Origin of the sequence: Brevibacterium sediminis, from assembly GCF_024895295.1 — a bacterium.
Classification (GTDB): domain Bacteria; phylum Actinomycetota; class Actinomycetes; order Actinomycetales; family Brevibacteriaceae; genus Brevibacterium; species Brevibacterium sediminis.
Window position 1 is genome coordinate 397742 of record NZ_JAHQRN010000001.1, and the last position, 57671, is coordinate 455412.

Below are 57671 nucleotides of genomic sequence, written 5' to 3' on the forward strand. Positions count from 1 at the left end.
CCACAGGGACAACCCTCCGCAGGAGCGAGAGGCGATGCGACGTCTGGCGCATGAGCACGACCTCATCGTCACCGGCTCCAGCGACTATCACGGCACGGGCAAACCCAACCGCCTCGGCGAGCACGTCACCTCCGACCATATGCTCGCGAAGCTGCTCGAACGTGCGGCATCACGGCCGGGGGGCGTCGACTACATCCAGGGCTGAGCCCGGCTCCGATCTGCGCCAACCTTCATCCGGCGGTTGAGATCGGCCGAGGATTCGGCGGACGCAGCGCATGCGCGTGATGGATGATGAAGCGTGCGAACATCATCGGTCACAGAATCGAACGGGATCAGGGCTCGAATCGAATACAGGATGCACGAAGGGCCCCGCCGAGTGGTCGGGGCCCTTCGCGCAGACGGTACGGAGAATAGGTCTCGCCCGCGGAGAAGTCAGTCCTCGCTGGAGTCGGTGGCCGGGTGACCGCCCTGACCCGCCTGGCCGCCCTGCGCGCGGTTGACCGGCTTGCCGCCGCGGGTGCGGCGACGTGAGCGCTGGCGGCGCGGTTTGCGGCTCTCCTCGCCGGATGCGGACGAGGCGTCACGACGGTCGGATGAGCCGCCTCGGCGAGAATCCGAACGGCCACGGCCGGAACCGCGACGATCAGACTCACGGGCCTGGCGCTCACCGGAGGACTTCTCGTCCTCGCCTTCGGGGTGCTGGCGCGGCAGTCGGCCCTTGGTGCCCTTCGGGATGCCGAGCTCGGAGAAGAAGTGGGGCGAGGTCGAATAGGTTTCGGCGGGTTCATCGAAGTCGAGGCCGAGGGCCTTGTTGATGAGACGCCAGCGGGGCATGTCGTCCCAGTCGACCAGGGTCATGGCGACACCGGAGTTGCCGGCTCGACCGGTGCGTCCGATGCGATGGACGTAGGTCTTCTCGTCCTCGGGGCACTGGTAGTTCACGACGTGGGTGACATCGTCGATGTCGATTCCGCGGGCCGCGACATCCGTGGCCACGAGCACGTCGACCTTTCCGTCGCGGAAGGACTTCAGAGCCTTCTCACGCTGTGACTGACCGAGATCGCCGTGGAGCGCCTTGACTGCGAAACCGCGATCCTCGAGTTCGGCTGCGAGCTTGTCGGCGGTGCGCTTGGTGCGGGTGAAGATGATCGTGCGACCACGGCCCTCGGCCTGGAGCATGCGGGCGACGAGCTCGGATTTGTCCATCGAATGGGCGCGGTAGACGAACTGCGTGGTGTTCTTGCCCGTCAGCGACAGATCCTCATGGTCCTGGGCGCGGATGTGGGTGGGCTGGTTCATGTAGCGGCGGGCGAGGGTGATGACCGCCCCCGGCATCGTCGCGGAGAACAGCATCGTCTGCCGGTGGGCGGGCACCGCGTTGATGATCTTCTCGACGTCGGGCAGGAAGCCGAGGTCGAGCATCTCATCGGCTTCGTCGAGGACGACGGTGCGGACGCGGTGGAGCTTGAGGATCTTGCGACCGTAGAGATCGAGGAGGCGGCCGGGGGTGCCGACGACGACGTCGACGCCGGATTTGAGCCGGTTGATCTGCGGATCGAAGTCCATGCCGCCGTAGATGGTCATGATGTCGATGTCACGCTGCACCGAGGCGGTGACGAGATCGGCCGCGACCTGCTTGGCCAGCTCACGGGTGGGAACGACCACGAGGGCCTGCGGCAGCCGCGGCTCCTTGGCATCGCCCACGCTGTCGGGAGTCGAATCGGGGTCGGAGGTGACCGACGAGTCCTCGGTTTTGCCGACGACACGCTGGAGCAGGGGGATTCCGAATCCCAGGGTCTTTCCGGTGCCCGTCTTCGCCTGCCCGATGATGTCGGCTCCCGACAGTGCCACGGGCAGTGTCAGCGCCTGAATGGGGAAGGGGTGGGTGATTCCTGCCGAGGCCAGTGAGGCCACGATCGGTCCGGCGACTCCCAGCTCCGCGAAATCCGCTTCTGTCTCCGCCATATTCCAAACTCCTTTTAGCGCGTACGCGCTTGTCATGGTGCGAACCGGTAGTCTTGAACTATGCCCGATTCTGTCCCATTGGCCGGTAATGATGCTGCAACGCTCGCACTTCTGGCGTTCGGCGAGCTGACCGGTTTCGAACGTATGGCCACAAACGCGACGACCGCAGCGGATCTGGATGACAAGGTCATCCTGGCGCGGCTGGCCTCTCAGTCATTCGCGAACTTCGAACAGCTCTCACAGCACATCGATCAGATGGGCCAGGATGTGATCGAGCTCTGTCAGCATTTCGAACCGACCTTCAGCACTCTGGCTGAAAGGACTCGTCCTCGCGACTGGTACGAAAGCCTCATGAAGGGATTCGTCTTCGACGGAATCATGAATGATTTCTACCGCACGGCGGTGGACGAACTCGCGGAGCCCGGATACAGCCTGGCTATTGCAATTCTCGATGATACACGTGCCAGCGAATATGCGCGCAATCGTCTGACCTCCGAAGTGGCTGTCGATACACAGCTGGCCTCGCGGCTGGCCCTGTGGGGCCGCAAGCTCGTCGCCGAGACCCTGGGACGGGCACGCAGTCTGCTCACCGATCCGTTCCTCGGCCTCGACGAAGATCTCGTCGTCGAGCTGATCCCGGCGGTGACGTCGAATCACTCGAAGCGGATGTCGGCGCTCGGTCTCGTCGCCTGATCACACAATAGGCGCCTGCACCGGCAGCGGAGCACGATTCCGCGTCTGCAGCACGAACCTGCGGATCCTGCGAGGGACGCATGGTTCCGCCGCGAACGCGAAAAGGGCCCCAGTCGTTGCGACCGGGGCCCTTCCGCTCAGGCGCAGCTCAGGCGCTGAAGCCTACGCGACGTGAAGTCTCGGCACCGATTTCGAGGTAGCCGAGCGAAGCGGAGGGGACGTAGACCTGACGGCCCTTCGTATCGGTGAAGGTCAGCAGTCCATCGGACTGGATCTTCTCTTCGACGCGGGCGGCGAGAGCCTTCGCATCCTCGTCCGTTTCGAGGGTGATCTCGCGCTGAGTCTGCTTGACGCCGATCTTGATTTCCATGGTGCTCCTTGTGCCGATGCTCGGTGATCGATGACGGATTGGACTGTGTTCAGCTTAACGTCCGCAGACTTGGGTTTCTTCCCCATGGATTCTGCTGAAGGCTGAGCGGCCGGTGGAACGTCAGCGATCTGCGAACGACCGCAGTCCGCCCCAGCTCATCTGGGTGAGCAGTTCGACGGCGGTGTCGACGTCGACACCGCGCTGAGAGTCGATCTGCTTGACGACGACCTCGGCGGTGCCGATGAGAGCCCGGCACAGCAGCTGTGCCTCATCGTCGCTGAGGCGGGCGAAGTTCTTCAGCGCCGACACGACCCGTGTAGCCGAACTCTCCCGCAGCGCGCGCAGCTTCTGTTCGGCTTTCGGCTCGTAGACGTCCGAATTGAAGATGATGACGAACTCTTCGCGGTGTGAGACCACGAAGTCGAAATACGCGCGATAGGTCGCGTGGACCTGCTCATGCGGATCTGTCGTCGATCCCAGAGCTTCGGCGAGCCGAGAGTCGAGCAGCGCCGCCGAGGAATCGATGAGCGCCAGATAGAGGTCCTGCTTCGAATCGAAGTGCTGATAGAGCACAGGCTTGGACACACCGGCTGCCTCGGCGATCATGTCCATTGAGGTCGTCCGATATCCACGGGTGGCGAAAACGGAGCGTGCGACTCCCACTAATTGGTCGCGGCGCTGGTCACGGGGCAATCTCTGTTGTGGACTCGACATTCTTCAATGCTACGCGAAGACAGGCTGTGCACCGGGCATCCGCGCTGTCACTTTGACGACGCGCCGGTCAGGGGCTCGGAAGTCTCATGTCAGCGGGCCGTGATGGAATACGAGTATGGATGAGATGACGCAGCGGATGGGCAGCACCCTGCTCTCGGGCGGCTGCCTGAATATCATCGGGCGGCCGGGAACCGGGAAGACGACTCTGCTCGAGTCGCTCTATGCACAGCTGGTGTCGACGATCGACCCCGCCTCGGTCCTCGTTCTCACACCCGACCGTGATCACGCCGATGTGCTGCGCAATCGTCTCGAGCTGCCCGCTGACGCGGTTCTCTCCTCCGCCCCGGCCCGCAGTCTGGCGTCGTTCGCGTACGGGATCGCCCGTGCCGCACATACGACGCGGACCGGGGAGGATCTCGAATTCATCTCCGGTGCCGATCAGGATGTGTTCCTCGCCGATCTCCTCGCCGGACATGAACTCGGTCGTTCCCGCGGCCCGGCGTGGCCGTCGGAGATCACCGCCGAGGTGCGCTCGACCTCGGCCTTCCGAACCGAGGTCCGCGACGCGCTCAACCGAGTGATGGAGTTCGATTTCGGAATGCGCACGCCCGACACGTCGCAGGAGATCGCAGAACACGTGTTCGACTTCGGTCGCAGCGCCCTGGATCGTGCCCTTGCCGACAACCCCGACCCTCGGTGGCAGGCCGTGGCTGAGATCCTCGACGAATATCTGGGCATCATGTCCATGCCCGGCTACGGGGGCGTCGACTCCGCGACCGTTCTCGCCCTTGCCGCTTTCGAGATCCTCCGCGAACCTGCCAAGGTGACGGCCGGACGTTCGTGGACGTTCGCCCCTGACCGATTGCCCACAGTGGTTCTGGCCGACGGGGTCCAGGACTTCCCTGCCGCCAGTTGGGGAATCCTCGAACAGCTGCGGGCCAGGGGGAGTGCCATCGCTCTGTTCGGCTCGCCCGAGACGGTGACCGGACGTTTCCACGGAGCCGACGCGTCGATCATCGATCGGGCGACGGCCGAGGCCGGCTTCGAAACGGTCGTGCTCGATCGTCAGTGGGATGTCGACCCTGCATTGGCGACGACCATCGACGGCTTCGGAGCCAGGATCACCACGCGCTGGTCGACCGGTCATATGCCGCGCCCACGTCCCCTCGAGGATGCTGTTGATTCTGCGGCTTCCGCTGAGGCGTCGGCGACCGTGCCGCAATCAGCTCCGACAGCGGCACCGGTTGAAGAGCTGTCTCCCGTGTCGTCCGAGCCTGCCGTGGAGACGCACGTATTCGAGGGCAGTGCGTCCGGACACCGATATCTGGCCCGTCGGATCACGAACTTCGTCGAACAGGGGCACAGCTGGTCCGATGTCGCACTCATCTGCCGCAATTCGTCGAGTGCTCGCGCGATCGCCAATGAGCTGAGAGCGTCAGGGGTCTCGATCGCCACTCTCATGCAGCCGCTCAATGTCGACCCCGCGACCGCACCGTTGTTGGACCTGCTTTCGGCCGCTCCTGATTTCGACGATGACGAGTCGATCGCCGACCTCGCTCTGTCCCTGGCCGGCAGCATCTACGTCCGCCTCGACCCCGTGCAGATCCGCCGTTTCCGACGAGCAGTGCGCAGACAGTTCCCGGCGTCCAGCAGCACGGCGTCGCTGGCTCAGGCACTGCGCAGCCCGATCGACGATTCGTCCCCACAGGGACTGGCCACGATCTCACGGATGCTCCACGCCGCTGCTGAGGTCGGCACCACCGACCCCCACCAAGCGCTCTGGAGCATCTGGGACGCGGCCGGAGTCGCTGAGAAATGGCAGATCGAAGCCCTGCGCGACCCGGAATCGGTGACCAACGGCTATCTCGATTCGGTGCTCCGGCTGTTCGCGCTGGCCGAGAAGATCGCCGACCGCGGCGGTTTCACCGCTCGCTCGTTCGCCGGCATCGTCGCCGAACAGGACATCGCCCAGGATTCCCTGGCCGATACCGCAGGATTCGCCGACCACGTGCTGGTGGGCACCCCGTCCTCACTGGCCCATGTGCGTGTGCCTCTGGTGATCATCGCCGAAGTCAACGAAGGCGTCTGGCCGAACCCGAAGCTGCGCGGCGGAATCCTCGGCCTCACCGATCTCACGGCGGTGCTCGCCACGGGTGAGACGGTCACCGGTGACCCCGGCTACCACGCGCATGCGAAACGGACGAATCTGCGTGAAGAGGGCGAGCTGTTCTTCACCGCGCTCAGCCGTGCGCAGGAACGCGTGATCGTCACCGCCGTCACCGATGCGGAGACCGAGCCGTCCCCGTTCTTCGATGTGCTCGCCGCTGGCTCCGCCAAGGGCACCGAGGCGGCCGACGGCTATGCGATCACCCACGAGGATGAGCTGCCTCCGCTGACGGTGCCGGAGATGGCGGCACATGCCCGCGCTCATCTGCTGCAAACGGCTGCCGCGGCCGATGTCGAAGCTGCGGGGCCATCGTCGACGCTTGTGGACGCCACCACGACCGAAAGCGCCGAAAGCTCTGCGATTCCGGACGCGGACACGCGGTCATGGGCGGCGCTGATGCGGGCGCTCTCAGCTGGTGGCGGGGCGGTGGGGTCACCGACGCGGTGGCGCGAGGCTGAGGACATCACCACGAATGAGCCGCTCTTCACCGACTCCGATACGGTTCGCGTCTCACCCTCCCAGGTCGAAGCATTCACCGACTGCTCTCTGCGGTGGTTCCTCACCCGCAACGGTGGTGACCGCCCGATGTCGACAGCCCAAAGTCTCGGAACCATCATCCACGCCGCCGCCGAGAACTATCCGGAGGGCCCCACCTCCGCGATCCGCAGCTTCGTGGAAACTGAGTTCGCGTCCTTGGAATTCGACGCAGAATGGGAACGGGAACGGGAATTCGATGTGGCGATGACCATGGCCGACCGGCTCGGCGACTACATCAAGAAGACTCCGGGCCGCCTCGTCGGAGTCGAAGCACAGGTCTATGCGGTCGGTGTCGACTCGAACGGACGTGAGTGGAAGGTCACCGGACGCCTCGACCGAGTCGAGGAGGTCGAGGGCGGACTGCGCATCGTCGACTTCAAGACCGGCAGGAACGTCGTCGCCGGCAAGGAGATGGACCGGCATGCACAGCTGGGTGTGTATCAGGAAGCCATCAATTCCGGGACCATCAGGATCGGTGAGGACCAGGAGCTCGATGCACACGCTTTCGGCGCTGAACTCGTCTTCCTGCGCAAGTCGGCTCGCACTGTTCGGGAGCAGTCGGCGCTCGACGTCGATGAGAACCCCGACTGGGCTCGTGAACTCATCGACGACGTGTCCGGCAGGATGCGTGCCGCGAGCTTCCCTGCACGGGTCGACCCGCAGAAGTGCAAGTCGTGCCCCGTCCGATCATCGTGCCCGGCGATCGGCCCGAAGATGTTGGAGGAGAACTGATGCGCTTCACCGCCGAGCGGCTTGCCGAGCTCACGGCTGCCGACCCTGCCCAGGCCTTCCCTCCGAGCCCGGAGCAGAAGGTGATCATCGAGGCCGACCCGGCACAGTCGATGAAAGTCACCGCCGGGGCCGGATCGGGAAAGACCACAGTCATCTCCCAGCGTGTGGTGTGGCTGGTCGCCAACGAATTCGTCTCTCCCGAAGAGATCCTTGGCCTGACCTTCACCCGCAAAGCAGTCGGAGAACTCGGCGGACGCATCCGAGTGCTTCTGTCGCGTCTGCGGCACAACCTCGGCCGGGGTCAGGACCTTTCACTGCCCGGTCTCGACAATCCGACCGTGTCCACATACAACTCCTATGCCGCGTCCATCGTCAGCGAACACGGGGTGAGCATCGGCATCGAACCCGAAACTGTCCTCCTCGATGACGCCGCGGCACACACCATCGCCGGGACTCTCATCGATTCGACGCCACCCGACGAGATCCCCGGCGATTTCTCCCGCGAGACGATGATCGCCGATGTCATCGCCCTGGCAGGGCAGATGAATGATCACGGTCGTGATGTCGACGACGTCACGGACTATCTCGAGCAGTGCCTGGCTGCCCTGGTGTCCAGCAAGGGCAAGCCCGTCGATCCCAATGGACGACGGGCAAAGCTCGAAGCGAAGATCCGAACGGCCCGCCTGGCTGATGCCTATATGCGCGCGAAACGGCGCAATCTGGCAATGGACTTCTCCGACCAGGTGCGATTCGCCCAACGCATCCTCGACGAGGTGCCCGCCGCGGCCGAGGCCGAGAGAGCCAGGTGGAAGATCGTCCTCCTCGACGAGTTCCAAGACACCTCGGTGGCTCAGCTGAAGCTCTTGCGCGACCTCTTCCACTCCACCGCAGTGACCGCAGTCGGTGATCCCCGCCAGGCCATCTACGGTTGGCGCGGCGCCAGCGCCGACAACATGGTGCGTTTCTCATCGGACTTCCGGGACGTCGAATCACTGTCGCTGAGCACAAGCTGGCGCAACGACCGCTCGATCCTGCAGGTGGCCAACCGCATCGCCGCCGGACTCGCTGACAGCAGCGAGTCCCCGCTGTCGGCCCGCGATGATGCCGGTGAGGGCGAAGTCTGTGTCGAAATCAGCTCGGGTGCCCACGATCCCGATTTCCTCACCACGGGCCTGCGCGCACTCACGGATTGGTTCCACACGATCCCCGCGGGTTCGTCGAAGGCCGTGCTGTGCCGCAAACGTGCCCACTTCGCGCCGGTCGCGGCGGCGCTGGAAGCCGCCGGATTCGCTGTACACGTGCACGGTTCCTCCGGGCTGCTGACCGATCCCTTCGTCGCAGATCTGCGCGCGGTGCTCACCGCTGCGGTCGATCCTATGGCCGGCGACGAGATCATGAGGCTCGTCAGCGGACGTATGCTCGGCCTCGGCGCAGGCGACATCGCGGGGCTGCAGGCCTTCACTCGCCGTCAGACCGAGCGGCGAGCGTCCGAGCGAACCGAACCGGCCGCCGAGGAGGTGATCGCCGAAGCCATCGACCAGGCGACGATCGTCGAAGGCATCGATGAGCTCATCGAAGTGCGGCGCGTCCTCGACCAAGGAGCGCGGACAGCTGCTGACAGGGGACTCATCGCCGACTATCAGCAGTCCGGTCTGAGCTCGGAGGCGCTGCATCGTCTGGTCCGGTTGGCTCGCGCGCTGCGGGCCACCCGGTCGGGAACCGGCACCGTGGCTTCGATCATCCGCACCGCGATGTCCGAGACCGGAATCGATTCGGATATCTGGGGCCTCGGCGATTCGCTGCGCAATCTGCACAGAGCCTCCGTCGACGCTTTCCTCTCCGCGGCCAGCCAGTACTCGGCCACCGATGACAAACCCTCGATTACAGGCTTCCTTTCCTGGCTCAGTCTCATGGAAGCTCATGATGCGCTGAGCGTCGCCGAGCCGACGACGGCAGCCGATGCGATCAACATCATGACCGTCCATGCCTCGAAGGGTCTGGAGTTCGACGCCGTCGCCGTTCCGTCTCTGGTGGTCAAGGACTTTCCCACCGAGCCGCGGGACAAGGAAGGGTGGATGGATCGCACGGCTCTGCCGTACCCGTTGCGCGGTGACCGCGCACACCTCGTCGACTTCGACCTGCGGGAGGCTGAATTCGAGACGAAGAAGGCCCTGGATGAGTGGATCGGAGACTTCATCCGTCCACGGATCGCCGATGCGCACGAGGGGGAGGAGCGACGCCTCGCCTACGTGGCGTTCACTCGTGCGAAGAGGCATCTGTGGCTCGGTGCCGAGCTGATGGGTGCCCGCGCGGTCCCCGACGATCCCTCGCCCTTCCTCACCGAAGCGATCGAGGCCTTGGGCCTCGAAGTGGAGATTCCGGAACCTGCCGACGACACGGCGGAGGACCGCATCGAGACCACTCCATGGCCGGTGCCGCGCACGAAGCAGGTCGCCGCCGCACAGCGAGCCGCCGGTTGGGTCGAAGCGAGCCCGGACGTCAGCTTGGAGTCCTTGGCCGAGAATCCGGGAACGATCGGGCGGTTCGCCGCTCAGGCCCTGCGCATCGGTGACCGGCCCGAAGCGGTGTCCGCTGCGGCCATGCCCGACCGTCTCTCGGCAACGGCCCTGGTCGCGTGGAGGAGGGACCCGCAGGGTTTCCGTACGCAGACCCTGCGTCCGATCCCGGCTCCGCCCAGCCGGGCGGCCGAGATCGGAACGACCTTCCATTCCTGGGTGGAACAGCACTTCGGCCAGTCGAGCATCGAAATCGGCGAAGACGAATCGGTGAGACCGATCGACGCCGCGACGGTCCAACGGCTGCAGGAGACGTTCTCAGCCTCCGAGTTCGCGACGCGTCGGGCCGACCATGTGGAGATGTCCTTCGAACTCGTCCTCGGCAGATTCCGGGTGCCGGGGAAGATCGATGCGGTCTTCATCACCAGGGATCATGCCGAAGTTGTGGATTGGAAGACCTCGAAGAAACCCGATGCGGCAGTGCTCGAAGTGATGAAATGGCAGCTGGCGCTCTACCGGTTCGCGATTCTCAGGGTGCATCCGGAGATCGCCGAGGTGACGGGGACGTTCTACTTCGTCGGCAGTGACGACATCGTGCAGTTCACAGATCTGCCTGATGAGGCCGAAGTCGTCGAATGGCTGGAAGACAACGACATGGGCTGAGATCAGCGGATCCGGCCGGTCTCTTCCCCGTCATCAGTTTCGTCGGCGTCCCGAGTCGGCTCGGTCCGCACCTGCGATCCCGGCTCGGAGTCGAACTCCGAATCGTCTTCCGAGGGCGCCGACGGAGGCTGAGCTCCGGGAATGAACACATCGGGGGCTGCGGTCTCCGTGATCGCGGCTTCCACGTCGGGAGCATCGGCCGCTGCCGGGGCAGAGGAATTCGGGGCCGCTCCGCGAGTGTCTCCACCGTCTGCAGGTTCGGTCGCGGACTCAGAAGTCGGTTCCTCAGCGGAGGCGGCTGCATCGGCGGAGGAACCGAACAGGACCTCATTGAACGAGCTGAGGAGCCCGGCGGCATCCTCGACGGCGGTCTCATCCCCGGAGTCGACCGCCTCGAGCAGCCAGTCGAGCACTGCGAATTCGGCCAACAGCTCGGCGCGGGCAATGACATGCTCGTCGGCGCGGGGCCGGGAATTGCGGTACTCCTCGTAGAAGGTCGGCAGGGCGGCAGGATCGATCAGCGCGGAGGCCGCCGCCAGATCGATGGCCGGATCGGCGACGCGCAGACGACCGATCTCGGCGAGTGCGAGCACTCGCTCCTGATCGGTATAGACGCTCGTCTCATCGAGAGAACCGTGGATGGGCGTGGCAAGGAAATGCCAGAGCGCCACCTTCTCGAATTCCTCCTCCCAATGCTGCAGCAGAGACGACGGGACTCGTCCGGTGCTCGCCGCCTGGTCGAGGCGCTCAAGGATGAGGAACTGTGATCGAGAGGGATCCTCCACCGGGAAACCGGCATCGGCGACGGGCTCGGGCGCAGCCGAATGCAGAGTCGCCAGAGCCTGGGCCAGCGAACTGGCCCGCGCAGTGTCGGAGATGGGCACATCGCCCAGCGGCGCACCCGGCAGCGGATCGGCCAGTGTCACAGTCGTCGGGGACGACGTGTCGAAGTAGTCGGCGTCCACCTCGGTGATGGCCCGCAGGCGCGGCCATACGAAGTCAGCGTGTGGATACATGGACTCGTAGATTCGTCCCGCCTCGGCTGCTGAGCCGATGTCCGCGGTCCGATCGAGCTGGGTCTGAGCCGTTGCGACGAGCTGCTGATCGTCATCGCCGAGCAGGACTCTGACTCCGGCATCCAGCGGCGGCAGGGGTGTCCATGTCGTCGGGACGAAGCCGTCGAGCATCGTCGCCGCGATCGCAGTCAACTTGAGCGCCTTGGTATCCACCTTCCCCAATCTACCGTCTGGGTTCGACTGAGACACGGGACTCGCCGTCGAGCGTGTCTGCCGAGGGGACATTCGGGTCCGGTCAGGCATTCACGGCCACGGTCTGAGTGTCAGGACGCTGAGATATCGTGGAGGGCATGAAGCCATTGCCTCCAGTGCAGCCGATCAGCCTCGCCCGACACGGAATCGATCGGGACCATCTGACTCGGGGCCACGACGGAGACCTCAGCGAGATCTGGGCCTCAGGGGCCCTCGCCGTCCTCGAACATCGCGGATCGCTGCTCGTCGCCGGCGGCGGGCTCTTCCTGACCGACCGCGAAGCTGTGCCGGAGGGCCAGACGGAGGTCTACCTCGGCCGAGACCCACAGGGCACCCGATATATCGGAGTGTCCTTGGACGACGACGGTCGCAGCCACGTCGATTCCCGATTGGACGCCTCTCGCGCCCGGGACGCCACCGATCTGCTGACCGCTCCGGGAGAGGGGATCGACAGTTCCGAACCCGTCTGGCTGACCCTGCGTAATCTCGCCGAAGCCCTTGACGATGTGCAGGTATCCCTGGCCTGCGAGATCGTCGGTTTGGGAAACTGGCATCGTGCACACCTGTTCTCCCCGCGCACCGGCGCACCGACCACTCCGATCATGGGCGGATGGGTCCGCCGCGATCCGGTGACTGGAAGCGAACACTTTCCCCGCACCGATCCGGCAGTCATCGTCGTCATCGTCAACACCGATGAGGACGGGGTCGAACGTGTCCTGTTGGGCAACAACGCCGCCTGGGAATCCGACCGGTATTCGCTCCTGGCCGGATTCGTCGAACCGGGTGAGACACTCGAACACGCGGTGATCCGCGAGATCTGGGAAGAAGCTCATCTCGAAGTCACCGAACCTCGGTATCTGGGCTCTCAGCCGTGGCCGTTTCCCTGTTCGCTCATGCTCGGCTTCTCGGCCGTCGCTCCCAGCCGAGACTTCGCCGCCGACGAGGCTGAGATCGCCTCGCTGCGCTGGTTCACCCGGGCGGAGCTGCGCGCTGCCATTGCGAACGGCGAGGTGCGCGCTCCATCGACGATCTCCATTGCCGGTCAGCTCCTGTACAGCTGGTTGGACAACGCATGAATGCTTCGGCCACGGCCCTGCTCGAGGCCTTGGACGAGGAACAGCGCGCCGTCGCCACCCATTTCGACTCACCGGTGATCGTCCTCGCGGGTGCCGGCACCGGTAAGACCCGCGCCATGACGCACCGGATCGCCTTTGGAGTTGCGTCGGATGTGTTCCCTGCCAACCATGTCCTCGCGCTGACATTCACCGCCAAGGCGGCGGGGGAGATGCGCTCACGCCTGCGCGGACTCGGAGTCCCCGCGGTCCAAGCCCGTACGTTCCACTCCGCAGCGCTGCGTCAGCTGCGGTTCTTCTGGGACCGGTTCGCCGAAGGAGACTTTCCGCGGATCATCGAGAACAAGGCGGGCATCATCGGCTCGGTCATGCAGAGCCTCGGGTTGGAGACCAGTCGGGAACTGACCAGAGACGTCGCGTCGGAGATCGAGTTCGCGGCCTCGTCCCTGCTCGGCGTCGACGACTATGCGACGAAGGCAGCGGCCCGGGACCTCCCTGGTCAGCTGAGCGTCGACGATATGGTGCGGATCTTCGAAGCCTACGGGGAGGCGAAGACACGGGGACGGCTGCTCGATTTCGATGATGTGCTCCTCGTGCTCTCGGGAGTTCTGGCCGAGTATCCGGCGATCGCAGCCGAGATCCGCGAACAGTACAGGCACTTCGTCGTCGACGAGTTCCAAGACGTCTCGCCGCTCCAATACGATGTTCTCTCCCGGTGGCTGGGCCCCCGTGACAATCTCTGCGTCGTCGGCGATCCCGCTCAGACCATCTATACCTTCGCGGGAGCCGATGCGAGCCTGCTCGGTTCGCTCAGCACGTCGATGCCCGAGGCCAGAACGATCCGCCTGGTGCGCAACTACCGGTCGTCCCAGGCCATCGTGTCCACCGCGAACAATCTGCTGCGACACACCTCTCGGACCGCGCTGACCTTGCGGACCGACAACCCGATGGGCCGCCAGCCGCGCATGGTGGAGTATCCGACCGACGAGGCCGAGGCCACCGGGGTCGTCCAGGCTATCTCGGCAGAGATCCAGGCCGGACGTCGTCCGCGCAACATCGCAGTCCTCTTCCGCACGAACGGACAGAGTCCCTCCTACGAACAGGCTCTGGCCGCAGCCGGGATTCCCTATGTGCTGCGCGGCGGAGAGCGCTTCTTCGCGCGCAAAGAGGTCAAGGAGGCCGTTCTCATGCTCAAGGCCGCACGCGCGACCTCGAGCGGACAGCGTCTGACCGAAGCCGTGACAGAGGTTCTCGGCTCTCTCGGATTCACCCGAGAGCCGCCGGCCGCCGGAGCCGGCAGACAGCGTTGGGAATCGCTCAAAGCCCTCGTCGACCTCGCCGAGGAGCATCAGCACGGTCAGGAACTCCCTGTGCCGATGGAGGTCTTCCTCAGCGACCTGTCGGATCGTGCCGAGCACCAGTTCGCCCCGGACATCGAAGGCGTCACTCTGGCTTCCTTCCACGCGGCGAAGGGCCTGGAATGGGACAGTGTGCACCTGGTGGGTCTCAGCGAAGGTCTGCTGCCCATCAGCTATGCCCAGACGCCTCGAGCCATCGCTGAGGAACGTCGCCTGTTCTACGTGGCGCTGACGCGTGCAGGCACAGACCTGCGGATGAGCTGGTCGCTGGCCCGGTTCGACTCCAAACAGAGACCGCGGAGGTCATCACGCTTCCTCGCCGAACTCGGGCAGTCGGGACCGACGATGGGAGATGGCCGCACAGCGTCGAACTCTGCGGCGCTCAACCGCTGCCGCGGCTGCGGGAGGGCATTGGTCTCGCACCTCGACCGTGCACTCGGACGATGTGCGGACTGTCCTGCCGACATCGATCTCGAGCTGCTGGACCGTCTGCGACGCTGGCGGGTGCGCATCGGAATGGAGCAGGGACTGCCGCCGTACCTCGTTCTCACGGACACCTCGCTGTCAGTCATCGCGGAGGTCCGTCCCCGCACCCTCGACGAACTTGCGCGGGTCCCCGGCATCGGTGCGACGAAGCTCGAACTCTACGGAACTCACCTACTGGGTCTGCTCGGCGACTGACCCGAAATCCGGGACCGGCGTGCGACACTGGCAGCGATCGTGGAAGGTCATTCCACTATCCGTGACCTCGCCGGCATCCAAGGTGACCACGCGTCGGATCGGTGCTGTTTCGGGGCGCAGCAGCGCCTGACGAAGCATCTGAACAACATGCGCCGAACCGAGGATGCGTGCGGCGGGATCGCTGAGGCTCTCACGCTCCGGCAGGGCACGCAGACGCGGATGCTGATCGAGCCAACCGGCATCGCTGTCCTTCCGGTGCAGGCAGGAACACACAGAGCACGGTGTCGAACCGGGCCGGATGAGTCCCGTGATCTCCACAGACTGCTCACCGAGGACGACCTGACAGTGGTCGACTTCGCGATCACTGAGCCACATGGCGGAATTGAGATCCGGAACCAGGTGAGAACTCGTGACCACCACCGGTGAAGCCATGAGATCGAGCTCCTCGACACGGCGAGCCGCGGCGACGGCGAATCCGAGAGCCGCCAGCTGCCCTTCGACATGGGAGCGCAATGGACCCGTGACAAGCACAGGCCGGGACCCGAGGACCTGGGACACCCGATCCGGCGACAGATTGAATATGCGCGCCGCGGCGAAGACCGGGGACTCCTTCGGCACGGCGCCGCCGTCCGCGTCGGCCGGGATGAGGACACCTGCCTCCCCGAGGAGGGTGATGAGGGAGCTCGCCCTGCTGAGGTCGACCCCGAGTTCCTGAGCGCGTGAATAGAACTGAGCCGAGCCGATCCCGAGACGGAGATCTTCGATGAGACTGGCGTCACCGAGCAGCAGCCCATCGATGAGCACAGGATCATCTGCGCCGAACTGGATGCACGAGGACGAACGCCATGTGATGGGAACACTCGGAAAGATTCTGAACATCTCGGCCCCTCCGCCTCGCCATCCTGGAGACTTCCACAGTAGTGAACGAGAGCCGGAATGGCCACGGTGGGAGAGAAATTGTGGACAACCCTGTGGAAAAACGGCTGAGGACAGGCCGGGAAACGCATCCCGGCATGCCCTCAGCCGCATAGTGCCCCAGGCGCTCGCGAGGACTCGTGCGGCTTCCCCTTCCGCACGCATCCTCGGGTTTTCCGGGGTCAAGCATAGAACTTATTCCGCAAAAGCCTCCGCGTCAATGCACCGTCATGCACAGACACGTCAACAGCCTGTGGAAAACCTGTGGGAATCGCCGTGGAGTCTGTGGAGGAAAGGCGCCTTGAGTGTCGATATGACTGTTGATAAACACGCTCCCGGGTCGGATCAGCTCCCGTTCTGCGGGGACTGCGTTCTCGGAGGCGGCTGTGGACGGGGGATTCGACCTCAACTTTTCGGCAGACTCAGGAAACTCACAAACTCCGAAGGCTGTTCGTCTTCAGAACCGCTGCAGAGACGCCGCCACGGTGCCGGTGGCACTGTCACCGTGTCAGTGCGGTTTCCTATGATGGTCCGGTGAACAGAGCACAGCGGTGGAGTGAAGAAGAGGTGCTGCGGGCGATCGCCCGGGGTGAGATCGAAGTGCGTCGATCGGCACGGCGGAAGAAGACCGTCGCCGTCTCGAAGGAGGTCGAGACCTACGTGCTGCGCACTCCTGAGCGCTACAGCGTGGAGCGCAACATCCGTTCGCTGACGGATCTGTTCAATCGCCTCTCCGCCCGTGATCACTCGTCGGATGCCGACCTCGCCGAGCTGGCTGAGGAGATGAGCCGTCGTTTCTTCGGCGGCAGGCTGCGACCGACGTCGATCCGCTGGGTGACGAATCAGAATGTCAGCAGATGGGCGTCAACGACGACGTCGACGGGTGACATCCGCGTCTCCCATCGCCTGCAGGCCGTGCCGCGCTGGGTGCTGGAGACGGTCGTCGTCCATGAACTCGTCCATCTCCAGATCGGTCCCCACTCGAAGGAATTCCATGCATTGGCCGATCGCCATCCGCGGCAGACCGACGCAAAGATCTATCTCGAAGGATTCAGCGATGGGGAGCGTTTCAGGCGTGGGAGCTGAGCGCTGACACAGCGGAGCGGAAGAGGCCCGGCAGCCGGTCCGGCAGGTCGAGCATGAGGTCAGCGGGCAGTCGGTCCAGAGTGAACCAGGCGACGTCGAAGGACTCCTCCGACACATTCGGCGAATCGTCAGTCGAAGCCTGGGCTGCGAAGACGACGTCGAAGTGTCGGGTGCAGGTCCCGAACGCGGCCGAGAGGTCATGCACATGCACGTCGATGGGATCGGCAGTGACTCGTGCGAGCGGGCGCAGACCGCTTTCCTCTTCGGCCTCTCTGCGAGCGGCATCATGCAGCGAGGTGTCGACAGATTCGAGGTGTCCTCCGAACTGACCCCACAGCCCGGCCTTCCGGTGGTGGTTGAGTAGAACCGCCTCGGTGACCGGATCGATGACCAGACAGCTGGCTGTGAGGTGGTGCTCACCGCCGGAGCGGTGCAGGGCGTCGGCACCCTGCCGGTCGAAGAGCTCCGCGAAGGACGCGGAGAATGAGTTCCGCGGTCCGCGCTCGACTTCCTGCCGGGCGGTATCGAGATCGATCATTCAGCGATCGTCGCGATCGTCGGAGCTGTCGTCGTCGGAGCTGCTGTCACCGGTCGGCGCAGAGTCGTTGCGATCCGTCTCTTCGGACTCTGTTTTCGCATCGCTGCCGCCGGCTCCCTCAAGTCCCTCGGCGAGAATGCGGGACAGGGCCTCATCGATGCTCGATTCGTTGGTCCATTCGGCCTGACGTCGCTCGGAATAGCCCAGCGGGTCGTCCAGATCCTGCGTGGTCGGCAGCAGATCCGGATGGGAGAACACGCGATCGCGGGCTTCGGCGCCGCCCTGCGTCTCGAGATACGCGAAGAGCGCGGCGGCATCGCGGAGGCGACGGGGGTTGAACTCGAGACCCACAAGGGTTGAGAAGGTCTTCTCCGCCGGTCCCGCGGTTGCCCGCCGACGGCGCAGCGCTTCGCGGATCTGATCGCGACCTGGCAGATGCTTGCACGCCTCATAGACGACGACGTCGACCCACCCGGCGATGACGGCGAGGAGGTTCTCCAAAGACGTCAGCGCCTTCCTCTGATCGTCTGTCGTCGGCGGGTTGAACAGTCCCTGGCGAATATTGTCGCTGAGGTCGGAGATGTTCGACGGATCGATGTTCGACGCCATGTCCTCGATCTGCGAGGTGTCGACCTTCAGTCCCTGCGCATAACGAGTCAGAGCGGTCTCGACCTGGGCGCTCAGCCACGGGGCGCGCTCGAACAGAGCGAGGTGGGCGAGCTCCTGAGCCGCGAGGTAGATGCGGACCTCGGAGACGTCGACGTCGATCTCGGAAGCGAACGTCTCGACGTTCTTCTCGATGACCACGGCAGTGTCGTGGGGCAGCAGCGGGAGTCCCACCTCGGTGCCGGTGAGGACGCTTTCGGACAGCGCGCCGACGGCCTGTCCGATCTGCATGGCGAACATCGAATCGCTCATCGATCCGAACATCGACGATGCGCCTGCGAGGATGCCCTTCATCTCGGCCGGGACCTGGGACTCGAGCGTGTCCGTCAGGGCCGAGGACATGTTCTCCTTGATGGGCAGCACGAACTTCTGCCAACCGGGCATCGTCTCCTTGACCCAGTCGGCTCGGCGCAGCGGACGGGCGGAGCGGTTGGCGACGGAGAAGTCGGTGGCCTCGGCGAGCCAGAGCTCGGCCAGACGGAACGCATCGGTCGTCGCCCGCTCAGCGTCCTCGGATACAGAGGGGTCGGGAGTCGGAACCGCCTTCTGAGCGATCGACACTGCCTGGGCCTGCGGAACGGCACCCTGCCCGAAGAGCCCCTGCATCTGATTCATGATCGTGGACATCATCGCCGGATCGATCGAGAAGCCCTGCGGCATGCCCGAACTGTTCTTGTCATCTCCCTGACCGGATCCGGGACCATTGGCGCCGAAGAGCATTCCGAAGATCTGCTCGAACGGATTCTGTTCGTTGTTGTTGTCATCGGTCATTGTTCTACAGCCCCCAAGAATCGGTTTGACATCAACGTTAACGGTTCCGAATGTGCGAAGCTTCCCAATTCCGGGAGGTTTCGCAGGATGTTCGCACCGGGCGAAAGGAGTCTGTGAAACGGACGCTGAGGTTTCAACTAGACTGGTGGGGCGGTGCAGCGAAAGGATTACATGACAGAGAACGCCCCTCGGGCCGTGCCGGCGTCACCGGCACCGACACGCGGCACCAAACGACGACGGACTCCACGTCTGGCCACGACCTCGGGCGTCCTCACCTACGTCTTCATCGCGCTGGCCGTGCTTCTGCCGGTTCCGTACATGCTTCAGCTGCCGGGACCGGTTTTCAACACCCTCGGCGACTACCAGGGCGACCCCATGATCAGCGTCTCCGGAGCCAAGACCTATCCGACTGCAGGCCGCATCGACATGCTCACCGTCGCCGTCAGCGGCGGACCCGGTCGCGACATCTTTGCCTCTCAGGCACTCGGCGCACTCATCAACGGCGAACAGACCGTCGTCCCCACGGAGGCGTACTACCCGCTGGACACCACTCGCGAGGACGTGACCGAATCGAATGCGGTCGAGATGTCCTCGAGCCAGGATGTCGCCATCGCCGCCGCCATGGGCCAGATGGACAAGTCGTACTCCGTGCATCTGTCGGTCGATGACGTCGTCGCCGATGCTCCGGCTCAGGGCAAGCTGCGCAAGGGAGACCGACTCATGTCGGTCAACGGCAAGAAGCTCGATTCCGATCCCCAGGCCGCGCAGATCATGAGCAGGACAGTGCAGGGGACGGACTCCGTCGAGCTCGGCATCGAACGCGACGGGAAATCGAAGACGATCTCCCTGACTCCCGCGAAGGTCGACGACCGCAAGGCGATCGGCATCACGATGAAGCAGGACTTCGAGTTCCCCGTCGACGTGAAGTTCAACGTCGACGGCGTCGGCGGTCCCTCAGCCGGGACGATGTTCGCGCTGGCCATCATCGATGAACTCACTCCCGGTGCGATGACAGGCGGCAAGCATGTGGCTGGCACGGGAGAGATCACCCCTGACGGAACGGTCGGCCCGATCGGCGGTGCTCGCCAGAAGGTGGCCGCCGCCACCGAGAAGGGAGCGACGCTGTTCCTCTCGCCCGCCGACAACTGCGCGGAGGTCATGGCCGCCGCGGACCAATCCAAGATCACGGTGGCGCGCATCGACACGCTCGATGACGCGCAGACCACCGTGGAGCAGTACGCCGCCGGCAACACTTCGGACCTGCCGAAATGTCCCGCCGATGGTGCCGACAACAATGAGAAAGGGCAGTAGTGAGCACCTCGTCCTCACCCACCTCCGCACGCATGCCGGCGAATCGGCCAAGACGTTCGCCGCTTCTGCTCACCCTCGTGTCTGTGGCGATCCTGCTGATCGCCTTCATCGCCTTCACCCAGGTCTACACCGAGGTGCTGTGGTTCCGCCAGATCGACGCGGCGAACGTCTTCCGAACCATGTGGCTCACCCGCGGGCTGACATTCCTCGGCGGATTCATCCTCATGGCCGTCCCGGTCTGGCTGAGTCTTCATCTGGCCTACCGCCATCGTCCGGTCTACGCGCCGACGACCCCGCGACAGGAGAACCTCGACCGTTATCGTGAGGCCATCGAGCCTCTGCGTCGGGTCGCGACGATCGCGATTCCCGCGGTCATGGGTGTCCTCGCCGGCATCACCGCCTCGGCGCATTGGAACACGATCCTCGAATGGATCAACTCGACGTCCTTCGGCTCGAAGGATCCTCAGTTCGGTCTCGACAAGTCGTTCTTCGTCTTCGTCCTTCCTGGCCTGCGCCTCATCGGCAACCAGCTTGGCATGGCGCTGCTCTTGGCGCTCATCGCCGCCCTCGTCGCCCATTACCTCTTCGGCGGAATCCGTCCGGGGGAGCAGAAGGGCGTCATCCTGACGAAGGCTGCCCAGTGGCAGCTGGGCATCACCGTGGCGGTTCTCGTCATCGTTCAGGCCGGTCGGCTGTGGCTCTCCCGCTACGACCGGATGACCGCTGCCGGCGGGATCGTCCCCGGCGTCACCTACGTCGATGATCATGCCGCCCTGCCGGCCATGGCGATCGTTGCCATCGCCGCCGTCCTGGTCGCACTGCTGTTCGTCTACACCGCGTGGAAGGGCAACTGGCGGATCTCGATCATCGCCACGCTCACCCTTATCGTGCTCGGCGGCGTTTCGATCATCGCGTACCCGGCCCTGCTTCAGCAGTTCCAGGTCAATCCGTCGCAGCAGAGCAAGGAATCTGACTACATCCAGCACAACATCGATGCCACGCGCGATGCGTTCGACTTCGATGACATCGAAGTGACTCCGTACTCGCCGAGCACCACTGGCAAGAAGGGCGACCTGCGCAAGGACGCCGAGACCGCGGCGTCGATCCGTCTGCTGGACCCGAACCTCGTCTCGGACACCTTCCGGCAGCTGCAGCAGGTGCGACCGTACTACTCGTTCCCGCAGAAGCTCGACGTCGACCGCTACAACATCGACGGAGACATGCGCGACACCGTCATCTCGGTGCGCGAACTCGCCCCGAGTTCGGTGAACAACCAGAGCTGGTTCAACCGGGCGATCGTCTACACCCACGGATTCGGTGTGGTCGCAGCCAACGGCAACCAGCGCAACCCGGACGGCGAGCCGCTGTTCATGGAGTCGGATATTCCGCCGAAGGGCGAGTTCCCCGACTACGAGCCGCGTGTGTACTTCGGAGAGTCATCTCCGGACTACTCGATCGTGGGCGCCCCGAAGGGCGCGACTCCGCGTGAGCTCGACTACCCCTCCGATGAGAAGAGCGGCTCCGGCCAGGTCAACAGCACCTTCTCCGGTGACGGCGGACCGTCGGTGGGCAATGTGTTCAACCGCCTCGCCTACGCCCTGAAGTTCCAGGACGAGCAGATCCTTCTCTCGGACGCGCTGAACGAAGAGTCCCAGATCCTCTACGATCGTCACCCGCGCGAGCGTGTGGAGAAGCTCGCACCCTTCCTCAAGGTCGACGGAGATCCGTACCCGGCCGTCGTGGACGGGAAGATCAAGTGGATCCTCGACGGCTACACCACTGCCGAGGACTACCCGTACTCGACACCGCAGCCGCTCCAGCAGGCCACCGAGGATTCGACCACGGCGTCGGCTCCGAATTCGGTGGCGACTCTGCCGGACGATGAGGTCAACTACATCAGGAACTCGGTGAAGATCACCGTCGATGCCTACGACGGTTCCGTCGACATGTACCAGTGGGACAAGGACGATCCGGTCCTGAAGACCTGGATGAAGGTGTTCCCCGGACTCATCAAGTCGTCCTCGGAGATGTCCGGCGATCTGATGAGCCACGTCCGGTACCCGGAAGACATGTTCAAGGTCCAGCGCGACCTGCTCACGAAGTACCATGTCACCTCCGCCAGTGAGTTCTACTCCGGTCAGGACTTCTGGACCCTGCCGACCGATCCGACGACGAAGGCGAGCAGCGGACTGACGCAGCCGCCGTTCTACATGACCCTGCAGATGCCGGGCCAGCAGTCGCCGTCGTTCTCGCTGACGAGCTCGTATATCCCGGCTCGATCGTCCGAGGGGCAGTCGAGAAACAACCTCACCGGGTTCCTCTCTGCCGATGCCGATGCCGGCAGTAAGAAGGGCGAGACAGCCGAGGGCTACGGCAAGCTGCGGCTGCTGCAGCTTCCGCGCAACACCACTGTGCCCGGACCTGGTCAGGCTCAGAACAACTTCAACACCGCGCCCGATGTGCAGCGCAGTCTGAACCTGCTGCGTCAGGGTGAGTCCGAAGTCGAGAACGGCAACCTGCTGACTCTGCCGATCGGCGGGGGTCTGCTCTACGTCCAGCCGGTCTATGTCCGGTCCGCCGGTGAGACCTCCTATCCGCTGCTGCAGCACGTGCTCGTGGCGTTCGGTGAGGACATCGGGTTCGCTCCGACCCTCGACGAGGCGCTCGACCAGGTGTTCGGCGGAGACTCCGGAGCCTCGGCTGGCGATGCCGGAACCGAGGACAGCGGAGACGGCGAGTCGGGATCGACCTCCGGCGGAGAGGACGCGGATTCGAAGTCCGGCTCGCCGGACAAGGCTCTCAACGATGCTCTGCAGGAGGCGAAGAAGGCCATGGAGGACTCCGATGCCGCGCTGAAGGACGGCGATTTCGCGGAGTACGGAAAGGCTCAGGATCGCTTGAAGAAGGCACTTGAGGATGCCGTCGCCGCTGACCCGTCGCTGGCCGAGGATGCGGCGGGCAGGGAATCCTCCGCTCCCGCCTCGGAGCCGGCTGACGAAGGCGGCGACTCGGGCAACTGAGTCGGAGGCGAACCGGTACGGCGCTGAGAGGCCGTGCCGACCGAGTTCGGACTTTCCGCGACGAACGCCCCTGGGACATCCCAGGGGCGTTCGTCGTTCGCAATGGATTCGCCGGAGGTGAGACCGGCGTCGCTCGCTTCTCTGGACGCACTCGCAGCGCTGCGTCAGCCTAGGTGCGCGGTATCTGTCTGAGGTGCTGCGTCAGCTGAGGGCAACGCACCTGTCTGTGGCGCTGCGTCAGTCCGAGATTCGGCATCGGCTTGATGCGAGATGAAGGCTGTGCGGTGAAACAGGGCCGTGCGCTCTGCAGATCGACATCTGCCTGGGTGCTTGATGGCGTTCGACGTGCCGAGCGCTCGAGTTGCCGTCACTGTATCGAGTTATGCGGCGAGCGGTCGACGCTGAGTCGAGCGGCCGGCAGGGAATCGACTCTGCAAAGTCGGTCGGCAAGGAGTGTGAATGAGAAGAACCCCCAGTCAGAGAACTGACTGGGGGTTCTGCCGCTATCGTGGCGGGGGAGGGATTTGAACCCCCGACCTCCGGGTTATGAGCCCGGCGAGCTACCGAACTGCTCCACCCCGCGGCGTGTTCTTAACTTTACACGAGGGGTCACCTGGCGGCCAAACCGAATACAGGTGACCTCCGCCACATGGTCACTTGCCGTTCATCTGCAGCGGTTGCATCTGGTTGAAAGTTGAACTATAGTCATTCTTGTACTTCAAATTTCAACCAAAAGGAGAAATCATGACTGCTCTGCCTCAGGGACTCACCGCCGGAACCTGGAACATCGACCCCATCCACTCGGAGTTCACCTTCACCGCTCGCCACGCGGGCGTCTCGAAGGTCCGCGGCCACTTCGAAGAGATCGCCGGCAGCGTGAACGTCGGTGAGACCCTCGAAGACAGCGCCGTGTCCGCCGAGGCCTCAGCGAACTCGATCAACACCCGCAACGAACAGCGTGACGGTCACCTCAAGAGCGGTGACTTCTTCCTCGCGGAGGAACACCCGAAGCTGAGCTTCAAGTCGACCGCGATCAAGGCCGACGGCGCCGATGAGTTCGAGACCGTCGGCGAACTGACGATGCGCGGCGTGACCAAGGAAGTCGCCTTCGCCACCGAATTCGCAGGAGTTGCCACCGATCCGAACGGCAACCAGGTCGCCGGCCTCTCGGCCACCGCCACGGTCAACCGCAAGGACTTCGGAATGTCCTTCGAAGCCGTCCTCGGCGGAGGAGAGCTTCTCGTCTCCGACAAGATCAAGATCGAACTCGAACTGGAGCTCGTCAAAGCCTGATATGCCCTGAGCTGGGCTGCTGATCGGCGCGTGCGCCGACACGGAGCCAGACTCAGCGGGCAGCGTCGCTGCCCGAGACAGAAGGGGCGAACAGTCTATGCGGTTCGCCCCTTCTGGCGTCTTTGGGCGCCGCGACTCCTGTCCCTCGGCGCGGCGATTCCCGTACCGTCCCTCGTATCCGGAACTCAATCTGCCTCGACCACGAAAGCCAGCGATACTCAGTTCCTCCGACGCAGCGCGTCCGGGTGCTCCCGCAGGTGCCCTCCGAGTGCGTTGAACAACTGTGCGCCCTTGTCGACATCGGCAACGGACTTACAGAACGAATATCGGATCGAGGACCTATAGGCCTCGTACGCCGGGCTGCCCTGCCTGCACAGAGCTGGTACGGGAATTCCGACCAAGGAGAATTCTCTGGCCAGCAGCTCATTGAGCTCGAAGGCATCGCGATCCGTCAGCGCAGAGAAGTCAACCACTGTGAAATAGCCGGCGCGCGGAGTGGACACTTCAGCGCCCGGCACCGAGCGACAGGCGGGCACGAGGACCTCAGCGCGTGCCCGCAGCGAAGCTCGGTTCTCGGCGACGAACTGCGAATCGCCGTCCAGCATATCGGCCATTCCGATCTGCATCGGACCGCCGGCCGTGAACGACAGGAACTGCTTGACGGTCTGAATGGCCTGGCGAACCTCGGGAGAGGCGATGACCCAGCCGATCTTCCACCCTGTCGTGTTCCATGATTTGCCCGCCGAGGAGACCGTGACGACGCGTGCAGAATCCTCGATGGCAACTGCGGGAGGCACATGCCCAAGATCAGTGAGGACGAGCTGCTCGTAGACCTCATCGGAGAGCACCCAGGCGTCGACCGCCTCGGCGGCTCGTCCGATCCGGCCGAGATCAGCGGCAGAGAAGATGAACCCGGTGGGATTGTGCGGAGTGTTGACGAGGATGATCGCCGGATCGACCTCGGCGATCACTCGGTCGAAAGTCTCCCAGTCCGGGGCGAAGTCACCACGGCCATCGGGCAGGATCGGCACCGTGTGCAGTGTTCCGCCGGCGGCGGCGATCGCCGCCGGATAGGAGTCGTAGAACGGTTCGAAGGCGACGAGAGAGCCGCCCGGCGGCAGCAGTGCGAGGATCGCGGCGGTCAGGCCCTCCGTGGCGCCAGCAGTGTAGAGCACCTCGTCAGGATCGACGTGCTGTCCGAAGTCGCGTCCGCGTTGAGCGGCCACGGCCTCGAGCAGCTGCGGGTATCCCTGACCGGGGGCGTATTGATTGAAACCGGCCCGCATCGCCTCTTCCGTCGCGGCGATGAGCTCGTCCGGAGGCTCCGTGCCCGGAGCGCCCTGTCCGAGGTTGACGGCTCCGACCTCGGCGGCGAACTTCGTCATCTGCCCGTAGATCGTCTCACCGATCGACCCGTCCGGATTCGTGAGTCCTGCGGCCTCGGCCATCTCATGCCACAGCGGGGCTCCCATGATGTCCGGCATCAGGAGACCTCCGCGGGAGCGACCCGACCGAGTCGATCGAGTGCGGCTTCATGGAGGCGAGAATTGCTGGCCAGGGCATTGCCGCCGAAGGGCCCCGGAAGTCCGGCCGTGTTCGTGAAGGTGCCTCCGGCTTCGAGGACGATGGGTACGAGCGCTCCCATATCGTAGAGCGCGAGCTCGGGCTCGCAGGCGAGGTCGACAGCACCCTCGGCGAGCAGCATATAGGAGTAGAAGTCGCCGTATCCGCGAGTGCGCCACAGCGAATCGCAGAGATCGAGGAACTCATCGAGGATGCCGAGTTCCTTCCAGCCCGACAGCGACGAATACGACAGGGACGCATCGGCGAGAGAATCGACGGATGACACAGCGATGCGTTCGGCCGGGGACCCGAGCTCGGTCGCGTAGGCGCCCTGGCCCGTTACTGCCCACCATCGGCGACCGAGCGCGGGAGCGGAGACGACTCCCAGCAGCGGCTGGTCACCGTCGTAGAGGGAGATCAGCGTCGCCCACACCGGCACCCCGCGCACGAAGTTCTTCGTTCCGTCGATGGGATCGATGATCCACCGTCGCGATGACTGCCCGTGTGCACCAAATTCCTCACCGAGCACGCTGTCATCGGGTCGATCCTCTGTGAGGCGATCCATGATCGCCTTCTCCACCGCACGGTCGCATTCGGTGACCGGAGTGAGATCGGGTTTGGTTTCGACGGCGAAGTCCTGTGCCCGGAAGTGCGGGTGGCTGATGGCATCGGCGAGATCGGCGAGTTCGATCGCCAAGTCGAGGTCGTTCATGCCTCCAGCCTATCCAGTCGAGGGCAGCAGCCGGCGCAGGGACTCCAGCCGTGAGACTCCTCCCGGTCCGGCCTTGCCGTCGGCCACCCATTCATCGAGTCGGCAGCCGGGGGAGTCCGCGAGGTGAGTGCATCCGCGGGGGCAATCGGCCGTGGCCTCGACGAGTTCGGGGAACGCGGAGAGCAGGGTCTCGCGGTCCACATGGGCCAGGCCGAAGCTGCGCACTCCCGGGGTGTCGATGAGCCAACCGCCGCGTTCCAACGGCAGGCACACGGCCGAGGACGAGGTGTGACGTCCGCGTCCGGTTACGTCGTTGACATGGCCCGTCGCTCGGTCGGCGGCGGGAACGAGAACGTTGGTCAGCGTGGATTTGCCCACCCCGGAATGGCCGACGAGGACGCTGATGCGTCCACGGAGACGCTCGGCCACCTCGGCGTGGCGTTCTGCCTCGTCGCGGGCCGCATCGTTCGCGGCGTCCGTCGTATCGGTCGGCTCGGCATCGGGATCGATGGAGGATTCGACGATGTCGATCCCGGACGCGGAGAAGCGTTCCTTCAGCTCCGTCGCCGGGCGCAGATCGGTCTTCGTGACGATGAGCAGGGGAGTGATCCCTGCATCGAAGGCCGCGACGAGTGCGCGATCGATGAGACCGAACGAGGGAACCGGGTCCACGGTGGCCGTGACGATGCCCATGACGTCGACGTTGGCGACGAGGACGCGCTCGGTCGGGTCGGTGTCATCGGCGCTGCGGCGCAGCAGGGTCTGCCGCTCGGTGATCTCCACAAGCCTGGCCAGGGTGCCCTCGGCCCCCGAGGTGTCGCCGACGAGGCGGACGACGTCTCCGGGAACGATCGCCTGCTTGCGCAGGTGCGAGGCGCGCACCGCGGTCACCGAGGTGGCCCCCTGTGACCGTTTGCCCTTCTTCCGAATCGGGGGACTTGACGGGAAGTTCCCGTCGTCGTCAGCGAGGATGACCCGGTATCGGCCCCGATCGACCGCGGTGACCAGACCCGAAACAGCGTCCTTGTGGTCGGGGCGGCTCTTCGTCCGCGGTCGCGAACCGCGTCGATTCGGCCGGGGGCGGTAGTCCTCATCGCGAAAGATCTTCGCCATATCAGGCTCCGGGGGTGAGCATGGCTTCCCACAGCTGAGTGAAGGCAGGCAGGGTCTTGGCCACAGTGCCGGCGTTCTCGATGACCATTCCGTCATTGCGCAGGGCGAGGACGGCACCGGCCATGACCATGCGGTGGTCGTGGTAGGTATGCCACAGCGCCGGGCGCAGGTGCGTGGTGCCGGTGATCGTCAGCGCCTCGGCATGTTCGACGACATCGACGCCGATGGCACCGTACTCTCTGGTCAGAGCCGCCAGACGGTCGGTCTCGTGCCCACGCAGATGCCCGATTCCGCGCAGCTGCGACGTTCCTTCTGCCATAGCTGCGAGTGCCGAGACCACTGGGGTGAGCTCGCCAACGGCCGACAGGTCGAGATCGACCGCGGTGAGCCGGTCCGGGCCCTGCACATGCAGTCCTTCCCTATCGAGGCGCACCGTGGCTCCGAACGCCTCGGCGATCTCGCGGAAGCCGTCACCTGCCTGGGTGGTGTGCACGGGCCAGTCGGCGATGGTCACGGATCCGGCGGTGGCCACGGCCGCCGCTGCGAAGGCTGCGGCATTGGACAGGTCGGGTTCGACCCGCACGTCGAGACCGCGCGGAAGTCCTGGTTCGACGATCCAGCGCTCGGGTTCGGGCTCGCTGATGTCGACGCCCGCGTCGCGGAGGACTTCGATCGTCATATCCACGTGCGTTCGGCTGGGCACCGAGTCCGCAGTGTTGGTGAGTTCGAGTCCCAAAGGCATGACGGGAGCGGCGAGGAGCAGACCAGAGACGAATTGACTGGAGGCGCTGGCATCGATGCCGAGGTGGCCGCCGCGCAGCTGAGAGTCGGCGTGGATCGTCATCGGCAATGTGCTCGCGGCGGAGGTGATCGACGCACCGAGCTCCCGCAGCGACTCGATCGTCACCGACATCGGCCGCACCCGGGCCTGTTCGTCGCCGTCGAGGACGACCTCACGACCGGTGAGCGCGGCAAGTGGGGGGATGAAGCGCATCACGGTTCCGGCGAGACCGCAGTCGATGGTGATCGGTGCGGAATCCTGCGCAGCTGCGTCTGTGGGCGCGTGTCCGTCCGGGAAGGGGATCGGCTCGATGTGGAGCTCATCGCCGTCTTCGTCGATCACGGCGCCGAGGCGACGCAGGGCGTCGACCATGAGAAGGGTGTCGCGGCTGCGCAGCCATCCCTTGAGATCGGATCCGGAACGGGCGAGAGCCGCAAGGATGAGATAGCGGTTCGTCAGAGACTTGGAACCGGGAACGGTCACAGTGGCAGAGACGGCGGAACCGGCGACCGGCGGCTGCCAGTCGCCGGTCGCCGGGGGAGTGTGCGTGGAGATGTCAGTCAACTCCGAGTGCGCTCAGAGCCTGCTTCGAGGTGTCTTCCACGCTCGACCACAGGTCTTCGGCCGCGTGCTGGGTCCGCCACCACAGGCCGGGGCGTCCAGCGGTGTCGACGGCGGCGAGCAGGGCACCGCCGAGCATCGAGGTCCGCAGAAGAGTGCGTTCGTTGCGAGCCTTCTTCTCCTCCTTCGACGTCGTCTTGTCAGCAGACAGACGCTCACCGACCGTGTCGAGCAGGTAGGTGCCGACGAGGATCGATGCGCTGAGGCGGGGGAAGCGTCCGATGGCGAGCATCGAACCGGCAGCGACCTGTGCAACACCGGTGGCTCGGGCGAGAGTCACTGCGTCGACGGGGACGTCGACCTGCTTGCGAGCCTGGTTGAGGAGCGGGCCGACCGATGCGGCCGCTGCCTCCGGCTTGCGCAGTCGTTCGACGCCGTTGAGGATGTAGCCGGCGGCCAGCATGGGCCGTGCGATAAGACGAATGGGAGACACAGTGGTCCTTCCTACGTGGCGGTCATCTCACTGGCAAGCATAACTGCTGAGGTGGGAATAGTGGGACGTCGGTCCGATGTTGTACCGGGTGAAGCCATTCGACGGGTGCACCCGTCGGGAAGTCGACAGGCAGAAGGAGAAGTCTATGAGCGCCACTGCCGTCCTGGAGAGAACGGGCGTACCATTGACTGCGATGACCGAATCAGTCAAAGAAGCCCCCGAAACCGACGCCGAGAGGTCGGCGCGTTTCGAACGGGATGCTCTGGAATATGTCAACCAGCTCTACGCAGCTGCTCTGCGTATGACCCGGAATCCAGCCGACGCCGAAGACCTCGTCCAGGAAGCCTACGCGAAGGCGTATGCCGCCTTCCACCAGTACAAGCCCGGAACCAACCTCAAAGCCTGGCTGTACCGGATCCTGACGAACACCTTCATCAATAACTACCGCAAGAAGCAGCGTCAGCCGCAGGAACACGGCAGCGAAGACATCGAGGACTGGCAGATTGCACAGGCGAACAGCCACTCGTCCTCCGGCGGTCGTTCCGCCGAACTCGAAGCCCTCGACCACCTTCCCGACTCCGACGTCAAGGAAGCGCTCTCGGCACTGCCCGAAGACTTCCGCATGGTCGTCTACTATGCCGATGTCGAAGGACTGCCGTACAAGGAGATCGCCGAGATCATGGAGACGCCGATCGGCACTGTGATGTCCCGGTTGCACCGCGGTCGCCGACAGCTGCGGGAGATGCTGGCCGACTATGCCGCCGAGCGCGGTTTCGTGAGTCCTGAGGGAGGTGCGAAATGAGCGACGAAGGATGCTGCGAAAGCGTCAGGACCGAGTCACTGATGCGCATCTACCACTACCTGGACGGAGAACTGACGACGACGGAGATCCGCGAGATCTCGATCCACCTCGAACAGTGCCCGTCGTGTCATGACGAGTACGAGATCGAAGCGCTGCTCAAAGAGCTCGTGCGTCGTTCGTGCAGCCACGACCGTGCCCCGATGGGACTGCGAGAGAAGATCCGGCAGCGGATCGCGCTCGAACAGAACTCCTGACCGGCGCCCAGACACAGGGGAGTCCACGGACACAACGAAGGCGGGAAGAGATTCGAATCTCTTCCCGCCTTCGTCATTCACCGAACGTATCAGCGAATCATGCGTTTGGACGCTTGCCGTGGTTTGCTTTCTTACGGCGGCGATCGCGACGCTTACGGCCACGCTTGCTCATTGTGCCCTCCTTTGATAGACGCTCAATTGTCTCATGATCACCCGAGCAGAGCAAAGTCGGACCAGGTCACCCACCTTGCCGAATTCGTCTGACAAGATGATGCGACTGTCACGGCTGAGCTCTTCGTCGGCCGGACATCGCAGAGTTCTTCGGTCGGGCACCCCATCGACGTCTCAGCTGTCGCCGAGGACGTCCTGGACTCCCAGCCAGTTGAACCAGCCGCGATGGAGAACCAGCCAGGCCAACAGACCGTATCCTTCCTGCGCCGGCAGATGGTCCCGCGACGATGCGACCTCGCGCTGCCACACGGGATGGCCGAGGAGGGGCGTGAAGGTGTCGACATAGGTGATGCCGCGCCGCTTGGCCACATCGGAGAAGCTGGCATTGAGCTCGGCGATGCGACGATTGCGGTCACCGTCGTGTTCAGGCGGAGGGCCCAGCACGAACGTCGAGACCTTCCGAGCCAACGCCTCGTCGAGGATGTTGGCCACATCGAGCCGGGCCCTGGCCACCGAACGCCCCGAATCGAGATCCCCGGACCCCAGAGCCAGCACCAGACGGTTGTCCCCTTCCCGAGTGAACCGAAGGGACGCCTCGGCGATGGTCCGACCGTGAAGACCAGCGGAATCCTCGGCCGGCACGGCGAGGGGATACACCTTGAGTTCAGGCAGACTCGGCAGAGTCCTCGCCGTCACCCGACCGACCCACCCGAGGCCACGGCCATCGCCGTGGCCGGCGACCAAAGGGCCTCCGACCACGGCGATGGTTGTGGTGACGTCGCTGCTCACCGGCTGAAGATCCGGTCGACGAGTTCCTTCTGCTGAGCTTCGTGGAAGTGCTTGAGCCCGGTCGAGGTGGCGGCAGAAGCGGCACGGGAGATGACCTTGACCTCACGGCCGCCGAGGAGCTCGGGCAGGTGCAGTGCCATGAACGGCCATGCACCCTGGTTCTCCGGCTCTTCCTGGGCCCAGACGATCTCGGCATCGGCCGGGAAGCGGTCGAGCACAGCGGTGATGGCCGCCTCGTCGAGCGGGTAGAGCTGCTCGAGGCGGACGAGCGCCATCTTCGTGTCGTTGTCCTTCTCCCGCTTGGCTTTGAGCTCCCAGTAGAGCTTGCCGGAGACGAGGACGACGCGCTCGACCTGCGAGGCATCGACGTCCGTATCGTCGATGACGGCCTGGAACCTGCCCGAGGTGAAGTCCTCCGGCGAGTTCGCGGCAGCCTTGAGGCGCAGCATCGACTTCGGGGTGAAGACGATGAGCGGACGCTTGTTCGTCGTCGAGGCGTGGCGACGCAGCAGGTGGAAGTACGAGGCGCCCGAGGACGGGTAGGCCACCGTCATATTGTTCTCCGCGCACAGCTGGAGGTAACGCTCGATGCGACCCGAGGAATGGTCGGGTCCCTGTCCCTCATAGCCGTGGGGCAGGAGCATGACGACACCGGAGTTCTGCTGCCACTTCTGCTCGGAGGAGGAGATGAACTCGTCGATGACGGTCTGCGCACCCTGTGCGAAGTCACCGAACTGAGCCTCCCACGCCACGAGGGCGTCCTTGCGTTCGACGGAGTAGCCGTATTCGAAGCCGACAGCGGCGTACTCGCTGAGCAGGGAGTCGTAGACCCAGAATCGAGCCTGCTCCTCGGTGAGGTTCTGCAGCGGCGTCCATTCGTTGCCGTTGACCGAGTCGATGAGCACCGAGTGGCGCTGGACGAAGGTCCCGCGACGGGAGTCCTGACCTGCCAGCCGCACCGGCACGCCGTCCATGAGCAGCGAACCGAAGGCCAGCAGCTCGGCGAAGCCCCAGTCGATTCCGCCCGACAGCGACATCTCCTTGCGCTTCTCGAGCAGCGCCCGCAGCTTCTTGTGAACCGTGAAGCCCTCGGGGATCTCGGTGAAGGCCTCGCCGATGCGCTGCAGCGTCTCGGGACTGATGGCCGTCTCGGCATCGTTGAAGGTCTCGATGTCGCTGGGCTCGTAGGGAGCGTTGAACGCTTCTCCGTCGTAGGAGCCGGTCTCGGCTTCCTTGGTCTCGGCGAAAGCCGATTCCAGCTTGGACTGGTAGTCCTTGAGCGCCTCGGCGGCCTCTTCGTCGGTGATGCACTTCCTGCCGACGAGGGATTCGGTGTAGAGCTTGCGCACCGAGCCCTTCTTCTCGATGAGGGAGTACATCGTCGGCTGGGTCATCGACGGATCGTCGCCCTCGTTGTGGCCGCGGCGGCGGTAGCACACGAGGTCGATGACGACGTCCCGGTTGAATTCCTGGCGGTATTCGAAGGCCAGGCGGGCCGCCCGGACGACGGCTTCGGGGTCATCGCCGTTGACGTGGAAGATCGGGGCGTTGATCGACTTGGCGACGTCCGTGCAGTAGAACGAGGACCGCGCCGAGGCGGGGGGAGTGGTGAACCCGACCTGGTTGTTGATGATGACGTGGACCGTTCCGCCGGTGCGGTAGCCGCGCAGCTCGGAGAGGTTGAGCGTCTCGGTGACCACACCCTGTCCGGCGAATGCGGCATCGCCGTGGACTAGGACCGGCAGTACGGTGAAGCCGGACTCGCCCTGGTCGACGAGATCCTGCTTGGCGCGCACGATGCCTTCGAGGACCGGATCGACGGTCTCGAGGTGGCTGGGGTTGGCCGCGACGTAGACGCCGGTGGTGTTGCCTGCCGGTGAGGTGAACGAACCCTTGGTGCCCAGGTGGTACTTCACATCGCCGGAGCCCTGGACGCTGTCCGGGGACATGGTTCCGTCGAACTCACGGAAGATCTGCGCATAGGACTTGCCGGCGATGTTCGTCAGCACGTTGAGGCGACCACGGTGGGCCATGCCGATGGCGACCTCGTCGAGGCCGGTGTCGGCGGACTGGTTGAGGATCTCGTCGAGCAGGACGATCGCGGATTCTCCGCCTTCGAGGCTGAAGCGCTTCTGTCCGATGTACTTCGTCTGGAGGAAGGTCTCGAAGGCCTCGGCGGCGTTGAGACGACCGAGGATGTGTCCCTGCTCCGAACGGGTGAGCTCCTGATGCGGGACCTCGATCTTCGACTGGAACCAACGGCGCTGGACCGGGTCGGCGATGTGCATGTATTCGAAGCCGGTGGTCCGGCAGTAGCTCTCACGCAGCAGTCCGAGGATGTTGCGGAAGGGCATCATCGGCTTCGATCCGAATCCGCCGGTGGGGAACTCGCGTTCGAGATCCCACAGGGTCAGACCGTGCTGATTGATGTCGAGATCCGGGTGGGACCGCTGACGATAGACGAGAGGATCGATATTGGCCATTAGGTGACCGCGCGTGCGGTAGGCATCGATGAGTTCGATGACGCGTGCGGTCTTGTTGACGTCGTCCTGGTCTTCGGCCGAGACGTCGGGAACCCAGCGCACCGGCTCGTAGGGCAGGCGCAGGGATTCGAAGACATCGTCGTAGAAGCCGTCTTCGCCGAGCAGGTAGCTGTGGACGAGCTTGAGGAACTCGCCCGAACCGGCTCCCTGGATCACGCGGTGATCGTAGGTCGAGGTCAGGGTCAGCACCTTGGACACGGCCAGGGAGTTGATGGTCTGCTGGCTGGCACCCTGGAACTCGGCGGGGTAGTCGAGCGTGCCGACACCGATGATGCAGCCCTGGCCCTTGGTCAGACGCGGAACGGAGTGGACCGTGCCGATTCCGCCGGGGTTCGTCAGCGAGACCGTGGTGCCGGCGAAGTCGTCGGCGGTGAGCTTGCCCTGCCGTGCCTTGTCGACGAGGCCGTCGTAGGCGTCGACGAACTGGCGGAAGGTCAGCGTCTCGGCCTTCTTGACGTTGGGCACCAGCAGGGTGCGTGATCCGTCCTTCTTCGGCACGTCGATGGCGAGGCCGAAGTTGATGTGGGCGGGGGAGACCATCACGGGCTTGCCGTCGCGGACGTCGTAGGAGACGTTCTGCGAGGGGAAGTTCTGCAGGGCGCGGATCACGGCGAATCCGATGAGGTGGGTGAAGGAGACCTTCCCGCCTCGGGTGCGCTTGAGGTGCGAGTTGATGACGATCCGGTTGTCGATGAGCGCCTTGGCAGGCAGGGCCCGGACCGAGGTGGCGGTCGGGACTTCGAGCGACTCATCCATGTTCTTGGCGATGAGCTTCGCGGGGCCGCGCAGGGGAGTGATCGTCTCCTCCGGTGCGGGCTTCGGTGCGGCTTCCTTCGCGGTGACCTTCGGCACGGACTTGGTCTCTGCCTTCAGCGTCTCGGACTCAGCCGAAGACGGGGAGACGCCGCGAGAGGTCTCACGGGAGGTCGCCGGGGCTGCAGCTGAAGCAGGGGCCTTGGCATCCGACTTATTCGCGGCCGGCTTCGCCTCCTGCTTGGCGGCGGGCTCGGCAGCGGACTGAGCGCCTCCGCCGTTCTTCTCGTACTTGTCGAAGAAGGGCCACCAGGACTGGTCGACCGAATTCTTATCTGACTTGTACTGCTCATACAATTCCTCGACCAGCCACTCATTCGACCCGAAGTCTTCAACGGTGCGGTTCGGAGTATTGACGGACACGGCGTTGATCGCCTACTTCCTGATTCAAGACTTGCTGCTTAACGACATCTCCAAGCCTAACGTGATGTGCCATCGAATGTGCAGTTAAGGGACAATAGTGTTATGCGTTTCATCTCAAATGACCCGAACACCGATCTCACCTACTCCGATGTCTTCCTCGTGCCGAACTCCTCGGCACTGACTTCGCGCTTCGAAGTCGACCTCACGGCGACCGATCCGACCGGGTCGACGACGCCGCTCGTCGCAGCGAATATGACTGCTGTGTCCGGTCGACGGATGGCGGAGACGATGGCACGTCGCGGGGGACTGGCGGTGCTGCCCCAGGACATTCCGCTGACCGCCGCGCAGGAGACCATCGCCTGGGTCAAGAGCCGCGACCGAATCTTCGAATCCGCGCTGCGCTTCTCGCCTGATGACACAGTGCTCAACGCTCTGCACGTGCTGGCCAAGCGTTCGCACGGCTTCGGCGTCGTCGTCGACGACGGGGGAAGGCTCGAAGGCATCATCAATGCTGCAGATCTGCGCGGAGTCGATCGCTTCACCTCGGTGGCGGAGCTGTTGGACTCCTCACCGCATGTCATCCGCGCCTCCGAGGTCGACTGGGAGGACGCTGCACAGCTGGAGTCCCTCTTCGAGTCGATGACGGAGTCGCGAGCCGAGTTCGCCGCTGTCGTCGACGATGAGAACACGGTGCTCGGCAGCCTGACTCCGAAGTCGCTGCTGCGCTCGTCCATCTACACGCCCAATGTCGACGATCGAGGACGGCTGAAGATCGCCGTGGCCATCGGCGTCAACGGTGCCGCGGTCGAACGTGCCGCTGCGTTGGTCGAAGCCGGCGCGGACGTCCTCGTCGTCGACACCGCCCATGGCCACCAGGTGAAGATGCTCGACACACTGTCGGCGATCGCGGATGCCGAGCTCGGGGTGCCGATCGTGGCCGGAAACGTCGTCACGGCCGAAGGGGTCCGCGACCTCGTCGCTGCCGGCGCCGACATCGTCAAGGTCGGAGTCGGCCCGGGAGCCATGTGCACGACCAGGATGATGACCGCGGTCGGTCGTCCCCAGTTCTCCGCAGTGCTCGAATGCGCCGAGGCGGCTCGCGAGCTGGGTGCCCACGTGTGGGCCGACGGCGGAGTCCGCTACCCCCGCGATGTCGCTCTGGCCCTGGCGGCCGGGGCCTCTCAGGTGATGGTCGGATCCTGGTTCGCCGGGACCCACGAATCGCCCGGCGACCTGCTCGTCGACGGAGAGGGTCGGAAGTACAAGGAGAGCTTCGGCATGGCTTCGGCTCGGGCCGTGGCCAACCGGACCAGAGCGGAATCGGCCTTTGCGCGCGCTCGCAAAGGACTGTTCGAAGAGGGCATCTCTTCGTCAACTATGTACATCGACCCTGAATCTCCTGGGGTCGAGGACCTGCTCGACGGCATCACTTCGGGCGTTCGCAGCTCCTGCACCTATGCCGGGGCCGGTGATCTCGGAGAATTCGCGCGTCTGGCCGCGGTCGGTGTTCAGAGCGCCGCCGGCTACGAAGAGGGCCGACCGCTGTCGGGAAGTTGGTAAGATCTCCTCATGCACAGTGACAGTCCCGGCCGGCGGGAAGCCGGCGCCCCAGATGACGACCCTCACCCCGCGAGGGTCTCACACCTCAACTGCTCTGCTGAGCAGATAGCGATCGGCGGGGACAGTCACTGATGGAATGGATACTCCTCGCCCTCGCGCTGCTGCTCATCCTCGGCACCGGAGTCTTCGTCGCAGCCGAATTTTCGCTGCTGACGCTCGACCGCCATACAGCCGATAAAGCGGTTGAAGAAGGTGTCGTCGGCGCGAAGACGCTGCGGCGTTCGATGACCCATCTGTCCACCCAGCTCTCGGCAGCGCAGGTGGGCATCACGATCACCACTCTGCTCACCGGTTACCTCATGGAACCGTCCTTGGGCAGGCTGCTGGCGCCGCTGTTCGAGGCCTGGGGCGTCGGCCCCGGCCTCGCGGCCCCGCTGGCGCTGACCATCGCCCTCATCGTCTCCACCGTGGGATCGATGATCTTCGGAGAGCTCGTGCCGAAGAACCTCGCCATCGCTGTTCCGCTGGCGACCGGTCGCATCGCCGCACCGATGCAGTACGTCTTCTCGATCGTCTTCAAGCCCGTCATCGCCGTCCTCAACGGCACGGCGAACAAGATCCTCATGTCGATGGGCATCGAGCCGCAGGAAGAAGGTTCGGTGGGGCGTTCCCCGGAGGAGCTGACCTCACTCGTGCGGCACTCCGCCGAAGAGGGCGTGCTCGATGAGCAGACAGCAGGTCTGCTGGAGAGGACTCTGAGCTTCTCCGAGCGCACCGCGGAAGACGTGATGACTCCGCGCACGCGCATGTCCACGGTGGACAAGGACACCACGGCTCGACAGATCATCGAACAGGCTCGGGACACCGGATTCTCCCGGTTCCCCGTGGCTGACGAGGACAAGGACCACATCGTCGGAGTCGTTCACGTCAAACAGGCCTTCGCCGTACCTCCGAGCAACCGCGACGACGCCTATGCAGGAGGGCTGATGACCGAGGTCCGTGAGATCCCGGAGACGCAGCGCCTCGACCCGCTGCTCTTGGAGCTGCGCGCCACCGGTCTGCAGATGGCTGTGGTCGTCGATGAGTTCGGCGGCACAGCTGGAGTGGTCACCCTCGAGGATGTCGTCGAGGAGCTCGTGGGCGAGGTCGCCGACGAGCACGATCGGATGCGCGTCGCGGCACGACCGGCTCGCGACGGCTCCTGGATCGTGCCCGGTCAGCTGCGGCCCGATGAGATCTCGTCGACGATAGGGGTCACGATCCCGGAGGACTCGGACTACGAGACTCTGGCCGGATTCGTCCTCAAGGAGCTCGGGCGGATTCCCGAACCGGGTGACGAGGTCCGCATGGACGATGCCCGCATCGTGGTCGAACGGATGCACGGACGACGCATCGAACGCCTCCGGGTGGTGCTGCGCGCCGCCGACGCAGGGGCTTTCGAAACCGGAGGTGAGACTCGATGAGCGCCGATTGGTTCGGACTGGTCTGGCTGGTCGTTCTCCTGCTGGGCAACTCCTTCTTCGTCGCCGCCGAATTCGCGATTGTCGCTGCCAAGCGATCACAGATCGAACCGCGAGCGGCCGAAGGCTCCGCGGCGGCCAAGACCGCTCTCTATGCGATGGAGCACGTATCACTGATGCTGGCGATCTGCCAGCTCGGCATCACCGTGTGCTCCCTGCTTTTGGGCAATGTGGCCGAACCGGCCATCCACCACCTGCTCGCCGGTCCCCTCGAGGGCCTGGGCATTCCCGCCGGACTGTCCTCGACGATCTCCTTCGTCCTGGCGCTCGGCGTCGTCACCTACCTGCACGTGGTCATCGGTGAGATGGTGCCGAAGAACCTGGCGCTGGCCGCCTCCGGCCAGGCCGTAATGCTGCTGGCGACACCGCTGGTGTTCCTGGCGCGAGTCTTCGGTTTCGTCATCCGCCCCCTCAACGGCCTGGCCAATGGGGTCCTCCACCTGTTCAAGATCGAGGCCCGTGACGAGGTCAATGAGGCCTATACGATCGAGCAGGTCGAATCGATCGTGGCCGAGTCGAAGCGCGAGGGACTGCTCAGTGATGACACTGGGCTGCTCAAGGGCGCCATCGAGTTCAGCGACAAGACTGCGTCCGACATCATGGTCCCGATGTCCGAACTCATCACGATCTCGGACAAGGTGACCCCGAACGAGCTTGTGACCTTGGTCGGCAAAACAGGCTTCTCCCGATATTTCGTCGTCGGTGACGACGGGTATCCGCAGGACTACCTCCACATCAAGGATGTCCTCTACGCAGACACCGAAGAGGCCTTCGACGCTCCAGTGCAGAGCAAGCGTTTCCGTCCCCTGTTCACGGTCACCGCCGATGACGAGGTCGAAGAGGCGCTGGCGCAGATGCAGAAGGCGGGAATCCATGTCGCCCGCGTCATCGACTCGCAGGCGCAGGTCCTCGGCCTGCTGTTCCTCGAAGACGTGCTCGAAGAGCTCGTCGGCGAAGTCCAGGACGCGATGCAGCGGGGACGATTCGACTTCCGCCGCTGAGCATTCTGTGCCGGCCGATCCGCCCGGCTCACCCAGTCGCCTCGCGGGCGGTCTCCTGATTGCGGGGAGGCCGCCGTCGAGCCGTCGCGTCCGCTCCCGGCGCTGTGTCGGTGCGCGGAGCCATGTGTTCGGCCGTGAGGCCATGCCTGTGCTCGTGAGAAGTGCCGTTCGGCGCGGAGTCCCAGACGTGACCGACTGTGTAACGGTTCGTAACGAAACAGTCATTCAGGACACCTGGAGTAGGGCGCCTGTAGTGATCTGTGACCATGCATCGTCAGGAAATGACCTGGTCACACGCTGTGTATGAACTGAAGGTGACATTCTGTAACGATGTCGTTATAGTGTTGTGACATAAGCTTTCGGGTGCCCGGCAGAGGGCTTCCACCGCACAATCTTCACCAACAGTATGGAGCACTATGTCGAGTGAGCTCTCGACCGTCGAGGCGCCGCCGGTCCGCCGACGTGATCTGCGGAAGCAGAACGCCTCTTCGCAGGTTTCGACGATCAACTCTTCGCATCCCGTGACATCGCAGTCGCGGAACAGCGCATCCGCAGCCCTCTCACCTCGTCGCGCGGCGATGGCCGCCGAGGCCCGCGCAGCAGCGGGCTCACCGCGACGGGCAGCGATGGCCAAAGAGGCTTCTCTCCCGATGACCCCTGCGGGTCATACGTCGACGCTGGCCGCGGCTCAGCTCGGCAACCGCGGTTCCGACGGTTCGCTGCTGCGCTCGGTCCGCCGCCGTCAGGTCACCACCTTCTCCGCTCTGGCCACCGTCTCGGTCACCGGTACCGCCATCGCTGCCGTGATGGTCGCCGGCAACATGAGCGGCAACCAGGAAGTCAAGGTCGACGACACGGCCGCACAGTCCCAGCCGCGTGCGATCAACGCCGAATCGGTCTCCGCCGACATCAAGGTCGACGACGATGACAAGACCTCGATGACCATCGGCGCCCCGAGCGCCAAGCAGACCAAGGTCGACGCGGCGTCTCGCGCGATCACGAAGACCGTTCTGCCCGGCTGTGACGAAGCAGCCCCGAAGGGTGAGGCGAGCAACGGCGAGCTGCCCGACGGATGGCTGTGCGAGATCGGCGTGGGCAATCACAAGCTGCGCTCCGATGCGGCCGTGTCGTTCGCGAAGATGAACGCTGCCTTCAAGAAGGACACCGGCAAAGACCTCGCAGTCACCGACTCCTACCGTTCGCTGGAATCACAGGTCTCCGTCGCCGCACGCAAACCCGGCTTCGCGGCTCGTCCCGGAACCTCCAACCACGGTTGGGGCCTGGCACTGGACCTCGGCGCGGGAACGCAGAACGGAACCGGCCAGCAGTACGAATGGCTCGTCGCCAACGCCGAGAAGTTCGGGTGGGAGAATCCGGACTGGGCCAAGCGCAATTCCTATGAGCTCTGGCACTGGGAATACGTGCCCGGCCGCAAGGCTATGAAGGGTGCCTGATCTGCTCGAACATCTCTGATCACAGCCCTACGGCACCGCGGGCAGTCCTCGAGGACTGCCCGCGGTGCCGTTTTGGGAGGTGGTGCCCAACGGTGATAGAGTTGCATCCGTTGCCCGCGTAGCTCAGTGGATAGAGCGTCTGCCTCCGGAGCAGAAGGTCGTAGGTTCGAATCCTGTCGCGGGCACCACGACACCGCCCATCTCAACTTCTGAGGTGGGCGGTTCTGCATTCGCGGTCCGAGTGGTCGATGGTGCAGACAGGATCTAAGGTAGTCGGAGACGAGACCCGGACCGCGATGTGAGGCATACGATGTCGGAATCTGCTGAAGAGCCCGTCCAGACCGGCGCGGGGGACGATGAGATCGTCCTCCGAGCGCAGGGTCTGCGCAAGAGCTTCGGCCGCGGTGATACGGCAGTCGACGCTCTCGACGACATCAGCGTCGACTTCGAATCGGGACGCTTCACCGCCATCATGGGGCCCTCCGGATCCGGAAAATCGACGTTCATGCATGTGCTTGCCGGACTCGACCGTGTCGATTCGGGCTCGATCATCATGCGCGGGCAGGACATCACCCGTCTCAACGACCGGCAGCTGACCCAGCTGCGGCGTGACCGCGTCGGCTTCATCTTCCAGGCCTTCAACCTCGTCCCGACGCTGAGCGCTGAACAGAACATCGAACTGCCGGTCTCGCTGGCCCGGAAGAAGATCGATCGTGAGTGGAAGGCCGAAGTCGTCGAACGACTCGAACTCGGCGATCGTCTGCAGCATCGTCCGCACGAGCTCTCCGGCGGTCAGCAGCAGAGAGTCGCCGTGGCCCGGGCTCTGCTGACGCGGCCGGATGTCATCTTCGCCGATGAGCCCACGGGAAACCTCGACTCCCATGCCGGAGCGGAGGTCCTGTCCCTGCTCGGTCGGGCCACGACCCTGTACGGGCAGACGATCATCATGGTCACCCACGACCCCGTCGCGGCATCGCACGCTGGCCGGGTCGTTCTGCTCAAGGACGGGAGAGCCACGGGTGAAGTTCGTCAGCCGACGCGCGAGAGCGTGGTCACGGCGCTGAGTGAACTGAGCTCTCTGTGATCGCAGTCGCCCTCGCGCAGATTCGGATCCACTGGGCCCGATTCCTCGCAATCGGCCTCGGCATCGCATTGGCTTCCGGATTCGTCGCAACCACCCTGATCATCAATTCCTCGCTGCAGGACAGCCTCGAACACGCCGTCGGTCGTTCTTTCGAGAAAGCCGACCTCACCGTCGTCCCGGACAGAGACGTCTTCGTCGGGGGAGACGAGGCCTCTCCGCTGCTGCGCCCCTTGGCCGAAGTCGACGGGGTGGCTACCGCGTCGTTGTCGGCCCGCACAGTGACCACGGGCCGAGGTGCCGCATTCTCCGAAAGCTCTTTTGCGCTGTCTCCGGTGCCCGCCGATGAACGGCTCGACACGTTCGATATGGTCTCCGGTCAGCGACCGGAAGCGACGACGGACCTCGTGCTCGACACTCGCACGGCCAGCGATCTCAACGTCGGAGTCGGCGATGAGATTCGCTTCACCGTCGATGCTGTGCCAGTGGAGAGCGGAGACGATGACATGCCGATCTACCGGGGTCCGAGTCAGAGCAGCGTCACCTTCTCCGTCGTGGGCATCGCCGAAATGGGGCAGGATCCGGCCCTGCCCGGCGCCACTCGAGCGCTGACGACAGCATCGGGCTATCAGGAGTATTTCGCCCAGCAGGGCGATGTCATCGCCATTCAGATCGCCCTGGAGAGCGGCGCGGACCCAGAGGCTGTGCGTACTCAGCTGCAGAGGGTCATCGATGGTTCGGAATTGAGCGGCAGCCTCGAAGCGCTCTCCGTGGACGATGCCGTGAAAGCGAAGACCGACCGCCTCTCCGGCGGCAACGCCGTCGTGACCGGTCTCCTGCTCGTCTTCGCCGGAATCTCCGTCATCGTCGCCATCCTCGTCGTCTCCAATACCTTCTCCGTCATCGTCGCCGGACGCCGTCGGGAATTCGCTCTGTTGCGCTGCCTCGGAGCCACCCGCCTGCAGATGTACGGCTCGGTCGTGGCCGAAGGGCTCTTCGTCGGATTGCTCGGGTCGATCTTCGGTGTGCTCACCGGGGTCGTCGGCAGTCGCGTACTGATGGCTGTAGCGGTGCGCTACTGGCCGCAGGAGTTCCCCTACGACACTCTCACCGTTCCTGTCTCCGCCCTGTTCAGCGGTGTCGTCGTCGGTGCCCTGCTGACGATTGTGGCCACCATCCGACCGGCTCGCAGTGCCATCGCTGTAACCCCGCTCGAAGCACTCCAGCCCTTCGACGCATCCATCTCGCCGAGCACCCGCGCTCGTCCGCGCCACCTCGTGGGTTTCGGCTGCATCGGGCTGGGTGTGGTTCTCGTCATCGTCTCGGTCTATGCGGTGTCGGCTTCGCAGCTCTGGATCCTCGGCGGAGCGCTGGGTGGGGGACTCGTGGTCACGGGGCTGGTCATCAGCGCGGCGAAGATCATCCCGCCCGTCGTCGCATGGACGGGGGAGGTGCTGTTCAGCCCTTGGGGCGTTCCCGGTCAGCTGGCGACCCTGAACACATTGCGCAATCCGCGTCGCACCGCGGCCACAGCCACGGCGCTCATCATCGGCGTGACCTTGGTGGCGACGATCCTCGTGGGCGGCATGTCGACGAAAGCGACGCTCAGCCACGGCCTCGACCAGCGTTATCCCGTTGACATCTCCGTGCCGCTGTCGGGCCTCGTCGATGATGACCAACTCGACGATGTGCGCGGGATCCCCGGCGTGTCCACCGCGGTCATCGCCCACCGCGCCGAGGCGGTCGAAGACTTCAAGGGCTCCCGTCCCGAGATCTTCGTCATCGACCCGGACAGCGCCGAGACCGTACTCGGAGACGCGGCCGCGAACATCGTGTCCGGACGGGTCACAGTCCCCGAAGACTATCCTTCACCGACAGTGCGGGTGAAAGGGCTCAACGAGATGAGCGTGCCCGTGCACAGGGACGGCCTCTCCAGTCTCGCCTTCTTCACCACCCCCGACGTCGGCAACGATCTCGGCATCTCGGCGACGACGACGGCCGTGCTCGTCCGCCTCGACGAGGATGTCGACGTCGACGAGATCACCCGCATCCGTCAGTCCGTGGCCGAGACGCTCGACGTATCCAGCGACGAGGTCGGCGGCTCGGCCGTCGCCCGGGGCGCCTATTCCGAACTCATCGATGTCATGCTGGCCGGGGCCGTGGCTCTGCTCTTCGTCTCCGTGGTCATCGCGCTCATCGGCGTCTCGAACACGGTCAGCCTCTCCGTCATCGAGCGCCGCCGGGAGAACGCGCTGATGCGGGCGCTGGGGCTGAGCCTTGCGCAGCTGCGGACTCTGCTGGCGCTCGAAGCGGTGCTCATCTCATCGGTGGCTGCACTGCTGGGACTCGTGCTCGGCGGTGCCCTGGGCATCGTCGGCACACGGTTGGTCACCCACGACTACTCCACCGACCTCATCGTCGACTTCTCTGCCCCGTCCTTCCTCGGCATCCTCGGCGTGGCGGTCGTCGCCGGCATCCTCTCCGCTCTGGCACCGGCCAGGCGAGCGTCCCGACTCTCACCGGTCGAAGGTCTCAAACTCGACTTCTGATGGGCCCCGGCCACCGAACCGGACGTCGGTGTCTGATAGGAAAGAGCTCATGAACTCCGCGCGCATCCGCATTCTGATCGTCCTCGGAATCGTCTTCGCTGCCTTCAATCTGCGCCCCGGAGTCACCGGGCTCTCGCCTCTGCTCGACACCATGGGCGAAGAGATCGAACTGAGCGCGGTGTTCCTGGCCGTCATCGGCATGCTGCCGCCGCTGCTCTACGGCATCAGCGGCTTCATCACCCCGCGGCTCTATGCCCGCTTCTCCGGACTCGGCCTGACCTTGGCCGCCATGGTGATGGTCATGATCGGACTGGGTGTCCGCTCGGTCATCGATTCGCCGTCGCTGTTCCTGGCGCTGAGCGTGCTGGCCCTGCTGGGAATGGGCATCGGAAACGTCGTCCTCCCGCCCCTGGTGAAATCGTATTTCCCCGACAGGGTGGCCCTCATGTCGACCGTGCACGTCGGGCTCCTCCAGTTCGGGACGTTCATTCCGCCGCTCGTGGCGGTTCCCCTCGCCTCCGGTGTCGGTTGGAGAGGCTCACTGCTCGTCTGGGCCGGTTTCGCGGCTCTGGGTGCGGTCGTGTGGATCGTCATCCGCATGGCCAGGCCCGCACCCGCCGCCGAGGTGGCCGTCGCCGTCGTCGGCGGCAGTGAGCTCTCCCGCCTTCTGCGCAGCCCTCGGGCCTGGGCGCTGATGACGATGACGGGTCTGACGTCGTTCAACAACTTCATCCTCTTCACCTGGCTGCCGGGTCTGCTCACCCGCTCCGGGTTCGATGCTGCCTTCGGCGGGGCGATGCTCGCGCTGGTCACAGCCATCCCTCTCGTCCTCGGATTCGTCCTGCCGACCCTGGCTCAGAAGATGACCTCGGCCTATCCCATCGTCGTCGGCTTCTGCCTCAGCCTGGCCGTGGGGTACCTGGGTCTGTGGCGGCTGCCGACAGCGGCTCCCGTGCTGTGGACAGTGTTGCTGGGCATCGGCATCTCCACGTTCCCACTCGCTCTGACACTCATCACCCTCCGGGCGCGAAACGCCGAGGCGGCGGCTTCCCTGTCCGGCTTCGTCCAGGGCGGAGGGTATCTTCTCGCGGCCACCGGCCCGCTGATCTTCGCCTTTCTCCTCCAGAGCTTCGACAGCATGTGGCCGGCATTCGTCGTGGTGCTCGCCTCGGTGGCCGTCAAATTCTTCGTCAGCCACGCCGCCTGCCGACCCGGCGCCATCTGAGGCCCGGCGGGCTTCCGTCTCGTCATGAGAGCGAAGATGTCATCGGATTCGTCCTCGCCGTCCGGGCCCGAGTACTCTGTTCGAGTGACCCCGGAAGACTTGCAGACTGCACTCGCGCGCGCCTTGGCGACGGCCGAGGCAGGCCTCGTCGCACCGGGGTTCGCCATGCAGATCGACGTCCTGGCTCCGAACCGTTCCGAACTCGGTGACTGGACGACGCCCGTGGCGCTGCGCGCCGCCGCTGCACCCGAGCAGCGGACCGAGCTCGCCGCACATCTGTGCACCGAACTGCGTGCCCTGACCGGGGTGGCGGATGCCGTCATCGCCGGGCCCGGCTTCGTCAACGTGACCCTCACTCCCGCTGGCCGAGCACATGTGCTCAGCGACATCATCACCGCAGCGGGGGAGACCGATTCGATCGAAGGAGCGGAACAGGACGGGTCGCCGCTGCGCACGCTGCTCGTCGCTGCGGACCGGGAATCGGCACAGGCGCCTGTCACCGGCGACCACGACCGTGACGTCGACCCGGTCGCGGTGAACAGCCTGCAGCGCGGCCATGCCGCCGCCTGCCGGGAGCAGCGGCGGGCGCACCGGGCGGGAATCCCGTCCGAGGCCGTCGACGCGGCGGGACTCGAGGATCCGAGCGAGACGCGAATGCTCAATGCCGTGGCGGGACTGCCGTCAGCGCTGGAACGCTCGCGCCGCCTCGGCGAGAACGATCTGTTCGTCAACGCTCTTATCGACCTCGGCGATGCCGTCGAGGACTGGATCCGCCGCTGTCCGGTCACTCCGACGGTCGATGAGGACATCACCGTCACCCATGCCTCCCGGCTCTTCGCTCTGAGAGCCGTCATCATCGTCCTCGCCGCAGGACTACGACAATTGGGCGCTTCGGCCCCGGAGAGGATCTGATGCCCGCACATATCGCAGGGACTCTGCACGCGACACCGGCCCCGGTGTGGCTGCCCTATCCCGATGACGTCAATGCCCTGTTGCCGAGTCTGTGGTCGGACAACGTCACGAAGACCGACGACGGAGTGCTCACGATCGCCGGTCATTCCGTGACGGACCTGGCCGAACGATACGGGACCCCTACTCTCCTCATGGACGTCGCTGACTTCCGCAGCCGTGCCGAGGCCTACCTGAGCACATTCTCCAACGCCTTCTCCGTGGAGAAGGGACTGGCTGGCGCCGATGTGTTCTACGCCGGGAAGGCATTCCTGTGCACAGCTGTGGCCCGCTGGGTGCATGAGGCCGGGCTCGGCCTCGACACCTGCTCCCTGGGCGAGATGATGATCGCCCGCGCCGCCGGTGTCCCCGGCGACCGCGTCGGGCTGCACGGAAACAACAAATCGGCGTCGGAGCTCGAATACGCCCTCGACTACGGCGTGGCCAGGATCTTCGTCGACAGCCTCGATGAGGTCGCACGTCTGGAATCCATCGCTGCGGCCAGAGGAACGGTCGCCCCGGTCATGCTGCGAGTCACGGTCGGCGTCGAAGCGCACACCCACGACTTCATCGCCACGGCTCACGAAGACCAGAAGTTCGGGCTCTCGCTCGCCGACGGCACCGCCGCCCGGGCCGCTCGGCTGGTCGCCGAATCCGAACATCTGCGTCTCGACGGTCTCCACTCCCACATCGGTTCGCAGATCTTCGACATCTCCGGATTCCAGGTCGCCGCCGCCCGCGTACTCGCCTTCCGAGCCGAGATCATGGGCGAACACGGCATCGACCTGCCCGATGTCGACCTCGGCGGCGGCTTCGGCATCCGCTACACCTCCCAGGACACCCCGATCCCGGTCGCGGAGATGGCCGCAGAGCTCGCCGCCGTCGTGGCCAAGGAATGCCGGGGCCTGGGCACGAGCGTCCCCAGGATCTCCATCGAACCCGGTCGCGCCATCGTCTCCCCGGCGGTGTTCACTCTCTACGAGGTCGGCACCGTCAAACAGGTGAGCACGGACAGCGGCACTCGCACATATGTCGCTGTCAACGGGGGAATGAGCGACAACATCCGCACGGCACTCTACGACGCGGACTATTCGTGCACCTTGGCCAACCGGAACTCGAACGCCGAGCCTGCGATCGTGCGGGTCGTCGGCAAGCACTGCGAATCCGGTGACATCATCGTCCGCGACGAATACATGGGCGCAGACGTCACTGCAGGCGATCTCGTCGCGGTCCCCACCACCGGGGCGTACTGCCGCTCGCTGGCCAACAACTACAACCATCTGCCCCGGCCGGGCGTGCTGGCCGTCGAGGCCGATAGAGTTGAGTGGATCGTGACCCCCGAAGACCACACGCAGATGTTCGCCACGGACCCGGGAATGGCCGGGGGAGTGGCGTCGAACTGATGAGTGCGAGAGACAAGAGCGGAAAAGGTGAGGAAATGCAGGCACTGAAGGTTGCCGTGCTCGGATGCGGAGTCGTCGGCACGGAGGTCGCCGCCCGAATCCAGAATCGCGCGGAGGGCCTGGCCGAGCGCATCGGCGCTCCGCTGGAGCTGAGCGCCATCGTCGTCCGCGATGCTTCGAAGGCCCGTCCGGGAATCGACGAGAAGCTGCTGACGACCGACGCCGAGGCGGCCATCGCCGGAGCCGATATCGTCGTCGAGCTGATGGGCGGAATCGAACCCGCCCGCTCGCTCATCACCGCAGCGCTGCGCCAGGGTTCATCGGTCGTGACCGCGAACAAGGCTCTGCTGGCCGCCAGCTACGGCGAGCTCATGTCCGCTGCCGACGACGCTGGTGTGCGCCTCGAGCACGAAGCGGCGGTGGCAGGGGCGATCCCGATCATCCGACCTGTCGGCGATTCGCTGGCCGGGGACCGAATCGAACGCATCATGGGCATCGTCAACGGCACTACGAACTACATCCTCGACCAGATGGACTCCGAGGGCTGGGATTTCGACCAGGCTCTCACTGCCGCCCAAGGGCTCGGATACGCAGAGGCCGATCCGACCGCTGACATCGGCGGACACGATGCGGCGGCGAAGGCTGCGATCCTGTCCTCGCTGGCCTTCCATGCACCCGTGTCGATCGATGACGTCCACGTCGAAGGCATCGAAGGCGTCACCGCCGAGATGGTCGAGACCGCCCGGGACCAGGGCTTCGTCATCAAACTCCTCGCCGTGTGCGAACGTGTGGCCTCATCACCGGCAGGGGCCGGTCTCTCGGCGCGCGTCTATCCGGCGCTTCTCGACCGAGGACACGCACTGGCATCCGTCCGCGGTGCCTTCAACGCCGTGTTCATCGAGGCCGAAGCCGCCGGCGAGCTGATGTTCTACGGACAGGGAGCCGGTGGAGCACCGACCGCATCCGCCGTGCTCGGCGACCTCGTGTCCGTGGCCAGGCGCAAGGTGCTCGGCGGACGCGGACAGTACGAACGCCCCTTCCACGAGGACTACCCGATCCTGCCGATCTCGGCGATCACGACCAGGTACCACATCACCCTCGACGTGGTCGACCGTCCCGGTGTGCTCGCCGCGGTCTCCGAGGTCTTCGCCGATGAAGGGGCATCCATCGAACTGATGCGACAGACGATCGGGGACATCGACGACAACGGCGTCCAGCACGCGAAGCTCGTGCTGGCCACCCACTCGAACACCGACTCGACTCTGCAGAAGACGGTCGATCGACTCGTCGATCTGCCGGTCGTCCACACCGTCAAATCCGTGATCCGCGTAGAAGGACAGTGACTATGAACTACCCCAGACACCAGTGGCAGGGCGTCGTCGAGGAATACCGCAGCCTCCTCGACATCTCCGCTGACACTCCTGCCGTCACACTCGGTGAGGGCGGGACCCCGCTGATCAGGGCGGAGAAGCTCAGCGCACGCACCGGTGCCCAGGTGTGGGTGAAGTACGAGGGCCTCAATCCGACTGCGTCGTTCAAAGACCGCGGTATGACGATGGCGATCACCAAGGCTGTGGCCCACGGTGCCAAAGCCGTCATCTGCGCCTCGACGGGCAACACCTCGGCCTCTGCCGCCGCCTATGCCACGAAGGCCGGACTGACCTGCGCTGTGCTCGTGCCCACCGGCAAGATCGCGCCGGGGAAGATGAGCCAGGCCATCGCCCACGGAGCGACCCTGCTCGAAGTCGACGGAAACTTCGACGACTGCCTGACGCTGTGCCGCAAGCTCTCGGAGTCCTACCCGGTCCACCTCGTCAACTCGGTCAATCCCGATCGCATCGAAGGCCAGAAGACCGCGGCTTTCGAAGTCGTCGACGTCCTCGGCGACGCTCCCGACATCCATGTTCTGCCCGTCGGCAACGCCGGCAACATCACGGCGTACTGGAAGGGCTACAACGAATACCGCGAACACGGGATCTCCAAGCAGCTGCCTCAGATGTGGGGCTTCCAGGCCGCCGGTGCCGCACCGCTGGTGCTCGGCCACCCCGTCGACGAACCGGACACGGTGGCGACCGCCATCCGCATCGGCAACCCCGCCAGCTGGACGCAGGCCGAAGCTGCGCGTGACGATTCGGGCGGTCTCATCGATTCGGTCACCGACGACGAGATCCTCGCCGCCCATAAGATCCTGTCCAGCGAAGAGGGCATCTTCGTCGAACCCGGTTCGGCCGCCTCGGTGGCGGGTCTGCTGAAGATGGCCGACGCCGGTCGGGTCCCTGCCGCTGCGACGATCGCGGTCACCGTGACCGGTCACGGACTCAAGGACCCCAGCTGGGCCCTGCACACCGCCGACGGGTCCGATATCGAGACCAAGCGGGTCTCCGTCGACGCCGTCAGCGCCGCACGCGCCCTGGGACTCGAGGACAGCTGAGGGTGCGCGTCCGACTCGAGGTCCCGGCCACCTCGGCGAATCTGGGGCCCGGCTACGACTCGTACGGGCTGGCCCTCGACATCGTCGACACCCTCATCCTCACCGTCCACGACGCAGCGGTCGATCCTCACCGCTGCGTCGAGGTCACGGGGGAGGGCGCCGAGGTGCTGCCCCGGGACGGCTCGCACCTGATCATGCGCATCATCGGTGAGGTGCTCGACTCGGAGTTTCCCGCCGTCGCGGCAGAGCTGAGGCCGCGTCTGTCGCTGGAGTGCGACAACCGGATCCCTCATTCCCGTGGATTGGGCTCCTCGGCCGCGGCCGTCGTAGCCGGCATCGCCCTCGCAGCGGAGCTCGGAGCCTGGTCGACCGGAGTCGAGCTGAGCCGGGACCGGATCCTCGAGATCGCCACCGCCGTCGAGGGGCATCCGGACAACGCCGCCCCCGCGATCTTCGGCGGACTCACCGTCTCTCTGTCGGAGCCTGTGAAGTCGTGGCAGGTGCCAGTGCGCACCGTCCAGGCGGTCACCGTGCTCGTGCCCTCGTTCCGCCTTGACACCGAGGTCGCCCGTGGACTCATTCCCGCCGACATCGATCACGCGATCGCGGCCGACAATTCGGCTCGGGCGGGCCTGCTCGTCCATGGGATGAGCAATGACTCCCAGGTGCTCTTCGAAGCCACCCGCGACCAGCTCCATCAGGAGTTCCGCCGCGGCGCCTATCCGGAGTCGATGGCTCTGGTCGACGCACTGCGCGCCGAAGGTCTCCCGGCCGTCGTCTCCGGCGCCGGACCGACGGTGCTCGTCCTCGCCGAGGCGGTTCCCGACGCCCTCGTGCCGGAAGGCTTCGTCGCTCAGCGCACCGCGATTGACCTCGGTGGTTACCGGGTGAGCCGAGAAATCTGAGGAAACGATTCGCCAGATCGTCTCCGAACAAGTAGACTGTGGGTGTTCCGACAGGGCACGGCTTCCCGCTGTTCTGCACAGGTCCGTCGCCGATGTCATACATTCTGGAACATCTCCTGCTCATTCTTTAGCAGGTTTTCTTTCACAACGCACCGTCAATGGTGTTTCCGTCGCCGTGAGCAAACGGCACATGCCGCACGGCCGAAAGAGGGAGAAGGACCTTCGTGTCTGAAACCACCACTCAGGATTCCACCCCGCGCACAGGCAGCCTCACAGCGCTGCGGCTGCCTCAGCTCCAGGAAATGGCTGCCGGGCTGGGAATCAAGGGTTACCGTCGCCTTCGCAAGAGCGAACTGATCGACGCCATCAACAGCCACTCGGGCGGATCTGCTGAGAAGAAGTCCGTCCCCACCGAGAAGAAGCCCGCCGCGGAAGCGGCCGCCAAGGCTGAGAAGCCGGCGGAGAAGCCGGACGAGAAGAAGCAGGAGTCGACGAACCGTCGCTCTTCGCGTCGCTCTGCCGCTTCCGCGTCCGAGGACGCTCCGGCGCTCATCATCGAACCGAACACCGAGTCCTCGTCGTCTTCGACGGCGAACGAGTCCGGTGCGGACCAGTCCGGGGGAGCAGCCTCCGAGGAGAACAGCGGCGATCAGGATCGTCAGCGCTCTCGCCGCAGCCGTTCTCGCTCCCGCGGCTCCGAGTCCCAGACCGAGGGTCGCGACGGCAACGGTGAGGAATCGGCCGACCGCGGCGGCCAGGATCGCTCCGGCGACCAGGACCGCTCCGACCGTGACCATCGCGGAGGGCGCGACAACGACCGTCGCAGCCGGAACAACGACCGCTCCGACGACAACCGTGGCGGCAACGGCCGGGGCAACAATGACCGGGACGGCGGCAACGATCGCAGCCACCGCAACGACCGGGGCGGCAACAACGACCGCAACGATCGTCGCAACCGCAGCAACGACGATGACGATCGCGGCAACAACCGCCGCGGACGGGGTCGTGACCGCAAGCGCCGCGGCCGCGGCAACGACGAGCCGGACATCCGCAACGACGATGTGCTCATCCCCGTCGGCGGCATCCTCGACGTCCACGACAACTACGCCTTCCTCCGCACCTCCGGCTACCTGCCGGGGCCGAACGACGTCTACCTTTCGGCATCCATGGTGCGCAAGAACGGTCTGCGCAAGGGCGACGCCGTCGCCGGCGCGATCCGTCAGCCGCGTGAGAACGAACAGCGGAACAACAAGCGCGAAAAGTTCGATGCCCTCGTGCGCCTCGATTCCGTCAACGGACTCACCGTCGACGATGCCCGCAGCCGTGTCGAGTTCTCGAAGCTGACTCCGCTCTACCCGCAGGATCGTCTGCGCCTCGAGACCACCTCGAAGCTGCACTCGACCCGTCTCATCGATCTCATCACCCCCATCGGCAAGGGCCAGCGCGGACTCATCGTCGCGCCTCCGAAGGCCGGCAAGACGACGATCATGCAGCAGATCGCCAACGCGATCACGGAGAACAACCCCGAAGCGCACCTCATGGTCGTCCTCGTCGACGAACGTCCCGAGGAAGTCACGGACATGCAGCGTGCGGTCAAGGGCGAAGTCATCGCCTCGACCTTCGACCGTCCGGCCGACGACCACACCACGATCGCCGAACTCGCCATCGAACGCGCCAAGCGCCTCGTCGAGATGGGTTCCGATGTCGTCGTGCTGCTCGACAACATCACGCGCCTGGGACGTGCCTACAACATCGCCCAGCCGGCATCCGGTCGGATCCTCTCCGGCGGTGTCGACGCCAATGCGCTCTACCCGCCGAAGAAGTTCTTCGGTGCTGCACGCAACATCGAAGGCGGCGGCTCGCTGACCATCCTCGCCACGGCTCTCGTCGAGACCGGCTCCAAGATGGACGAAGTCATCTTCGAAGAGTTCAAGGGCACCGGCAACATGGAGCTGCGTCTGAGCCGTCAGCTTGCCGACAAGCGCATCTTCCCGGCCATCGACGTCAACTCCTCGAGCACTCGCCGCGAAGAGATGCTCATGACCAAGGAAGAGACGAAGGTCATGTGGCAGCTGCGCCGACTGCTCTCGGGCCTCGAGCAGCAGCAGGCTGTCGAACTGCTCATGTCGAAGCTCAAGGAGACCGGCTCGAACGTCGAGTTCCTCATGCAGGTGCAGAAGACGACCCCGCTGCCGAAGTCGTCGACCGACAACAGCTGAGATGGTCGACGACACCCTCACGGCCAGCGTCAGCGCACTGCTCGATGAGCACGCCCGGGTTCAGGAGGAACTCTCCGACCCCGCGGTCCACGCTGACGCCGGCCGGGCCAAGAAGCTGACCAGGCGGTACGCGGAACTCGACAAGGTCGCCGCGGCCGCCCGGCACTTCGCCCAACTCGAAGCCGACCACGCAGCCGCCGTGGAGCTGGCCGAGGACGACGCCGACTTCGCTGCGGAGGCCAAGCGTCTGTCCGCAGAGATGGAGACGGCCGAGGGTGAGCTCAAAGATCTCCTGGTACCCAGCGACCCGGATGACTCCCGAGACGCCATCATCGAGATCAAAGCCGGCGAAGGCGGCGACGAATCCGCACTGTTCGCCGGTGACCTGCTGCGGATGTACCAGCGGTGGATCGACTCGCGCGGCTGGTCGAGCCAGATCCTCGACGCCACGCATTCGGATCTCGGCGGATACAAGGACGTCACCATGGCCGTCAAGGCGAAGAACGACGGCGCCTACGGCTGGGTGAAGTTCGAAGGCGGAGTGCACCGTGTCCAAAGGGTCCCGGTCACCGAATCGCAGGGACGCATCCACACCTCCGCAGCCGGTGTGCTCGTCTTCCCCGAAGTCGATGAACCCGAAGAGATCCAGCTGGACGAACACGATCTGCGCATCGACGTCTACCGCTCGTCCGGACCCGGCGGCCAGTCCGTGAACACCACGGACTCCGCTGTGCGCATCACGCACCTGCCGACCGGAATCACAGCGAGCTGCCAGAACGAGAAGTCCCAGCTGCAGAACAAAGACGCAGCGATGCGCATGCTCCGTGCTCGGATCTTGGCCAAGCAGGCCGAAGAGGCCGCAGCGGAAGCCGCAGACATCCGTCGTTCGCAGGTGCGCACCGTCGATCGCTCGGAACGCATCCGCACCTACAATTTTCCGGAGAACCGGATCACCGATCACCGCACCGGATACAAGGCCTACAATCTCGATCAGGTGCTCGCCGGCGATCTCGATCCGGTCATCGGATCCTGCCGCGACGCCGACAAGGCCGCACGCCTCGACGCGCTGGGGGACTGACCTGGACACTGTCAGGCCGACTCTCGTCTCCGACCTCCTTCGCGGGGCGACCACGCTCCTCACCGAAGCAGGCATAGCGAGTCCCGAAGCCGATGCGCTCGAACTGCTCGCCCACGCATGGTCGATCGACAGGGCATCGCTGAGCCGCCGCCGTCTCTTCGACGAACCCGTGCCGGAGTCGGTGAGCACTCGATTCGCCGAACTCTGTGACCAGCGGAGGCGGCGGACACCGCTGCAGCATCTCACCGGCATCGCCCACTTCCGGCATCTGCAGCTGCAGGTGGGCCCCGGAGTCTTCGTGCCCCGACCGGAGACGGAGCTGCTCGCCGGAGCCGTTCTGAGCGAACTGTCCGAACTCGCCGAAACTGACTCGACGACGGAGAACGACAAGGCTCGGCGTCCCTTCGTCATCGACCTGTGCTCCGGTTCGGGAGCGATCTCCCTCTCCGTTGCCACCGAATTCGACTCCGTCGACGTCCTCGGCGTCGAACGCGAATCCGCGGCCCTGGAATGGTCACTGAAGAACCTCGAGCAGTGCCGCCTCGGCGAGTCGACGGTCGAGTTCATCTCCGGTGATGCGACGACGATCACGAAGGCTCGGCCGGATCTGTGCGGGCGTGCCGACATCGTGGTGACGAACCCGCCCTATGTTCCCGATTCCGCCGTGCCGCGGGACCCGGAGGTCGCCGAACACGATCCCGCGGCCGCGCTCTACGGCGGGGATTCGGGTTTGGAGATTCCGGGACTCATCATCAGTCAAGCCGAGCAGCTGCTGAGATCAGGCGGACTCTTCCTCATGGAACACAGCGAGGAACAGGGCGATGGGGCACGGGAACTCCTGGAGGCCACGGCCAGTCTGAGACATGCCGCCACATTCCAGGACTACACTGGACGCGACCGCTATACAGTGGCGCGCCGTGAGGCGTAGGGGATCTCGGAGACGAATTCCCGCCGCGTACTGCCCAGTACCGAAACCACAACCCGAACATTCGAAACGGAGAACTCGTGTCGAGACGATTCGACGTCAGCCAAGAAGAGATCCGTGAACTCGTCTTCGACGAGTGCGCGCGAGTCGTCGACACAGGCAACCTGCTCGTCATCCCCACCGATACGGTCTACGGGATCGCCGCCGATGCCTTCAGCGCATCGGCCGTTGCGGCTCTGCTCGCGGCCAAGGGCCGGGGACGGGACATGCCGCCTCCGGTTCTCGTCCCACGCGCGGAGACCATCTTCGGGCTCGTCGACGGGGTCGATGAGACTGTGCTGGCACTGACCGCGAAATTCTGGCCCGGACCGCTGACGATCATCGCGAACGCTCAGCCCTCCCTCGACTGGGACCTCGGCGATACCCACGGAACCGTGGCCGTGCGCATGCCCGACGACGAGTCGGCGCTGGCCCTGCTCGGCCGCACCGGGCCTCTGGCCGTGTCGAGTGCGAACATCTCCGGACAGCCCGCCGCCAGGACCGCCGACGAAGCGCAGGAGATGCTCGGCGACGATGTCGACATCTACGTCGACGGGGGAGTGCGGGAGTCGGGGCTGTCCTCGACGATCATCGACCTCAGCGGCGACGTGCCCCGCATCCTGCGCCGCGGTCCGATCACCGCCGAGGACCTGCGCGAAATCGTCCCCGAACTCATCGACCTGGACGGCTGAGTGCGCGCCTACCTCTTCATCCTCGTTGTCTCCGCCCTCGTGGCGTACCTGCTGACTCCAATGGTCAAGCGGGTGGCCGAACGAGGAAAGATCTTCTCACCGCTGCGTGACCGCGACGTCCATTCCATTCCGACGCCGAGGCTGGGCGGAGTCGCGATGTTCGGCGGGCTTCTGGCCGGCCTCATCTTCGCCTCCCAGATGCCGTTCCTCAATCGGATCTTCGTCGAATTGGGCCCGATCATCGGAATCGCCGGAGCCGCCGGCCTGCTGTGTCTGCTCGGAGTCATCGACGACATCTGGGACCTGCATTGGATGGCGAAGCTCGCCGGCCAGGCTCTCGCCGCAGGCTTCATGGCGATCAAGGGAGTGGCGCTGCTGTCGATTCCCTTCGGCGGAGTCATCATCGGCTCCCCGCGGATGTCGATCATCGTCACTGTCCTCGTCGTCCTCGTGACCATCAACGCGGTGAACTTCGTCGATGGGCTCGACGGTCTTGCCGCGGGCGTCGTCGCCATCGGCGGCAGCGCCTTCTTCATCTACTCCTACTGGCTCGCTCGTGACGCTTCACCGGAGTCGTATGCGAACCTCGCCTCGCTCATCATCGCGATCCTCGTCGGCGCCTGCCTCGGTTTCCTCCCGCACAATTTCAATCCGGCGAGGATCTTCATGGGCGACTCCGGGTCGATGCTCATCGGCCTGCTGCTCGCCGCCTCGACGATCAGGGTCACCGGCCAGGTCGACCCGGCGCTGATCGGCCAGGAGCGAGCGTTCGCCACATTCATGCCGATCATCCTGCCGGTGGCCGTGATGTTCCTGCCGCTGCTCGACCTCGGACTGGCCGTGGTGCGCAGGCTGCGTGCCGGACAGTCTCCGTTCTCCGCCGATGCCAAACACCTCCACCACCGGATGCTGCGTCTGGGACATTCCCATGCGCGTGCGGTGCTCATCCTCTATACCTGGACGGCGCTCATCGCCTTCGGCTCGGTGCTGCTCCTGTTCAAGGGCTGGCTGTTCTCGGCCTGCGTCATCGGCGGCCTCGCTGCCATCACCCTGATCTTCACCTTCTATCCCCTACGCATGCGTCAGAAAGCCAGAGAGGAAATCTCGTGACCGACCCGATACCGCGCCGAGAGACCGAAGTCGAAGCAGCCTGGACCCGCGTCTGGAGGACCCTGCTCATCCGTGGCATCATCCTCGTCCTCGTCGTCGCGGCCCTCGGAATGGGCATCGGCTGGCTGGTCTCGGGGATGACGGGACTCGTCGGCGGGGCCGTCGGCGGGGGACTGGCTGCGGTCTTCATCATCATCACCCTCGTCGTCATGTACGTCGGACGGAACATGGGACTG

Annotated in this window: 45 protein-coding genes and 2 tRNA genes (2 of these 47 running past the window's edge); 31 read left to right on the forward strand and 16 right to left on the reverse strand. The window is 64.9% G+C overall.

Annotated features, from left to right (window positions below; genetic code table 11):
* A protein-coding gene (locus tag KTJ89_RS01850) for a PHP domain-containing protein (protein WP_139466944.1) crosses the window boundary here: on the forward strand, positions 1-205 show its 3' end. It extends 653 nt beyond the left edge of the window; only the last 205 of its 858 coding nucleotides appear in the window; the start codon falls outside the window, past its left edge; the stop codon is at positions 203-205.
* 227 nt (positions 206-432) lie between these two features.
* Here KTJ89_RS01850 and KTJ89_RS01855 read toward each other — a convergent pair whose 3' ends face one another.
* A complete protein-coding gene (locus KTJ89_RS01855; RefSeq protein WP_172169133.1) occupies positions 433-1965 on the reverse strand; it encodes a DEAD/DEAH box helicase in 1533 nt (510 codons plus the stop codon).
* Between the two features lie 60 nt (positions 1966-2025).
* Here KTJ89_RS01855 and KTJ89_RS01860 point away from each other — a divergent pair, with 60 nt between their 5' ends.
* Positions 2026-2658 (forward strand): ferritin-like fold-containing protein, encoded by a 633-nt coding sequence (locus KTJ89_RS01860; RefSeq protein WP_039210607.1) that lies wholly within the window; start codon positions 2026-2028, stop codon positions 2656-2658.
* A 148-nt stretch (positions 2659-2806) separates the two neighbouring features.
* On the opposite strand, the gene KTJ89_RS01865 is transcribed toward KTJ89_RS01860, so the two are convergent.
* Complete coding sequence (locus KTJ89_RS01865) at positions 2807-3028, reverse strand: DUF3107 domain-containing protein (protein WP_139466946.1); 222 nt, start codon at positions 3026-3028, stop codon at positions 2807-2809.
* 120 nt (positions 3029-3148) lie between these two features.
* Positions 3149-3742 carry a TetR/AcrR family transcriptional regulator gene (locus KTJ89_RS01870; RefSeq protein ID WP_253903686.1) on the reverse strand — a complete coding sequence of 198 codons (594 nt, stop codon included), beginning with the start codon at positions 3740-3742 and terminating at the stop codon, positions 3149-3151.
* Positions 3743-3857: 115 nt separating this feature from the next.
* On the opposite strand from KTJ89_RS01870, the gene KTJ89_RS01875 reads away from it, so the two are divergent.
* Together KTJ89_RS01875 and KTJ89_RS01880 are read left to right on the forward strand one after the other, a co-directional pair.
* Positions 3858-7178, forward strand: coding sequence for a PD-(D/E)XK nuclease family protein (locus KTJ89_RS01875; RefSeq protein WP_259356722.1), 3321 nt, complete (start codon positions 3858-3860; stop codon positions 7176-7178).
* The gene (locus tag KTJ89_RS01880) at positions 7178-10357 is read left to right on the forward strand and encodes an ATP-dependent helicase (RefSeq protein ID WP_172169137.1); all 3180 of its coding nucleotides are present in this window, start codon (positions 7178-7180) and stop codon (positions 10355-10357) included. The genes KTJ89_RS01875 and KTJ89_RS01880 overlap by 1 nt, the downstream gene beginning before the upstream one ends.
* Before the next feature lie 2 nt (positions 10358-10359).
* Here the strand turns inward: KTJ89_RS01880 and KTJ89_RS01885 are convergent, their stop codons facing one another.
* Complete coding sequence (locus KTJ89_RS01885; protein WP_258041941.1) at positions 10360-11586, reverse strand: protein kinase family protein; 1227 nt, start codon at positions 11584-11586, stop codon at positions 10360-10362.
* A 137-nt stretch (positions 11587-11723) separates the two neighbouring features.
* On the opposite strand from KTJ89_RS01885, the gene nudC reads away from it, so the two are divergent.
* Together nudC and KTJ89_RS01895 are read left to right on the forward strand one after the other, a co-directional pair.
* On the forward strand, positions 11724-12701 hold the full coding sequence (gene nudC / locus KTJ89_RS01890) for an NAD(+) diphosphatase (RefSeq protein WP_172169139.1): 978 nt from the start codon (positions 11724-11726) through the stop codon (positions 12699-12701).
* Positions 12698-14737, forward strand: a complete 2040-nt coding sequence (locus tag KTJ89_RS01895; RefSeq protein WP_172169141.1) for an ATP-dependent DNA helicase UvrD2 — start codon at positions 12698-12700, stop codon at positions 14735-14737. The genes nudC and KTJ89_RS01895 overlap by 4 nt, the downstream gene beginning before the upstream one ends.
* On the opposite strand, the gene KTJ89_RS01900 is transcribed toward KTJ89_RS01895, so the two are convergent.
* Positions 14714-15616, reverse strand: coding sequence for a hypothetical protein (locus tag KTJ89_RS01900; protein ID WP_259356723.1), 903 nt, complete (start codon positions 15614-15616; stop codon positions 14714-14716). The two genes, KTJ89_RS01895 and KTJ89_RS01900, sit on opposite strands and share 24 nt — an antisense overlap.
* Before the next feature lie 570 nt (positions 15617-16186).
* On the opposite strand from KTJ89_RS01900, the gene KTJ89_RS01905 reads away from it, so the two are divergent.
* A complete protein-coding gene (locus KTJ89_RS01905; RefSeq protein WP_172169146.1) occupies positions 16187-16738 on the forward strand; it encodes a M48 metallopeptidase family protein in 552 nt (183 codons plus the stop codon).
* On the opposite strand, the gene KTJ89_RS01910 is transcribed toward KTJ89_RS01905, so the two are convergent.
* Positions 16722-17276, reverse strand: a complete 555-nt coding sequence (locus tag KTJ89_RS01910; protein ID WP_259356724.1) for an NUDIX hydrolase — start codon at positions 17274-17276, stop codon at positions 16722-16724. The genes KTJ89_RS01905 and KTJ89_RS01910 overlap by 17 nt on opposite strands.
* The gene (locus KTJ89_RS01915) at positions 17277-18713 is read right to left on the reverse strand and encodes a zinc-dependent metalloprotease (RefSeq protein ID WP_259356725.1); all 1437 of its coding nucleotides are present in this window, start codon (positions 18711-18713) and stop codon (positions 17277-17279) included.
* Positions 18714-18884: 171 nt separating this feature from the next.
* Between KTJ89_RS01915 and KTJ89_RS01920 the strand changes: the two genes are divergently transcribed.
* The gene (locus tag KTJ89_RS01920; protein ID WP_139466955.1) at positions 18885-20024 is read left to right on the forward strand and encodes a YlbL family protein; all 1140 of its coding nucleotides are present in this window, start codon (positions 18885-18887) and stop codon (positions 20022-20024) included.
* A 32-nt stretch (positions 20025-20056) separates the two neighbouring features.
* The gene (locus KTJ89_RS01925) at positions 20057-23044 is read left to right on the forward strand and encodes a UPF0182 family membrane protein (RefSeq protein WP_172170237.1); all 2988 of its coding nucleotides are present in this window, start codon (positions 20057-20059) and stop codon (positions 23042-23044) included.
* Between the two features lie 509 nt (positions 23045-23553).
* On the opposite strand, the gene KTJ89_RS01930 is transcribed toward KTJ89_RS01925, so the two are convergent.
* Positions 23554-23627 (reverse strand) — tRNA-Met (locus KTJ89_RS01930).
* A 161-nt stretch (positions 23628-23788) separates the two neighbouring features.
* Here KTJ89_RS01930 and KTJ89_RS01935 point away from each other — a divergent pair.
* Positions 23789-24337, forward strand: a complete 549-nt coding sequence (locus KTJ89_RS01935) for a YceI family protein (RefSeq protein WP_139466957.1) — start codon at positions 23789-23791, stop codon at positions 24335-24337.
* A 218-nt stretch (positions 24338-24555) separates the two neighbouring features.
* Here the strand turns inward: KTJ89_RS01935 and KTJ89_RS01940 are convergent, their stop codons facing one another.
* The 5 genes from KTJ89_RS01940 to KTJ89_RS01960 are packed head-to-tail and all read right to left on the reverse strand — an operon-like array spanning position 24556 to position 29560.
* Complete coding sequence (locus KTJ89_RS01940; protein ID WP_172169154.1) at positions 24556-25821, reverse strand: aminotransferase class I/II-fold pyridoxal phosphate-dependent enzyme; 1266 nt, start codon at positions 25819-25821, stop codon at positions 24556-24558.
* Positions 25821-26612, reverse strand: a complete 792-nt coding sequence (gene hisN / locus KTJ89_RS01945) for a histidinol-phosphatase (protein WP_172169157.1) — start codon at positions 26610-26612, stop codon at positions 25821-25823. Before hisN ends, KTJ89_RS01940 begins: the two co-directional genes overlap by 1 nt.
* A 9-nt stretch (positions 26613-26621) precedes the next feature.
* Positions 26622-27725 (reverse strand): ribosome small subunit-dependent GTPase A, encoded by a 1104-nt coding sequence (rsgA, locus tag KTJ89_RS01950; RefSeq protein WP_172169160.1) that lies wholly within the window; start codon positions 27723-27725, stop codon positions 26622-26624.
* A 1-nt stretch (position 27726) separates the two neighbouring features.
* On the reverse strand, positions 27727-29070 hold the full coding sequence (aroA, locus tag KTJ89_RS01955) for a 3-phosphoshikimate 1-carboxyvinyltransferase (RefSeq protein WP_216656717.1): 1344 nt from the start codon (positions 29068-29070) through the stop codon (positions 27727-27729).
* Entirely contained in the window at positions 29063-29560 is a 498-nt protein-coding gene (locus tag KTJ89_RS01960) for a DoxX family protein (protein ID WP_139907894.1), read from the reverse strand. The genes aroA and KTJ89_RS01960 overlap by 8 nt, the downstream gene beginning before the upstream one ends.
* A 145-nt stretch (positions 29561-29705) precedes the next feature.
* On the opposite strand from KTJ89_RS01960, the gene KTJ89_RS01965 reads away from it, so the two are divergent.
* A complete protein-coding gene (locus tag KTJ89_RS01965; protein WP_373284066.1) occupies positions 29706-30362 on the forward strand; it encodes a sigma-70 family RNA polymerase sigma factor in 657 nt (218 codons plus the stop codon).
* A complete protein-coding gene (gene rsrA, locus KTJ89_RS01970; RefSeq protein ID WP_039210641.1) occupies positions 30359-30616 on the forward strand; it encodes a mycothiol system anti-sigma-R factor in 258 nt (85 codons plus the stop codon). Before KTJ89_RS01965 ends, rsrA begins: the two co-directional genes overlap by 4 nt.
* A gap of 97 nt (positions 30617-30713) precedes the next feature.
* Here rsrA and KTJ89_RS19295 read toward each other — a convergent pair whose 3' ends face one another.
* The 3 genes from KTJ89_RS19295 to KTJ89_RS01980 all read right to left on the reverse strand — a co-directional run bounded on the left by KTJ89_RS19295 (position 30714) and on the right by KTJ89_RS01980 (position 35295).
* Positions 30714-30788 carry a 50S ribosomal protein bL37 gene (locus tag KTJ89_RS19295; protein ID WP_098731028.1) on the reverse strand — a complete coding sequence of 25 codons (75 nt, stop codon included), beginning with the start codon at positions 30786-30788 and terminating at the stop codon, positions 30714-30716.
* Between the two features lie 173 nt (positions 30789-30961).
* On the reverse strand, positions 30962-31576 hold the full coding sequence (locus tag KTJ89_RS01975) for a GDSL-type esterase/lipase family protein (RefSeq protein WP_139466963.1): 615 nt from the start codon (positions 31574-31576) through the stop codon (positions 30962-30964).
* Entirely contained in the window at positions 31573-35295 is a 3723-nt protein-coding gene (locus KTJ89_RS01980; RefSeq protein ID WP_259356726.1) for a multifunctional oxoglutarate decarboxylase/oxoglutarate dehydrogenase thiamine pyrophosphate-binding subunit/dihydrolipoyllysine-residue succinyltransferase subunit, read from the reverse strand. Before KTJ89_RS01980 ends, KTJ89_RS01975 begins: the two co-directional genes overlap by 4 nt.
* Before the next feature lie 102 nt (positions 35296-35397).
* Here KTJ89_RS01980 and guaB1 point away from each other — a divergent pair, with 102 nt between their 5' ends.
* The 19 genes from guaB1 to KTJ89_RS02075 form a co-directional block, all read left to right on the forward strand.
* Entirely contained in the window at positions 35398-36855 is a 1458-nt protein-coding gene (guaB1, locus tag KTJ89_RS01985; protein ID WP_172169163.1) for a GMP reductase, read from the forward strand.
* Positions 36856-36986: 131 nt separating this feature from the next.
* Positions 36987-38318, forward strand: coding sequence for a hemolysin family protein (locus KTJ89_RS01990; protein WP_139466966.1), 1332 nt, complete (start codon positions 36987-36989; stop codon positions 38316-38318).
* A complete protein-coding gene (locus KTJ89_RS01995; RefSeq protein ID WP_101545483.1) occupies positions 38315-39376 on the forward strand; it encodes a hemolysin family protein in 1062 nt (353 codons plus the stop codon). The genes KTJ89_RS01990 and KTJ89_RS01995 overlap by 4 nt, the downstream gene beginning before the upstream one ends.
* A 416-nt stretch (positions 39377-39792) precedes the next feature.
* On the forward strand, positions 39793-40830 hold the full coding sequence (locus KTJ89_RS02000; protein ID WP_172169166.1) for a M15 family metallopeptidase: 1038 nt from the start codon (positions 39793-39795) through the stop codon (positions 40828-40830).
* Positions 40831-40942: 112 nt separating this feature from the next.
* Positions 40943-41018: transfer RNA gene (locus KTJ89_RS02005), tRNA-Arg, on the forward strand.
* A gap of 122 nt (positions 41019-41140) precedes the next feature.
* A complete protein-coding gene (locus tag KTJ89_RS02010) occupies positions 41141-41914 on the forward strand; it encodes an ABC transporter ATP-binding protein (RefSeq protein WP_139466969.1) in 774 nt (257 codons plus the stop codon).
* Complete coding sequence (locus tag KTJ89_RS02015) at positions 41911-44460, forward strand: ABC transporter permease (protein ID WP_172169169.1); 2550 nt, start codon at positions 41911-41913, stop codon at positions 44458-44460. The genes KTJ89_RS02010 and KTJ89_RS02015 overlap by 4 nt, the downstream gene beginning before the upstream one ends.
* A gap of 49 nt (positions 44461-44509) precedes the next feature.
* Positions 44510-45685, forward strand: a complete 1176-nt coding sequence (locus KTJ89_RS02020) for an MFS transporter (RefSeq protein ID WP_172169172.1) — start codon at positions 44510-44512, stop codon at positions 45683-45685.
* Between the two features lie 84 nt (positions 45686-45769).
* Positions 45770-46597: a DALR anticodon-binding domain-containing protein gene (locus tag KTJ89_RS02025; protein ID WP_172169175.1), complete on the forward strand. Its 828-nt coding sequence runs from the start codon at positions 45770-45772 to the stop codon at positions 46595-46597.
* The gene (lysA, locus tag KTJ89_RS02030) at positions 46597-48036 is read left to right on the forward strand and encodes a diaminopimelate decarboxylase (RefSeq protein WP_172169178.1); all 1440 of its coding nucleotides are present in this window, start codon (positions 46597-46599) and stop codon (positions 48034-48036) included. The genes KTJ89_RS02025 and lysA overlap by 1 nt, the downstream gene beginning before the upstream one ends.
* Before the next feature lie 35 nt (positions 48037-48071).
* The gene (locus KTJ89_RS02035; RefSeq protein ID WP_172169181.1) at positions 48072-49379 is read left to right on the forward strand and encodes a homoserine dehydrogenase; all 1308 of its coding nucleotides are present in this window, start codon (positions 48072-48074) and stop codon (positions 49377-49379) included.
* Between the two features lie 2 nt (positions 49380-49381).
* Positions 49382-50467 (forward strand): threonine synthase, encoded by a 1086-nt coding sequence (thrC, locus tag KTJ89_RS02040; RefSeq protein ID WP_172169184.1) that lies wholly within the window; start codon positions 49382-49384, stop codon positions 50465-50467.
* Between the two features lie 2 nt (positions 50468-50469).
* Complete coding sequence (gene thrB, locus KTJ89_RS02045; RefSeq protein WP_259356727.1) at positions 50470-51372, forward strand: homoserine kinase; 903 nt, start codon at positions 50470-50472, stop codon at positions 51370-51372.
* Positions 51373-51596: 224 nt separating this feature from the next.
* The gene (gene rho / locus KTJ89_RS02050) at positions 51597-53591 is read left to right on the forward strand and encodes a transcription termination factor Rho (RefSeq protein WP_172169187.1); all 1995 of its coding nucleotides are present in this window, start codon (positions 51597-51599) and stop codon (positions 53589-53591) included.
* 1 nt (position 53592) lies between these two features.
* A complete protein-coding gene (prfA, locus tag KTJ89_RS02055) occupies positions 53593-54669 on the forward strand; it encodes a peptide chain release factor 1 (protein WP_139466978.1) in 1077 nt (358 codons plus the stop codon).
* Between the two features lies 1 nt (position 54670).
* Complete coding sequence (gene prmC / locus KTJ89_RS02060) at positions 54671-55597, forward strand: peptide chain release factor N(5)-glutamine methyltransferase (RefSeq protein ID WP_172170243.1); 927 nt, start codon at positions 54671-54673, stop codon at positions 55595-55597.
* Between the two features lie 77 nt (positions 55598-55674).
* On the forward strand, positions 55675-56325 hold the full coding sequence (locus KTJ89_RS02065; protein ID WP_139466979.1) for an L-threonylcarbamoyladenylate synthase: 651 nt from the start codon (positions 55675-55677) through the stop codon (positions 56323-56325).
* Positions 56326-57435 carry an MraY family glycosyltransferase gene (locus KTJ89_RS02070; RefSeq protein WP_139907914.1) on the forward strand — a complete coding sequence of 370 codons (1110 nt, stop codon included), beginning with the start codon at positions 56326-56328 and terminating at the stop codon, positions 57433-57435.
* Positions 57432-57671 carry the 5' portion of a Cg1360 family ATP-synthase-associated protein gene (locus KTJ89_RS02075; protein ID WP_172169190.1) on the forward strand. 207 nt of this gene lie beyond the right edge of the window, so only the first 240 of its 447 coding nucleotides appear in the window; the start codon lies at positions 57432-57434; its stop codon lies off the right edge, out of view. Before KTJ89_RS02070 ends, KTJ89_RS02075 begins: the two co-directional genes overlap by 4 nt.

What these genes read in the sequence shown, in the direction of transcription:
- KTJ89_RS01855 (WP_172169133.1), bottom strand. Translation starts at nt 1,965, where the DNA reads ATGGCGGAGACAGAAGCGGATTTCGCGGAGCTGGGAGTCGCCGGACCG.
- KTJ89_RS01860 (WP_039210607.1), top strand. Translation starts at nt 2,026, where the DNA reads ATGCCCGATTCTGTCCCATTGGCCGGTAATGATGCTGCAACGCTCGCA.
- KTJ89_RS01865 (WP_139466946.1), bottom strand. Translation starts at nt 3,028, where the DNA reads ATGGAAATCAAGATCGGCGTCAAGCAGACTCAGCGCGAGATCACCCTC.
- KTJ89_RS01870 (WP_253903686.1), bottom strand. Translation starts at nt 3,742, where the DNA reads ATGTCGAGTCCACAACAGAGATTGCCCCGTGACCAGCGCCGCGACCAA.
- KTJ89_RS01875 (WP_259356722.1), top strand. Translation starts at nt 3,858, where the DNA reads ATGGATGAGATGACGCAGCGGATGGGCAGCACCCTGCTCTCGGGCGGC.
- KTJ89_RS01880 (WP_172169137.1), top strand. Translation starts at nt 7,178, where the DNA reads ATGCGCTTCACCGCCGAGCGGCTTGCCGAGCTCACGGCTGCCGACCCT.
- nudC (WP_172169139.1), top strand. Translation starts at nt 11,724, where the DNA reads ATGAAGCCATTGCCTCCAGTGCAGCCGATCAGCCTCGCCCGACACGGA.
- KTJ89_RS01895 (WP_172169141.1), top strand. Translation starts at nt 12,698, where the DNA reads ATGAATGCTTCGGCCACGGCCCTGCTCGAGGCCTTGGACGAGGAACAG.
- KTJ89_RS01900 (WP_259356723.1), bottom strand. Translation starts at nt 15,616, where the DNA reads ATGTTCAGAATCTTTCCGAGTGTTCCCATCACATGGCGTTCGTCCTCG.
- KTJ89_RS01910 (WP_259356724.1), bottom strand. Translation starts at nt 17,276, where the DNA reads ATGATCGATCTCGATACCGCCCGGCAGGAAGTCGAGCGCGGACCGCGG.
- KTJ89_RS01915 (WP_259356725.1), bottom strand. Translation starts at nt 18,713, where the DNA reads ATGACCGATGACAACAACAACGAACAGAATCCGTTCGAGCAGATCTTC.
- KTJ89_RS01920 (WP_139466955.1), top strand. Translation starts at nt 18,885, where the DNA reads ATGACAGAGAACGCCCCTCGGGCCGTGCCGGCGTCACCGGCACCGACA.
- KTJ89_RS01925 (WP_172170237.1), top strand. Translation starts at nt 20,057, where the DNA reads ATGCCGGCGAATCGGCCAAGACGTTCGCCGCTTCTGCTCACCCTCGTG.
- KTJ89_RS01935 (WP_139466957.1), top strand. Translation starts at nt 23,789, where the DNA reads ATGACTGCTCTGCCTCAGGGACTCACCGCCGGAACCTGGAACATCGAC.
- KTJ89_RS01940 (WP_172169154.1), bottom strand. Translation starts at nt 25,821, where the DNA reads ATGCCGGACATCATGGGAGCCCCGCTGTGGCATGAGATGGCCGAGGCC.
- hisN (WP_172169157.1), bottom strand. Translation starts at nt 26,612, where the DNA reads ATGAACGACCTCGACTTGGCGATCGAACTCGCCGATCTCGCCGATGCC.
- rsgA (WP_172169160.1), bottom strand. Translation starts at nt 27,725, where the DNA reads ATGGCGAAGATCTTTCGCGATGAGGACTACCGCCCCCGGCCGAATCGA.
- KTJ89_RS01965 (WP_373284066.1), top strand. Translation starts at nt 29,706, where the DNA reads ATGAGCGCCACTGCCGTCCTGGAGAGAACGGGCGTACCATTGACTGCG.
- rsrA (WP_039210641.1), top strand. Translation starts at nt 30,359, where the DNA reads ATGAGCGACGAAGGATGCTGCGAAAGCGTCAGGACCGAGTCACTGATG.
- guaB1 (WP_172169163.1), top strand. Translation starts at nt 35,398, where the DNA reads ATGCGTTTCATCTCAAATGACCCGAACACCGATCTCACCTACTCCGAT.
- KTJ89_RS01990 (WP_139466966.1), top strand. Translation starts at nt 36,987, where the DNA reads ATGGAATGGATACTCCTCGCCCTCGCGCTGCTGCTCATCCTCGGCACC.
- KTJ89_RS01995 (WP_101545483.1), top strand. Translation starts at nt 38,315, where the DNA reads ATGAGCGCCGATTGGTTCGGACTGGTCTGGCTGGTCGTTCTCCTGCTG.
- KTJ89_RS02000 (WP_172169166.1), top strand. Translation starts at nt 39,793, where the DNA reads ATGTCGAGTGAGCTCTCGACCGTCGAGGCGCCGCCGGTCCGCCGACGT.
- KTJ89_RS02010 (WP_139466969.1), top strand. Translation starts at nt 41,141, where the DNA reads ATGTCGGAATCTGCTGAAGAGCCCGTCCAGACCGGCGCGGGGGACGAT.
- KTJ89_RS02020 (WP_172169172.1), top strand. Translation starts at nt 44,510, where the DNA reads ATGAACTCCGCGCGCATCCGCATTCTGATCGTCCTCGGAATCGTCTTC.
- lysA (WP_172169178.1), top strand. Translation starts at nt 46,597, where the DNA reads ATGCCCGCACATATCGCAGGGACTCTGCACGCGACACCGGCCCCGGTG.
- KTJ89_RS02035 (WP_172169181.1), top strand. Translation starts at nt 48,072, where the DNA reads ATGCAGGCACTGAAGGTTGCCGTGCTCGGATGCGGAGTCGTCGGCACG.
- thrC (WP_172169184.1), top strand. Translation starts at nt 49,382, where the DNA reads ATGAACTACCCCAGACACCAGTGGCAGGGCGTCGTCGAGGAATACCGC.
- prfA (WP_139466978.1), top strand. Translation starts at nt 53,593, where the DNA reads ATGGTCGACGACACCCTCACGGCCAGCGTCAGCGCACTGCTCGATGAG.